This is a genomic window from Rugamonas sp. FW305-51, from assembly GCF_058786935.1.
In genome coordinates this window covers 47444-102858 of record NZ_JBYSZG010000018.1, presented here as the reverse complement: position 1 = coordinate 102858, position 55415 = coordinate 47444, and the positions used below count along the sequence as shown (strand labels likewise).

The 55415-nt window shown below is 65.6% G+C and carries 49 protein-coding genes and 3 tRNA genes (1 of these 52 cut by a window edge); 19 read left to right on the top strand and 33 right to left on the bottom strand.

Features of this window, described 5'->3' with window-relative positions; genetic code table 11:
- Positions 1–192: the 5' end (the start) of a thioesterase family protein gene (locus AC3WOS_RS14635; RefSeq protein ID WP_492716746.1), read on the bottom strand. The gene continues 249 nt to the left of window position 1, outside the view; only the first 192 of its 441 coding nucleotides appear in the window; its start codon is at positions 190–192; its stop codon lies off the left edge, out of view.
- A 195-nt stretch (positions 193–387) separates the two neighbouring features.
- On the opposite strand from AC3WOS_RS14635, the gene AC3WOS_RS14630 reads away from it, so the two are divergent.
- Positions 388–999, top strand: a complete 612-nt coding sequence (locus AC3WOS_RS14630) for a hypothetical protein (RefSeq protein ID WP_492716745.1) — start codon at positions 388–390, stop codon at positions 997–999.
- Positions 1000–1050: 51 nt separating this feature from the next.
- Here AC3WOS_RS14630 and AC3WOS_RS14625 read toward each other — a convergent pair whose 3' ends face one another.
- Entirely contained in the window at positions 1051–1668 is a 618-nt protein-coding gene (locus AC3WOS_RS14625) for an SLATT domain-containing protein (RefSeq protein ID WP_492716744.1), read from the bottom strand.
- Between the two features lie 361 nt (positions 1669–2029).
- Here AC3WOS_RS14625 and AC3WOS_RS14620 point away from each other — a divergent pair, with 361 nt between their 5' ends.
- The gene (locus AC3WOS_RS14620; RefSeq protein WP_492716743.1) at positions 2030–2623 is read left to right on the top strand and encodes a TetR/AcrR family transcriptional regulator; all 594 of its coding nucleotides are present in this window, start codon (positions 2030–2032) and stop codon (positions 2621–2623) included.
- Positions 2624–2662: 39 nt separating this feature from the next.
- Positions 2663–2953: a YciI family protein gene (locus tag AC3WOS_RS14615; RefSeq protein WP_492716742.1), complete on the top strand. Its 291-nt coding sequence runs from the start codon at positions 2663–2665 to the stop codon at positions 2951–2953.
- 124 nt (positions 2954–3077) lie between these two features.
- Here the strand turns inward: AC3WOS_RS14615 and blaOXA are convergent, their stop codons facing one another.
- The 12 genes from blaOXA to ybiB form a co-directional block, all read right to left on the bottom strand.
- Positions 3078–3893, bottom strand: a complete 816-nt coding sequence (blaOXA, locus tag AC3WOS_RS14610; RefSeq protein WP_492716741.1) for a class D beta-lactamase — start codon at positions 3891–3893, stop codon at positions 3078–3080.
- An 873-nt stretch (positions 3894–4766) separates the two neighbouring features.
- Positions 4767–5813: a type II asparaginase gene (locus tag AC3WOS_RS14605; protein WP_492716763.1), complete on the bottom strand. Its 1047-nt coding sequence runs from the start codon at positions 5811–5813 to the stop codon at positions 4767–4769.
- 257 nt (positions 5814–6070) lie between these two features.
- A complete protein-coding gene (locus AC3WOS_RS14600; protein ID WP_492716740.1) occupies positions 6071–6406 on the bottom strand; it encodes a helix-turn-helix domain-containing protein in 336 nt (111 codons plus the stop codon).
- Between the two features lie 23 nt (positions 6407–6429).
- Positions 6430–7449 (bottom strand): nucleotidyl transferase AbiEii/AbiGii toxin family protein, encoded by a 1020-nt coding sequence (locus tag AC3WOS_RS14595; RefSeq protein ID WP_492716739.1) that lies wholly within the window; start codon positions 7447–7449, stop codon positions 6430–6432.
- A 3-nt stretch (positions 7450–7452) separates the two neighbouring features.
- Complete coding sequence (locus AC3WOS_RS14590; RefSeq protein WP_492716738.1) at positions 7453–8148, bottom strand: DUF6088 family protein; 696 nt, start codon at positions 8146–8148, stop codon at positions 7453–7455.
- Positions 8149–8369: 221 nt separating this feature from the next.
- Positions 8370–8448, bottom strand: a tRNA-Ile gene (locus AC3WOS_RS14585).
- A 104-nt stretch (positions 8449–8552) separates the two neighbouring features.
- Positions 8553–10796 (bottom strand): RNA polymerase sigma factor RpoD, encoded by a 2244-nt coding sequence (gene rpoD, locus AC3WOS_RS14580; RefSeq protein WP_492716737.1) that lies wholly within the window; start codon positions 10794–10796, stop codon positions 8553–8555.
- 493 nt (positions 10797–11289) lie between these two features.
- Positions 11290–13086 carry a DNA primase gene (gene dnaG / locus AC3WOS_RS14575; RefSeq protein WP_492716736.1) on the bottom strand — a complete coding sequence of 599 codons (1797 nt, stop codon included), beginning with the start codon at positions 13084–13086 and terminating at the stop codon, positions 11290–11292.
- Positions 13087–13179: 93 nt separating this feature from the next.
- Positions 13180–13629: a GatB/YqeY domain-containing protein gene (locus AC3WOS_RS14570; protein WP_492716735.1), complete on the bottom strand. Its 450-nt coding sequence runs from the start codon at positions 13627–13629 to the stop codon at positions 13180–13182.
- A 164-nt stretch (positions 13630–13793) separates the two neighbouring features.
- Positions 13794–14006 (bottom strand): 30S ribosomal protein S21, encoded by a 213-nt coding sequence (gene rpsU / locus AC3WOS_RS14565; protein WP_008451879.1) that lies wholly within the window; start codon positions 14004–14006, stop codon positions 13794–13796.
- A gap of 187 nt (positions 14007–14193) precedes the next feature.
- A complete protein-coding gene (locus tag AC3WOS_RS14560; protein ID WP_492716734.1) occupies positions 14194–15405 on the bottom strand; it encodes a BaiN/RdsA family NAD(P)/FAD-dependent oxidoreductase in 1212 nt (403 codons plus the stop codon).
- Positions 15406–15607: 202 nt separating this feature from the next.
- Positions 15608–16594: a DNA-binding protein YbiB gene (ybiB, locus tag AC3WOS_RS14555; protein ID WP_492716733.1), complete on the bottom strand. Its 987-nt coding sequence runs from the start codon at positions 16592–16594 to the stop codon at positions 15608–15610.
- 104 nt (positions 16595–16698) lie between these two features.
- Between ybiB and AC3WOS_RS14550 the strand changes: the two genes are divergently transcribed.
- Together AC3WOS_RS14550 and tsaD are read left to right on the top strand one after the other, a co-directional pair.
- On the top strand, positions 16699–17757 hold the full coding sequence (locus AC3WOS_RS14550; protein WP_492716732.1) for a 3-deoxy-7-phosphoheptulonate synthase: 1059 nt from the start codon (positions 16699–16701) through the stop codon (positions 17755–17757).
- A gap of 129 nt (positions 17758–17886) precedes the next feature.
- A complete protein-coding gene (gene tsaD / locus AC3WOS_RS14545; RefSeq protein WP_492716731.1) occupies positions 17887–18924 on the top strand; it encodes a tRNA (adenosine(37)-N6)-threonylcarbamoyltransferase complex transferase subunit TsaD in 1038 nt (345 codons plus the stop codon).
- A 16-nt stretch (positions 18925–18940) separates the two neighbouring features.
- On the opposite strand, the gene AC3WOS_RS14540 is transcribed toward tsaD, so the two are convergent.
- From AC3WOS_RS14540 to AC3WOS_RS14525, 4 genes are all read right to left on the bottom strand, one after another.
- On the bottom strand, positions 18941–19738 hold the full coding sequence (locus AC3WOS_RS14540; protein WP_492716730.1) for an ABC transporter ATP-binding protein: 798 nt from the start codon (positions 19736–19738) through the stop codon (positions 18941–18943).
- Between the two features lies 1 nt (position 19739).
- Positions 19740–20669 carry a nitrate ABC transporter permease gene (gene ntrB / locus AC3WOS_RS14535; RefSeq protein ID WP_492716762.1) on the bottom strand — a complete coding sequence of 310 codons (930 nt, stop codon included), beginning with the start codon at positions 20667–20669 and terminating at the stop codon, positions 19740–19742.
- 114 nt (positions 20670–20783) lie between these two features.
- Positions 20784–22025 carry a CmpA/NrtA family ABC transporter substrate-binding protein gene (locus AC3WOS_RS14530; RefSeq protein WP_492716729.1) on the bottom strand — a complete coding sequence of 414 codons (1242 nt, stop codon included), beginning with the start codon at positions 22023–22025 and terminating at the stop codon, positions 20784–20786.
- 211 nt (positions 22026–22236) lie between these two features.
- On the bottom strand, positions 22237–23169 hold the full coding sequence (locus AC3WOS_RS14525) for a LysR family transcriptional regulator (RefSeq protein WP_492716728.1): 933 nt from the start codon (positions 23167–23169) through the stop codon (positions 22237–22239).
- A gap of 151 nt (positions 23170–23320) precedes the next feature.
- Between AC3WOS_RS14525 and AC3WOS_RS14520 the strand changes: the two genes are divergently transcribed.
- Positions 23321–24196: an oxidoreductase gene (locus AC3WOS_RS14520; protein WP_492716727.1), complete on the top strand. Its 876-nt coding sequence runs from the start codon at positions 23321–23323 to the stop codon at positions 24194–24196.
- Between the two features lie 4 nt (positions 24197–24200).
- On the opposite strand, the gene AC3WOS_RS14515 is transcribed toward AC3WOS_RS14520, so the two are convergent.
- The 5 genes from AC3WOS_RS14515 to ybaK form a co-directional block, all read right to left on the bottom strand.
- The gene (locus AC3WOS_RS14515) at positions 24201–25496 is read right to left on the bottom strand and encodes a metal-dependent hydrolase (RefSeq protein ID WP_492716726.1); all 1296 of its coding nucleotides are present in this window, start codon (positions 25494–25496) and stop codon (positions 24201–24203) included.
- A 71-nt stretch (positions 25497–25567) separates the two neighbouring features.
- Positions 25568–26611: a sensor domain-containing diguanylate cyclase gene (locus AC3WOS_RS14510; protein ID WP_492716725.1), complete on the bottom strand. Its 1044-nt coding sequence runs from the start codon at positions 26609–26611 to the stop codon at positions 25568–25570.
- Between the two features lie 137 nt (positions 26612–26748).
- Positions 26749–27396, bottom strand: a complete 648-nt coding sequence (locus tag AC3WOS_RS14505; RefSeq protein ID WP_492716724.1) for a DsbA family oxidoreductase — start codon at positions 27394–27396, stop codon at positions 26749–26751.
- A gap of 182 nt (positions 27397–27578) precedes the next feature.
- Positions 27579–28208 carry a glycerol-3-phosphate 1-O-acyltransferase PlsY gene (gene plsY, locus AC3WOS_RS14500; protein ID WP_492716723.1) on the bottom strand — a complete coding sequence of 210 codons (630 nt, stop codon included), beginning with the start codon at positions 28206–28208 and terminating at the stop codon, positions 27579–27581.
- A 122-nt stretch (positions 28209–28330) separates the two neighbouring features.
- Positions 28331–28822, bottom strand: a complete 492-nt coding sequence (gene ybaK, locus AC3WOS_RS14495) for a Cys-tRNA(Pro) deacylase (protein WP_492716722.1) — start codon at positions 28820–28822, stop codon at positions 28331–28333.
- 39 nt (positions 28823–28861) lie between these two features.
- Here ybaK and AC3WOS_RS14490 point away from each other — a divergent pair, with 39 nt between their 5' ends.
- Positions 28862–29860: an endonuclease/exonuclease/phosphatase family protein gene (locus AC3WOS_RS14490; RefSeq protein WP_492716721.1), complete on the top strand. Its 999-nt coding sequence runs from the start codon at positions 28862–28864 to the stop codon at positions 29858–29860.
- A 7-nt stretch (positions 29861–29867) separates the two neighbouring features.
- Here the strand turns inward: AC3WOS_RS14490 and AC3WOS_RS14485 are convergent, their stop codons facing one another.
- The gene (locus tag AC3WOS_RS14485) at positions 29868–32363 is read right to left on the bottom strand and encodes a sensor domain-containing protein (RefSeq protein ID WP_492716720.1); all 2496 of its coding nucleotides are present in this window, start codon (positions 32361–32363) and stop codon (positions 29868–29870) included.
- A 383-nt stretch (positions 32364–32746) separates the two neighbouring features.
- On the opposite strand from AC3WOS_RS14485, the gene AC3WOS_RS14480 reads away from it, so the two are divergent.
- Together AC3WOS_RS14480 and AC3WOS_RS14475 are read left to right on the top strand one after the other, a co-directional pair.
- On the top strand, positions 32747–33946 hold the full coding sequence (locus tag AC3WOS_RS14480) for an efflux RND transporter periplasmic adaptor subunit (protein WP_492716719.1): 1200 nt from the start codon (positions 32747–32749) through the stop codon (positions 33944–33946).
- 3 nt (positions 33947–33949) lie between these two features.
- Positions 33950–37078: an efflux RND transporter permease subunit gene (locus tag AC3WOS_RS14475; protein WP_492716718.1), complete on the top strand. Its 3129-nt coding sequence runs from the start codon at positions 33950–33952 to the stop codon at positions 37076–37078.
- Between the two features lie 109 nt (positions 37079–37187).
- On the opposite strand, the gene AC3WOS_RS14470 is transcribed toward AC3WOS_RS14475, so the two are convergent.
- From AC3WOS_RS14470 to AC3WOS_RS14445, 6 genes are all read right to left on the bottom strand, one after another.
- Positions 37188–37379, bottom strand: a complete 192-nt coding sequence (locus tag AC3WOS_RS14470; RefSeq protein WP_492716717.1) for a hypothetical protein — start codon at positions 37377–37379, stop codon at positions 37188–37190.
- Between the two features lie 73 nt (positions 37380–37452).
- Entirely contained in the window at positions 37453–38355 is a 903-nt protein-coding gene (xerD, locus tag AC3WOS_RS14465; RefSeq protein ID WP_492716716.1) for a site-specific tyrosine recombinase XerD, read from the bottom strand.
- The gene (locus AC3WOS_RS14460) at positions 38331–38855 is read right to left on the bottom strand and encodes a methylated-DNA--[protein]-cysteine S-methyltransferase (RefSeq protein ID WP_492716715.1); all 525 of its coding nucleotides are present in this window, start codon (positions 38853–38855) and stop codon (positions 38331–38333) included. The genes xerD and AC3WOS_RS14460 overlap by 25 nt, the downstream gene beginning before the upstream one ends.
- A 368-nt stretch (positions 38856–39223) precedes the next feature.
- Complete coding sequence (locus tag AC3WOS_RS14455) at positions 39224–40504, bottom strand: TRAP transporter large permease (RefSeq protein WP_492716714.1); 1281 nt, start codon at positions 40502–40504, stop codon at positions 39224–39226.
- Positions 40501–41067 (bottom strand): TRAP transporter small permease, encoded by a 567-nt coding sequence (locus tag AC3WOS_RS14450; RefSeq protein WP_492716713.1) that lies wholly within the window; start codon positions 41065–41067, stop codon positions 40501–40503. The genes AC3WOS_RS14455 and AC3WOS_RS14450 overlap by 4 nt, the downstream gene beginning before the upstream one ends.
- A gap of 2 nt (positions 41068–41069) precedes the next feature.
- A complete protein-coding gene (locus AC3WOS_RS14445) occupies positions 41070–42056 on the bottom strand; it encodes a TRAP transporter substrate-binding protein (protein WP_492716712.1) in 987 nt (328 codons plus the stop codon).
- A 135-nt stretch (positions 42057–42191) separates the two neighbouring features.
- On the opposite strand from AC3WOS_RS14445, the gene AC3WOS_RS14440 reads away from it, so the two are divergent.
- Complete coding sequence (locus AC3WOS_RS14440; RefSeq protein WP_492716711.1) at positions 42192–44204, top strand: sensor histidine kinase; 2013 nt, start codon at positions 42192–42194, stop codon at positions 44202–44204.
- A 3-nt stretch (positions 44205–44207) separates the two neighbouring features.
- Entirely contained in the window at positions 44208–44795 is a 588-nt protein-coding gene (locus AC3WOS_RS14435; RefSeq protein WP_492716710.1) for a response regulator transcription factor, read from the top strand.
- A gap of 127 nt (positions 44796–44922) precedes the next feature.
- Here the strand turns inward: AC3WOS_RS14435 and queG are convergent, their stop codons facing one another.
- Positions 44923–46023, bottom strand: coding sequence for a tRNA epoxyqueuosine(34) reductase QueG (gene queG, locus AC3WOS_RS14430; protein ID WP_492716709.1), 1101 nt, complete (start codon positions 46021–46023; stop codon positions 44923–44925).
- 66 nt (positions 46024–46089) lie between these two features.
- Here queG and tsaE point away from each other — a divergent pair, with 66 nt between their 5' ends.
- The 3 genes from tsaE to AC3WOS_RS14415 are packed head-to-tail and all read left to right on the top strand — an operon-like array spanning position 46090 to position 48961.
- Positions 46090–46575 (top strand): tRNA (adenosine(37)-N6)-threonylcarbamoyltransferase complex ATPase subunit type 1 TsaE, encoded by a 486-nt coding sequence (gene tsaE / locus AC3WOS_RS14425; protein WP_492716708.1) that lies wholly within the window; start codon positions 46090–46092, stop codon positions 46573–46575.
- A gap of 20 nt (positions 46576–46595) precedes the next feature.
- Entirely contained in the window at positions 46596–48089 is a 1494-nt protein-coding gene (locus AC3WOS_RS14420) for an N-acetylmuramoyl-L-alanine amidase (RefSeq protein ID WP_492716707.1), read from the top strand.
- 29 nt (positions 48090–48118) lie between these two features.
- Positions 48119–48961, top strand: a complete 843-nt coding sequence (locus AC3WOS_RS14415; RefSeq protein ID WP_492716706.1) for a D-hexose-6-phosphate mutarotase — start codon at positions 48119–48121, stop codon at positions 48959–48961.
- A 75-nt stretch (positions 48962–49036) separates the two neighbouring features.
- On the opposite strand, the gene AC3WOS_RS14410 is transcribed toward AC3WOS_RS14415, so the two are convergent.
- Both AC3WOS_RS14410 and AC3WOS_RS14405 read right to left on the bottom strand, forming a co-directional pair.
- Positions 49037–50104 carry a carbonic anhydrase gene (locus AC3WOS_RS14410; protein WP_492716705.1) on the bottom strand — a complete coding sequence of 356 codons (1068 nt, stop codon included), beginning with the start codon at positions 50102–50104 and terminating at the stop codon, positions 49037–49039.
- A 139-nt stretch (positions 50105–50243) separates the two neighbouring features.
- Positions 50244–50888 carry a VTT domain-containing protein gene (locus tag AC3WOS_RS14405; RefSeq protein WP_492716704.1) on the bottom strand — a complete coding sequence of 215 codons (645 nt, stop codon included), beginning with the start codon at positions 50886–50888 and terminating at the stop codon, positions 50244–50246.
- 164 nt (positions 50889–51052) lie between these two features.
- Between AC3WOS_RS14405 and AC3WOS_RS14400 the strand changes: the two genes are divergently transcribed.
- The 5 genes from AC3WOS_RS14400 (at position 51053) to AC3WOS_RS14380 (ending at position 55409) form a co-directional block, all read left to right on the top strand.
- On the top strand, positions 51053–51997 hold the full coding sequence (locus AC3WOS_RS14400; protein WP_492716703.1) for a peptidylprolyl isomerase: 945 nt from the start codon (positions 51053–51055) through the stop codon (positions 51995–51997).
- A 169-nt stretch (positions 51998–52166) separates the two neighbouring features.
- Entirely contained in the window at positions 52167–54107 is a 1941-nt protein-coding gene (mutL, locus tag AC3WOS_RS14395; RefSeq protein WP_492716702.1) for a DNA mismatch repair endonuclease MutL, read from the top strand.
- A gap of 24 nt (positions 54108–54131) precedes the next feature.
- Entirely contained in the window at positions 54132–55088 is a 957-nt protein-coding gene (gene miaA, locus AC3WOS_RS14390) for a tRNA (adenosine(37)-N6)-dimethylallyltransferase MiaA (protein ID WP_492716701.1), read from the top strand.
- A gap of 115 nt (positions 55089–55203) precedes the next feature.
- Positions 55204–55280: transfer RNA gene (locus AC3WOS_RS14385), tRNA-Met, on the top strand.
- Between the two features lie 52 nt (positions 55281–55332).
- Positions 55333–55409 (top strand) — tRNA-Met (locus AC3WOS_RS14380).
- Positions 55410–55415 lie beyond the last annotated feature (6 nt).

Sequence of the window (55415 nt, the reverse complement as noted above, 5' to 3'; positions counted from 1 at the left end):
GCGGAAGTACTCAACTTCATCCTTCATTACCACCGGCCCCAGTTTACGGCGCATGAATTCCGACATGGGAAAACCGCAATCGGCGAAATACATCATCCGCACATCGGCTGATTTATCGAGATAAGCCGTATTGCGCATATGCGCATTAAAGTCCATATCGCCCCATCCAGCGACCAAGGTTTTTTCGTACATGGTATTCCCCGAAAATAAAATGAATTGAAATGCCGGCAACAAACACACGGGCCGGCTGCCCGGTCAGTCTATCCCGTCACCGTTGTGGCGGTGGGCGGCGCAACTAGTGGATATCCTCCAGAATGGGAGGACTGCCCATGATCGGCATTGGCTATAATTAACTTTCCTATATCTGCGACCGATCGGAAAATACTCATGAAACATGTCCTCGCCTGCGTGGCAGCAGCGTCTGTTTTATCCGCCTGCGGTGGCGGCGGCAGCGGCTCCAGCGGCCCCGTCACGCCGCCGGCCACGGCGCCCTTTTCCAAATATGTGGGCGATTGGAAGGATACATGCCAGTTCCACCACCGCGAAACGGTGACGGTGGCCATCACCACGGCCGGCGCGACGACAGCCACGCTGTCGGACAAGATTGAGTATTTTGACAATGCGGACTGCAGCGGCGCCCTGGTCGCCACCGGCGTCTATTCCGCGCCCATCGCCACGCTGCAATATGTGGCGACAGAAAACAACGCCATCGTCCACCTGCAATCGGGGTTGAGCCTGACGGGCTCGGTGGATCGGGGCACGGCCGTTGCGTCGGACGCCACCGTCAGTTTCAGCGGCAGCGGCGTGAGCTCGTCCGTAGTCAACGGCAAGACGGTGTGGCACATCGCCTACAGCGGCGGCGGCACGGACATCCAGATCAACAACGTGCTGGGCGCCACCCCGGGCGGCCTGTTCCTCAACGGCGGCCAGCTCTACATCGTCACGCCCTCGGCCGGCTCCAACAACAGTTTCGACGCCAGCGCCGCACTGACGCACTGAAACACGGCGCCGTCCACGGGCCGGAGGGCAAAGCGCCCCCTGGCATTGCGATCAGAACAGATTGGCGCGGATGCCGAGGTAGCAAGCCGTCAAGGCCAGCACGGGGCCCAGGTAGAACAGCACCAGCCACAGCGCGCGCCAGGCCCGCAGCAGGAACACATGCGCATATTCCGGCACCGTCAGCCCGGTGCCGGCCCGGTCGTTCCTGGCCCGGTAGCGCGCCAGCAGGGCGTCGCCGGCCGTGTGGTTTTCCACGTCATTGAGCAATTGCTTGTAACTGGCGAACAGCTCGTTGTAATCGTCGAGCATGGCCTGCGGCGTGCGCTGCAAGGAAACTTGCATGATCCTGCTTTCAATATCCATCAACTTCAGGTAAGCACTCTTAAATTGCAGCGCCCGGTCACGGAAGTTGCGGGTACTCAGGTTCAGCGACAGGGCCAGCAGCATGACGGCCAGGACGACGGAAAAGATGTTCTGGAAGTCGTCCGACACCACCTTGTACTTCAGCAAGGAGATGGCGAAGCACAGGCTGTAGATGGAATAGACCACCATCAGCCGTTGCGCATGACCTTGGTTGGACAGCAAGCGCGCTTCCGCATGGGTCCACGCTTCCCGGGAAAAACCCATCCTGTCGCCCAAGCTCTTGGCGCTCTCTACGATATTGCTCACTTTTTGCCTCTACTGAATTGGATGGAAAGGCGGCATGAGAGTTGGGGGCCGGTTCGATAGCAAGCGCAGGCGCCAGCCGGCCGGATATCCGCAAATCCACCAGAACTAATTGCCACACGGCAATTTACTACCTTTTGACGGCCGATACAATCTGCTGGTGGAAAGTCCGTCGCGAATGACCGGTACTGGCATGGCAAGTGTGGGATTCGCGCCAATGTCGCGTCGCAGCACACATCAAGAAGCAGCCTGGGCACACGTCCCCCTCGCCATTTCCCGCCAGCGAGGATGGAACGCTTGACAGGGGTTGATGATGAAATTAACATAACACCAACTATTAGGACAATTGACCTAGGAAGAACGCATGACCACCCTATCGACTCGCGACCAGATCATCGCCGCCGCAGACCGGCTGTTCTACGAGCACGGATTCGAGTCAACGTCCTTCGCCGACATCGCGCAAGCCGTCCACATATCGCGCGGTAACTTTTACTACCACTTCAAGACCAAGGACGACATCCTGGCAGAGGTCATTGCAGCCAGAGGGGACAAGACGCTAGGCATGCTGGCTGGCTGGTCGGCGGCCGGTGCCACGCCGCGGGAACGCATACGCGACTTCATCCACATCTTGCTGCGCAACAAGGCCGCCATCCAGAACTACGGCTGTCCGGTCGGCACGCTGTGCGCCGAACTGGCGAAGCTGGAGCACGCCTCCAGGGACGAGGCCGCAGCCCTATTCACCCTGTTCCGTGACTGGCTGCGTGAACAGTTCGAACAGCTCGGTTGCGGCGGGAAGTCCGATGTGCTGGCCATGCACCTGCTCGGCCGCAGCCAGGGCGTCGCGACGCTGGCCAATGCATTCCACGATGAAACGTACATCCAATACGAAGTGCAGCAACTGTGCGACTGGCTGGACGACCAGGCTGCGCAGGCAAGCCGCCGCCCGCCGCCGGCATGACCCATTAACGGCTACACCTGACCTTGAAAGGAGAAAAATATGTTTGTCATCCTGTTGAAACTCACTGAACGCAAGACCCTGGCGCCGCAATTCATGCCGGCGCATAAGGAATGGATCAAGCAAGGCTGCGACGACGGCGCATTCGTGCTGGTGGGCAGCCTGGCGGCGGGGACGGGCGGCGCCCTGCTGGCGGTGGCCGCAACGATGGAGGAGATCCAGGCCCGCGTCGCCGCCGATCCTTTCGTCGCCGAAGGCATAGTGACGCCGGAAATCTACGAAATCGCCCCGGGCCGGATGGACGAACGGCTCTTGCCAGTTTTCGGGAACTGAGCACGGTCACGGTCGCCGCGATCATTGAAGGCCAGGCTGCGGCGCGGGCCATGGCGATTATTCAATGCCATGCAGGTGCCATCGACGGCCGGTCGCCGCGTCGCCAATTTCCGCAACGCGAAGGCTACAGCGATTCCAGCCTGGCCGGCAACTCGCGCAAAAATGCATCCCTGACGCGTGGGCCGGCCAGGCCGGCCTCCTTGTGCTGGTTCTGCAGCAGGCGGGCGAAGACGATGGTGCGCTGCCCCTTGCTGGCCCAGCCGACAAACCAGCCGTACTGGTGCTCATCGTCATCTTCGCCGTTGGGCAAGACGGGCGAGCCGCTGCCCGTCTTGCCGTAGATTTCCCATCCGCTAGGCAGGGTCTGCAGCTTGAGGATGCGGGCCGTCATGGCGTAGGCGTTGGCCGCGACGGGCAGCTTGCGGTTCACCACCTTGCCCAGGAAGGCCACCTGCTCGTCCGGCGAAATCTTCAGCGACGAGCTGATCCAGGCGTAACTGAGGCCATTGTTTTTGCCGGGGTCGCCGGAGAGGTCGCGGTTGCCGAAATCGAAGCTGTCCACATAACGCTGGAAACGGGCGGCGCCCAGCCGGGCCGTGATCTGCTGGGAATACCAGACGACGGACAGCTGCATCCAGCGCGCCGGATCGGCCGCCTCGCGCCAGCCCGGCAACCAGTCCACATAGCCGGGCTGGAACGGCAGCGAGGGCGTGTGTTCGTCGCGCAGGATGCCGCTGTCGTAACCCATCAAGCTGATGGCGATCTTGAAGGTAGAACCGGACGTGACGCGCTCGTCGCAACGGCCGTCGTGGATGAGCGGCTGGCCGCCGGCCGCGTCGGCCAGGATGGTGCAGTCGATGTACGCGTCGGCTGGTGCCGCGACCGCCCCGGTGGTGATGCCTGCCAATACCAAGGCGGCAATTCGTGCTGTTAAGTTCATGCTGTTCGGTCCCAGTTGAGACGTTAATCTCTTGTCTTTATTGCGATTATGGCCAGCATGTAATTATACGGGAGCCATAATTTAGTTAATTCCGTGAGCCAATGTGCAGCGCTTCACTGCCTACATACGGTCCAGCCAGCAGCGCAAGGGCAACGACGTGTTACGCGTCAAAGCCGAAAAAGCGCGATGTCGGTCGTGGTCCTGCGGTTTCTTCAGCAAGCGGCAGCAAAAGAAGGGGCGTCACAGATTACCGGGAGCGCCTTTGGGGGCATGTCAGGTTTCGGCACTCCCGCCCTATGGTCTAATTCGGTCCAGTGCAATCCGCTTGCAGCTAATTCGGCCTGAAATTTCCAAGCGCCAGTCCAGAACCGTCCATGAAATATGGGCCCCGAGTCTAGTCGGGTCGCGTATTTTGATGAAAAAGTCTAAAGCGAACCAACTTCCGATGCCGCTGTCCAATTTTTAGACTCATCTAATTGGAGCGAATCATGACCTTGACGCCTTCGCTGTTTGCCAATCGCCATGCCCAAGGGGATCCGTGCCGCCAATTGCAGGGCGCGGTCTGAGGAAAGACTAAGCAGGCTATAAGTTGCCTATGCCTCTCCACATAGGTCTAAGCCGAAGGGCAGAAAAGTCTAAACCACTCCCAGTGTTGCTTTGCGGAGGCGATTACGGTCTACAGAATTTTGCGCCCCGGAAATTCTGGACGCCATTAGCGGGGATTTGCATGGTTTCGACCGAATTAGACCGCGGGACGGAAACGAAGACCGGAACCTCTAGCCCCGTGCAGTCTCCCGCTAATCCGAGAAGAACAAAAAAAATGGTGGATCAGGCATCAGCCGATCCACCATTCTTCACATCAAATCGTCAGTATCAATAAGAGTAGAACATCTGCTGGATGTCCTTGGTATTGTTGGTTTTGGTCAGCGCCAGCATCAGTAAAATGCGCGCTTTCTGTGCATTCAGCGTGTCCGACACAACGAAGTCCAGTTCATCGTCATTGGCTTCACCGTTGCGTGCCACAATGCCCTGGCCAACACGGCTGGCGCGGACGATGATCACGCCTTTCTTGCGCGCCGCCACCAATGGCGCTTTCATTTGCGCGGCAACGCTGCCATCGCCAACGCCGGCCTGGATAATACCCTTGGCGCCAGCGGCGACGTCGGCATCCAGTGCGACGCTATTCATATCGGCGTAACCGTAGATGATGTCGACCTTGGGCAGCACATCGAGCTTGCTGATATCGAACTCGGTGTCGGCCGTATTCTTGCGCGTCGACTGACGATAGAAGTACGGCTTGTTGCCCTGGATGTAGCCCAGCATGCCGAGTTCGGGCGACCTGAAGGTGTCGGTGGTGGAAGTGTTGCTCTTGGTGACTTCGCGCGCAGCATTGATCTGGTCGTTCAATGCCACCAATACGCCTTTGCCGATCGCTTCCTTGCTGCCGGCCAGCAGTACGGCGTTGTAGAGGTTGATCGGGCCGTCGGCCGAGATCGCGGTCGAAGGACGCATGGCGCCGACCACCACCACCGGCTTGCGGCTCTTGACGGTCAGGTCGAGGAAGTAGGCAGTTTCTTCTATCGTGTCGGTCCCGTGCGTGATGACGATGCCATCCACATCTGGTTGTGCCAGCAGCGTGTTGACGCGCTTGGCCAGCTTCAGCCAGTGGTCGTTGGTCATGCTTTCGCTGGCGATCTGGAATACTTGCTCGCCTTTGACATTGGCGACTTTTTTCAGCTCCGGTACCGCAGCGATCAGTTTTTCTACCCCGACGGTGGCGGCGGTATAGCCGATCGTCGTCGTGCTGGTGGCGCCGCTACCGGCAATGGTGCCGCCGGTCGCCAGTATCATCACATTAGGCAATTTTTGCTGCGCATCCTGCGCTTGCGCCAGCGGGCTTGCCAACGAACTGGCCAACATTAGCGCGCCGAACATCAGCTGCAGATAAGGATGAAAACGAGAGTGACACTTATGCATAACCTTACTTCTCCTGATTGATAGTGATTGTTATGAGTCGGCTAATCTTGCGAAAAGTAGCTTCTGCCGGCTATGCCAGCAGCCAGACGCTACCACGCCCCCGCACTTTAGGGAGAGTGGCCGCGGAAAGCCAATGCAATGTATGCATAATGTCATGCATTAGCGGTATCAGCTAGCAATCGCTGACGGCCCGTGCGCGATCAAGCTACGGTCTTTCGCGGCTTAACTTCTTGAAGCGAGCGCTTAAACGCCTTCAACTCGCTGGTCGCGTACAGCTGATTCCGTCCCAGCTCACCAGACGCTTTCAAACGTCCACTGCTGACATAGCGACGGAAAGTTGACAACGAAACGTCCAGGTACTCCGCAGCCTCGCCAGCGGTGAATGCGTCACCGGCAAGATGCCCGAATACTTGCTCATGCGAGAAATTTTCGCTGCGCACACACGGTTCTGCCAGCAGTGCAAAGAACTTGGCGCGCTCGCTGGACGCTAGTTGCATGAATTCACCAAAGACGGTTTCTGCAGTTATTTTGCCCATTGCCGGCCTCATGATTTCAGATACTAATAGCGCGCCGTATGTACAAATTGGCGAATGTCATTTAGCACAACGTCAAAATCTGGCGGTGTCTCGCTGAACATTTCAGCTTGCATCGCGATGTAATCCTGTCGCCATCCCTGCTCCTGCTCGGGTAACGGTAACAAACGTAACGCATCTGGCTTTATGTCCTCATATTTGACCCAGCTTTGCGCGAAAAATACTTTTCGATGTGCGAGTACCTGTTTGAACAATTCCACATCCGCCCTGGCCCTATCCGCGATACCGGCCAAGATTAATCGATACAGGTCGTAGTAATGCCTTGCCATCCTCGGCCGTCGCGTCTTATCCGCTGGCCTGTAGCTTTCCTCATGCAACAGCATTGCCTTCTCCCAGAAGGTCCGCTCCGGCGCCAGGGCGTGAACGATAGTATTAGGGTGCTGGAACACCTGCGGAAATACCTCGGCTATCACCGGGCGCACCGGGCGTTCAGACGCCGGCCAGGGGTCGGAGCGGGCGCCAAATTCCATCTTGACGATGGGCCGGGCGTAACGCGCTTCGTCCACGCCGAAGTGCGTCGGATAAGAGAACAACAATGTCTGGCCGTCGGGGTCATTTTCGTCCCAGGCTAGCTGCCAGCCATCATGGCCAAGTTGAGCATCAATATGCGCACCCAGCCCCGGCAACACTACGCTGCGGACAAATACACCGCATGAATCGCGTAACGCCTTCAGGCGCTTGGCTTGCTGCTTTGCGCTCTGCGCGCACTCCGGACTGTTCTCGCCACCAAAACCCAAAGCATCACGCCCTATGGTTAAATCGATGTCCTCGGAAAACCTGTCGATTAATCCCCAGGCCTTCGACAGCGATGTGCCACCCTTGAAGGTCAAATGCCCTACCAGTTCGGGGAGTGCAAACAACTGTTCCAAGGACCAGCACACCCAGAAGTCCTTCTCGACGCTGGATGCAACCCAGCCCTTGCGCGCCGCAGTTTGCTCAATCGCCAGTTTCTGGTCTTCCTTGGATAACTTTAAGAACTCCCGCATCGTTCAGTCCTTGTCTTGCGCAATTTGTCGCATGACGTCGCCGATCCACAGCGGGGCCAACGGGGCATCGGCCAGCAGCACAGCCTTGTCTTCGGCAGTCAACCTCGACCTGAGCGTCGCTATCGCCAGATCATCGACGTGCTCTTGCTTGAGATGCCGTAATGCCTGGATCACCAGGCCGCTGATGCGCCCGGCTGTCGCCATGTTGCGCGGCGTGGTGTGCTTTAAAAGTATGCTTTGATTGCCGATATGTACCGTGCGCGACGCACCATCAGTCAGGAATGCCAGTTTCATCGGCACCTGCTCTGTCAGCCCCAGCAAGTTGGCCGCATAGGCCCCGGATGGTTGCAGCCGTAGGCTTCCCTTGCCGGCAATTGCCCTGGCGATATCGTCGACAGAAGGCAATAGCGGCCCTAGAACCGCGTGCGTGCGCGGGACATCATAGAGACCTCTGGCCACCCGCCTAATCTCCCCGGTTGCCGTCAAACGCGACAGCACCTTATCAACCGCCGCACGGCTACCCAAGTGGAGAAAATCAATCGGACTGAAGACTTTGCCCGCTGTGCTCGCGCCCAACGCGGCGCGAATAGCCGCGTCCACGCTGCTGGGGGCAGCCGGGGTTTGCTTGGCGATTCGGCTTTGGCCGGTGGATGGGGAAATAGTGCGCATGTCAGAAAATATAGCACGTTTTTCTGACAAGGACTCCTAATGTTAGGACTTTTCATTACCAAGAAAGTCCGCGCGGCGACCGCACTCTTGAATTCGCCGCACTTGGGGTGGCACGAATGTCACACCATGCGGTGAATGTGGGCAGAATACTCGAAGCCACAATATCCGCCACGATTCCGTTACAAACAGCAGAGGTAGCTAAAAAAAAGGGCTGGCACCCGGCCAACCCTTTGATTTTGAAACTGAATAATTGGTGGGCCTCCCGTGAGTCGAACACGGCACCAACGGATTATGAGTCCGCTGCTCTAACCAAGCATGAGCTAGAGGCCCAGGGTATTACTGTTGCGCTGGGGCCCGGTACTCCTGCCCTCCGACGCGCACGTTGTCAAAACGAACCCGAGAGGATAAGGGGCATCCGGGACACTAGTCAAGTCTTAGTTACCTTCGAGGAAGCTTTTCAGCTTGTCCGAACGGGATGGGTGGCGCAGCTTGCGCAGCGCTTTCGCTTCGATCTGGCGGATGCGCTCGCGCGTGACGTCGAACTGCTTGCCCACCTCTTCCAGCGTGTGGTCGGTCGACATCTCGATACCGAAACGCATGCGCAGCACCTTCGCTTCGCGCGGGGTCAGCGAATCGAGCACGTCCTTCACCACGCCCCGCATCGAGGCGTGCAGCGCCGCGTCCGACGGCGCCAGCGTGTTGTTGTCCTCGATGAAGTCGCCCAGGTGGGAATCGTCGTCGTCGCCGATCGGCGTCTCCATCGAAATCGGTTCCTTGGCGATCTTCATGATCTTGCGGATCTTGTCCTCGGGCATCTCCATCTTGATGGCCAGCGTAGCCGGGTCCGGCTCGGCGCCCGTCTCCTGCAGGATCTGGCGCGAGATGCGGTTCATCTTGTTGATGGTCTCGATCATGTGCACCGGGATGCGGATGGTGCGCGCCTGGTCGGCGATCGAGCGCGTTATGGCCTGGCGTATCCACCACGTGGCGTAGGTCGAGAACTTGTAGCCGCGGCGGTATTCGAACTTGTCCACCGCCTTCATCAGGCCGATGTTGCCTTCCTGGATCAGGTCGAGGAACTGCAGGCCGCGGTTGGTGTATTTCTTGGCGATAGAAATAACGAGGCGCAAGTTCGCTTCCGTCATTTCGCGCTTGGCCTTGCGCGCCTTCATTTCGCCGGCCGCCATCTGGCGGTTGATGTTGCGCAGGTCCGGCAGCGGCAGCACCACGCGCGCCTGCAGGTCGATCAGCCGTTGCTGCAGTTCCTTGATGGTGGGAATGTTGCGGCCCAGGATGGCGCTGTAGGCGTGGTTGGCGGCCACTTCGCCGTCCACCCAGTCCAGATTCGTTTCGTTGCCGGGGAAGACCTTGATGAAGTGGGCGCGCGGCATGCCGCACTTGTTGACGGCCACGTCGAGGATCTGCTTTTCGATGTGGCGCACTTCGTCCACCTGGCCGCGCAGGGTGTCGCACAGCTTTTCCACCACCTTGGCCGTGAAGCGGATGCCCAGCAGTTCGAGCGAAATGGCTTCCTGTGCCTTGACGTAGGCCTTGGAATTGTAGCCATCCTTCTCGAAGGCCTTGCGCATCTTGTCAAATTGCAGGGAGATGATGTCGAACTTTTCCAGCGCGGTGGACTTCAGCGCTTCCAGCTGTTCGGCCGAGAAGCCGGCGGCGCCCGAGGTGCTGGGCTCTTCCTCCTCTTCTTCCTCTTCCTCTTCCTCTTCTTCCTCTTCCTCGTCTTCCTCGCTGGCGGCGGCCGGCGCGGGCGCGGCGGGCGCGTCCTCGTTCTCGTCCACCAGGCCGTCGACGATCTCGTCGATCTTGATTTCGTCGGCGCGGATGCGCTCGGAGGCGGCGATGATCTCGGCGATCGTCACGGGGCAGGCGGAAATGGCCTGGATCATGTCCTTCAGGCCGTCCTCGATGCGCTTGGCGATTTCAATTTCGCCTTCGCGGGTCAGCAGTTCCACGGAGCCCATTTCGCGCATGTACATGCGCACGGGGTCGGTGGTGCGGCCAAAGTCGGAGTCGACCGTGGACAGGGCCGCCTCGGCCGCCGCTTCCGCTTCGTCGTCGCTGGTGACGGTGGCCACGTTGTCCGACAGCAGCAGCGTCTCGGCATCGGGCGCGTGCTCGTAGACGGCGATGCCCATGTCGTTGAAGGTGCCGATGATGCCTTCGATCGCTTCCGGATCGACGATGTTTTCGGGCAGGTGGTCGTTGATTTCGGCGTAGGTGAGGAAACCGCGTTCCTTGCCGAACTTGATCAGGGTCTTGAGTTTCTGGCGCCGGCGTTCCAGTTCTTCCTCGGTCGCTTCCGTGTCCGACGAGAACGCATCCTTGAGCAAAGCCTTTTCCTTGGCCTTGCGGTCCTTGGCCTTGGCCTTGTCCACCGCCTTCAGTTCGGCGCGCTCGACCGCGTTCAGGGCCGCCACTTCGTCGTTCTCAGGCTGGAATTCTTTCGGCTTGCGACCGCGCCGGCCCGGCACTTTTACCGACGGCAACACGTAGCCGGACGTGTCGATGGCGGCCAAGGTGGCCGCATCCGTCGTCTGGCTGACCGCCGGCGGGTTGCTGGCAACGCGCGTTTCCGGCTTGTCCGTCGCTTTGGCAGACTTGGCGGTCACTTTGCTGGGCTTTGCAGCCGCTTGGGATTCAGGTTTCTTGGTTGGCACAGGCGCTTTCGATTACACAACGACTTGCTTATTTAGGATAAAGTTTCTTGCGGCCCTTGTGGGGCCTCTGTCTTCGAACTTGCCGACCACACAAGTCCGACAATACTACGACTTACTTACACCTTGTTGGGCACGATCCGCGTCCACAACAGATTCCCTACCGACGGCTAAGCTAGCCGTTTTCGGCAGAAATTCTACTGCATTTGACATGCGTGTGGGGGCTGGAGCCATGACTGGTTCACGGGCGAACAGAACGTTCGCCATCGGCCGCACGTTCATGCGCCGTATCAACCAAAGCCGGCCCTGGCCGCCGACGCCGCCTTACTGCGCCGATCAAGAGCCTAACTTACTAAAAAACAAACACACTCTGAACTGAAAAACGATGCCAAAATAGACAACACTTAGCGTTTTATTATAGCACGCACATTTGCAATTTCCAGAGGGCAGGCGCCTGCCCGCCCGCCGGCAAATCATGCCCTGCCCTCCTGCGGCCCTAGCGGTTGGCCAGTTCCGCTTCTGCCTCGCGCAACAACTGGTCTTGCTTCGAGGTAATCTCGCGGTAGCGCACGCCAATTTCGTCGGACGACAGGCCGGCTGCGAACAGCTGGCTTAGCTCCTGCTTGAGGGCGTCGTTCTTGACCTGGCGGATGGCGCCCCGCAGGAACAGGCGCACGGCGTCGAAATCGGACTCCGGCTCCTTGACGATCTCGGCGATGATGGCGTCGTACTCTTCCCCCTGTGACTTCAGGTGTTGCGCAAAAGCAGCAAAACCGCCGTTCGGTCCCATGGCCTGGGCCTGGGCCACCAGCTGGGCCAACCGTTCGGCCGGTTCGGCGCCGAAAAACTGGAACGCGGCCAGCGCTTCGGCGTCGATGTCGAGCGCCAACGGCGGGTGCGCCACCAGCAGCCGCACGATCTGCAATTCCAGTCCCACCGGCACGGGCCGGCCGCTGCGCGGCGGCGCCTGGCGCGCCACGGCCACCGGCTTGGCCAGCTCGAACAGCGACTCGATCTCGGACGGCGTGCTCTGCGTCAGCTGCGCCAGGGCCCGCACGATCTGCAGCCGCAACGCCGTGGGCGTCATGGCTTGCAGCAGCGGCTTGGCGTCGAACTGGGCGCGGGCCCGGCCTTCCGGTCCATTCAAATCATGCTCGCCCACCACTTCCTTGATGAGGAACTGGGACAGCGGCATCGCTTCGTGGATTTCCTGCTCGAAGGCCTCGGCGCCGTGGGCCCGCACATAGCTGTCCGGGTCGTGCTCCGTGGGCAGGAACAGGAACTTGATGGTCTTGTTGTCCGACACGTGGGGCAAGCACGCTTCCAGCGCCCGGCGGGCGGCGCGGCGGCCGGCCTTGTCGCCGTCGAAGCTGAAGATCACGTTGTCGGTTTGGCGCAACAGTTTCTGCACGTGGTGGGTGGTGCAAGCCGTGCCCAGGGTGGCCACGGCTTGCGGGAAGCCCATCTGGGCCAGCGCCACCACGTCCATATAGCCTTCCGTCACCAGCACATAGCCGGCGTCGCGAATGGCCTGGCGCGCCTCGAACAAGCCATACAGTTCGAATCCCTTCGAAAATAATGGCGTTTCCGGGGAATTCAAGTATTTCGGTTCGCCATGGTCGAGCACCCGGCCGCCAAAGGCGATCACCTGGCCCTTGGTGTTCTTGATGGGGAACATGATGCGTTCGCGGAAGCGGTCATAGCGCTTGCGGTTGCCGCCATCCTCGTCCACCTTGTCGATCACGAGGCCGGACTCGGCCAGCACCGCCGCTTCGTAGTCGGGGAAGACGGAACGCAGGTTGTCCCAGCCGGCCGGCGCGTAGCCCAGGCCGAAGCGGGCCGCGATCTCGCCCGTCAGCCCCCGGTTCTTCAGGTAGGCGATGGCGTCCGTGGCGCCGCGCAGCTGGGTCCGGTAAAAGTCGCAGGCGCGCGTCATGGCGTCCGTCAGGGCCATGCTGTGGGCCGCCATCTGGGCCCGCTGGGCGGGCGGAATCTTGTCGTCCTGCTCGGGCACGACCATGCCCACGTTCTGCGCCAGGTCCTTGACGGCGTCGACGAAGCCCATGCCCGAGTATTCGATCAGGAAACCGATCGAGGTGCCGTGGGCGCCGCAGCCGAAGCAGTGGTAGAACTGCTTGGTGGGGCTGACCGTGAAGCTGGGCGACTTTTCGCTGTGGAACGGGCACAGGCCCATGAAGTTGGCCCCACCCTTTTTCAGTTGCACATAGCGTCCGACGACGTCGACGATGTCGACCCGGTTCAGCAGATCGGAAATGAAAGATTGTGGTATCACTTGCTGGCGCGGCCTTGTTTAAGATCAGACTATACTGCCGCGCCTTGATGGGCCTTGCGGTGCCTCAAGGCGCGGCGGCGAACTGGCCGGCGATTATGCCGGGCTCAGCGCCTTTTTCACCAGGGCCGACACCACCGTCATGTCGGCGCGGCCAGCCAGCTTGGGCTTGACGATGGCCATCACCTTGCCCATGTCCTGGGGACCGGCGGCGCCCGAGGCGGCCACGGCGGCCGTCACTTCGGCGGCGATCTCCTCATCCGACAGGCCGGCCGGCATGTAGGCCGACAACACGGCCAGTTCCGCTTTTTCGATGTCGGCCAGGTCGGCACGGCCGCCCGCTTCGAACTGGGTGATGGAATCCTTGCGCTGCTTGATCATCTTTTCCACGATGGCGATGGTCTGGGCGTCGTCCAGTTCGATACGCTCGTCCACTTCCTTGCGCTTGATCTCGGCGATCAGCAGGCGGATGGTGTTGAGCTTGCCGGTTTCCTTGGCGCGCATGGCGGCCTTCATGTCTTCGGTGACTTGTGCTTTCAAGCTCATGGCGATCTTTCTATCAAAATAAACAGTTTATAAATGCGAAAACCCGCTGCGGCGAACCGGAGCGGGTGGGCGACTCATCTGGATTAACGGCATCCAAACGCTGCACAACATGGCCCGTGGCGACAATCCGCCGCACTACCCGGGCCCGTTCTGCAAGAGCAGTCTTAGAATAATTTCTTAGGCAGTTGCTGGCTGCGGATGCGCTTGTAGTGGCGCTTCACGGCAGCTGCCAGCTTGCGCTTGCGCTCAGCCGTTGGCTTTTCGTAGAACTCGCGTGCGCGCAGTTCGGTCAGCAGACCGGTTTTTTCGATGGTGCGTTTGAAGCGACGCATTGCGACTTCGAACGGCTCGTTTTCTTTAAGGCGAATAGTGGTCATGTAAAAATTCAAACCGTTGAGGTTATAGGAAGAAAGAGATAATAGCAGCTTTTATCCAAAAATGGAAGATGCCTGGCCGCCGGAACGGCCAACTATGCGGCTTTCAGTAAAATTACAACGCAGGCCGGAGAGCAATCTTTCCTGCACCTCAAGGCCAACTGCCGCTACATCAAGGTCGGTCAGTATATCAGACTGCCTGCCCGGCCGCCACCCCGGAGGCCCACGCCCACTGGAAGTTGTAGCCGCCCAGCCACCCCGTCACGTCCACCGTCTCGCCGATGAAGTACAGGCCCGGCACCTTGGTGGCCATCATGGTCTGCTGCGACAGCTCGCGCGTGTCGACCCCGCCCCGCGTCACTTCGGCCTTGCGGTAACCTTCCGAGCCGTCGGGCACCAGCGTCCACTGGTTGACGGCCTGGCCCAGGCGGCGCAGCTGGGCGTCCGGCAGGTCGGCCAGGCGGGCGTCGGGCGCAAAGCCGTGGGCCAGCAGCAAGCCCTCGGCCAGGCGGGCCGGCAGCCACTGGGACAGCACGTTGCCCAGCTGTTTCTTGATGCTGCCCTTGCCTTCGATCAGGGTCTGGGCCAGGTCCATTTCCGGCAGCAGGTTGATGACGATGGGCGTGCCCGGCTGCCAGTAGCTGGAAATCTGCAGGATGGCGGGACCGGACAGGCCCCGGTGGGTGAACAGCAAGTCTTCCCGGAAGCGCCCGCCCGTGGGGTTGCGGCCCTTGAAGCTGCCCGTCTCCACATCCACCTCCAGCGCGATGCCGGCCAGCGGTACGAACGGCTTCCAGGCCGCCTCGTCGAACGTCAGCGGCACCAGGGCCGGTCGCGGTTCCACCAGCTTCAAGTCGAACTGGCGGGCGATGCGGTGGCCGAAGTCGGTCGCGCCTATCTTGGGAATGGACAGGCCGCCCGTGGCCACCACCACGCTGTCGGCCTCGATGTCGCCGCTGTCGGTCTGCAGCAGGAAGCCGCCGGCCGCATGGCGCTCCACGCCGACCACCTTGCACGGCATGCGCCATTCGACGCCGCCGGCCGCGCATTCATCTTTGAGCATCTGGATGATCTGCTCGGCCGAATCGTCGCAGAACAGCTGGCCCTTGTGCTTTTCGTGGTGGGCGATGCGGTGCTTCTTCACCAGCGCCAGGAAGTCCTGGGCCGTGTAGCGCGACAGGGCGCTCTTGCAGAAGTGGGGATTATCGGACAGGAAGTGCTGCGGGCCCGCGTGGATGTTGGTGAAATTGCAGCGGCCGCCGCCGGAGATGCGGATCTTTTCCGCCAGCCGGGCCGCATGGTCGAGCAGCACCACGCGCTTGCCGCGCTGCGCCGCCACGGCCGCGCACATCATGCCGGCCGCGCCCGCGCCGATTACTGCCACATCAAACTGTTTCGCCATGTCGAATTCCGGTCCCGCACTGTTACAAAGGCGTGATTGTACGTGAGTGCCGTCCGGGGGCCGGCAAATGGGGATGCCTCGCCGGCGCTGCCGAGCCAGGGGCCAGGCATGGCTTCCCGCCTGCGCGTGCCGCCATCGCGCGCCGCGGGCGATGCCGCGGCGGCGATGCCGGCCCTGCCCTCCCCCTGCGATGTCGCCCCTGTTATGCCAGCGGTTCGCTGGCCTGCTGGCGCGAGCGCAGCGTGCGCGCCACCAGCATGATCTGCGCCACCTGCTCGGCGATGGAGGGCGGCACCGGCACCTCGCCGCGCAGTACGGCCGCGATCCAGTTGGCCGTGGTGACGGCATCCTTCTGCTCCGGCAGCGCGGGCAGCTCCTGCACCAGCGTCTGCTTGGGCACGAGCATGGTGCGCAGGCCGCCATGGAACCAGTCGATCTGCTGCGCCTTGTTGGCGTTGGCCACCGTCTCGCCTTCCGTGCCGCGCATCAGGAAGGCGTCGCCCCGCTCGTGCAGGGCCGCCGTGGTGAAGTACTCGCCCAGCATTTCCAGGTATTCCGGGTGGGTGTAGGACACCAGCCGCAGCGCCGGCCCGGCGAACGGCTGCATGATCTTGACCAGCGTGTGGGTGGAATTGCGCACGCCCAGCACGCGCCGCAGCGCCAGCATGCGCGCCAGCTTGGGCGCCAGCGCGTCGATGGTGATGAAGGCGGCCCGGCCCTGGGCCATCGCTTCCTCGGCCTCGGCATGGTCTTGCGCGGCGGGCAGGCCCAGCGCCTCGAACACTTCGGCCGTGGCCACCCGGCCCGCGTCGTGCGCCACGCCGTGCACCAGCACCGGCACGCCTTCGCGCGCCAGCAGCATGGCCAGCAGCGCCGTCAGGTTGGCCATCTTGCGGGCGCCATTGTAGCTGGGGATGAGCACGGGCGCGTACTGGCCCGGCGGCGCCGTCAGCGGTTCAAACGAGGCTTCGGCCGCGTCCAGGAAGCCGGCGATTTCTTCCACCGATTCGCCCTTGATGCGCATGGCCAGCAGGATGCCGCCCAGTTCAAGGTCGGAAACGCGGCCAGCTAGCATGGCCTGGTACAGGTCGTGGGCGTCGTCGCGCGTCATGCTGCGGGCGCCGTTTTTGCCGCGGCCTATCTCCTTGATGAAGCGGGCGGCCAGGAAGGGTTCGTTCGATGTCGTCATAGCCAATAGCTTACACGGAAATGACGCCCCGCTGCGGCCACGGGCCCATTCGCGCCATTTCAGCTACACTATGGCTCCCCCGGAAAAAACTACAGCAGAGAACCATGATCTCCCCAGACATCGAAAATATCAACGTCACCTCGTTCGGCGCCATGCCGTCGCCGGAAACCCTGCACGCCAGGCTGCCGATGACGGACCTCGCGTCGGACACGGTGATGAAGGGCCGCGAGGCGCTGCGCAACATCATCGACCGCAAGGACAAGCGCCTGTTCGTGGTGGTCGGCCCCTGCTCGATCCACGACCCGGTGGCCGGCCTCGATTACGCCCGCCGCCTCAAGGCGCTGCAGGCCGAAGTGGCCGACACCATGCTGCTGGTGATGCGCGTGTATTTCGAAAAGCCGCGCACCACCACCGGCTGGAAGGGCTACATCAACGATCCCGACATGGACGATTCGTTCCGCGTCGACGTCGGCATGGAGAAGGCACGCCAGTTCCTGCTCGACGTGTGCGAACTGGGCCTGCCCACCGCCACCGAGGCACTGGACCCGATCTCGCCCCAGTACCTGGGCGACCTGATCGCCTGGACCGCCATCGGCGCGCGCACCACCGAGTCGCAGACGCACCGCGAGATGTCGTCCGGCCTGTCGACCCCGGTCGGCTTCAAGAACGGCACCGACGGCGACATCAGCATCGCCATCAACGCCATCCTGTCGTCGGCCCATCCGCACTCCTTCCTGGGAATCAATATGCAGGGCAACGTGTCCATCGTGCGCACCCGCGGCAACGCCTACGGCCACGTGGTGCTGCGCGGCGGCGACGGCCGCCCGAACTACGACTCGGTATCGATCGCGATTGCCGAACAGGCGCTGGCCAAGGCCAAGCTGCCGGCCAACCTGGTGGTGGACTGCTCGCATGCCAACAGCTACAAGAAGCCGGAACTGCAGCCGCTGGTGATGGCCGACGTGGTCAACCAGATCGTGCACGGCAACCGTTCGCTGGTGGGCGTGATGATCGAATCGAACATCGTGGCCGGCAACCAGAAGATCCCGACCGACCTGAGCGAGCTGAAATACGGCTGCTCCGTGACCGACGCCTGCATCGACTGGGACACCACCGAGCAGATGCTGCGCGACGCGGCCGCCCTGCTGCGCAACCGTCCGTAAGCCGTCCCGCACCACGGCAGGAGACCCGGGCCGCAAGGCCCCGGGCGCCTGCCGGCGGCGCCGCGCCGCAGCCCCCGGCGGGCGCTTTCCTTTACAATGGCGGATTACTCCTTCAAATCCGCACTCTTCATGATCGTTCTCGGCGTCGAATCCTCCTGTGACGAAACCGGCCTTGCGTTGTACGATACGCAACGCGGCCTGCTGTCCCATGCCCTCTATTCCCAAGTGGCCATGCACGAGGAGTACGGCGGCGTGGTGCCGGAACTGGCCTCGCGCGACCATATCCGGCGCGCCATTCCGTTGCTGCAGCAGACACTGAACGGCGCCGCCATCGCCATGTCCGAGATCGATGCCATCGCCTACACCCAGGGTCCCGGCCTGGCCGGCGCGCTGCTGGTCGGTTCCTCCATCGCCTGCAGCCTGGGCCTGGCGCTGGACAAGCCGGTGCTGGGCGTGCACCACCTGGAAGGCCATTTGCTGTCGCCATTGCTGGCGTCCGAGCCGCCCCAGTTCCCGTTCGTGGCGCTGCTGGTGTCGGGCGGCCACACCCAGCTGATGCGGGTGGACGGCGTGGGCCAGTACACGCTGCTGGGCGAAACGCTGGACGACGCGGCCGGCGAAGCGTTCGACAAGTCGGCCAAGCTGCTGGGCCTCGGCTATCCGGGCGGCCCCGCCATTTCGCGCCTGGCCGAATTCGGCGATCCGGAAGCGTACAAGCTGCCCCGTCCCATGCTGCACACCAAGGACTTCAACTTCAGCTTCTCGGGCCTGAAGACGGCCGTGCTGACGGTGGTGAAGAAGCAGGAAACGAACATCGCCAACATCTGCGAGCAGGACAAGGCCAACATTGCGCGCGGCTTCGTGGACGCCATCGTCGACGTGCTGACGGCCAAGTGCATGTCGGCCCTCAAGCACACGGGCCTGAAGCGGCTGGTGATCGCAGGCGGCGTGGGCGCCAACGCCCAGCTGCGCGCCTCGCTCAACGCGGCCGCCGCAAAGAAGCGCTTCAAGGTCTACTACCCCGAGCTGGAATTTTGCACCGACAACGGCGCCATGATCGCCTTCGCCGGCGCCATGCGCCTGCAGATCAACCCGCAGGCGGCCCAGCGCGACTACTCGTTCAACGTGCGCCCGCGCTGGCCGCTGGACGAACTCAAGGTCATCTGAGCCCGCCCTTCCCGATTCAGGCCGCGCGCCGCGCCTGGCGGTGGTACAGGAACTCCAGCACGCTGGCCCGGTAGTCCATGTACAACGGGTCCTGTGCCAGCGCCAGCCGCTCGCGCGGGCGCGCCAGGCGCACCTGCAGGATCTGGCCGATGGTGGCGGCCGGGCCATTGCTCATCATGACGATGCGGTCCGACAGCAGCACCGCCTCGTCCACGTCGTGCGTCACCATCACCACCGTCGATTGCGTCTCCGCCACGATGCGCAGCAGCTCGTCCTGCAGGTGGGCCCGGGTGAGCGCGTCGAGCGCGCCGAACGGTTCGTCCAGCAGCAGCACCTTGGGCTCCATCGACAGTGCCCGCGCGATGCCGACCCGCTGCTTCATGCCGCCCGAAATCTCGTGCGGCCGCTTGGCCGAAGCGGCGCTCAGGCCCACCATGGCCAGCGCGGCCTGCGTGCGCTCGCGCAGCCTGGCCTTGCCCTCCTGGCCGCCGAACACGCGCTCCACGGCCAGGTACACGTTCTCGTAGCAAGTCAGCCACGGCAGCAGCGAGTGGTTCTGGAACACCACGCCGCGCTCCGGCGACGGCCCGGCGATCTCGCGCCCGCCGTACAGCAGCACGCCGCCCGTGGCATGGGTCAGGCCCGCGATCAGGTTGAGCAGGGTGGACTTGCCGCAGCCGGAGTGGCCGATCAGCGTGATGAACTCGCCCTTCTCCACCGTCAGGCTGACGTCGGCCAGGGCGTGGAAGCTGCCCTTCTTCGTGTCGAACACCATCTCGGCGTGGCTGATGTCGATGATTTTTGCGGTGCCCATGTCAGCTCTCCACTTCTTCGTAGGTAAACGATTTGGCCAGCGTCACCAACAGCCATTCCAGCGCCAGGCCCACCACGCCGATCACGCCGATGGCGATCAGGATGTGCGGCACGTTCAGGTTGTTCCACTCGTCCCACACCCAGAAGCCGATGCCCACGCCGCCCGTCAGCATCTCGGCCGCCACGATCACCAGCCACGCCGTGCCGATGGCCAGCCGCACGCCCGTCAGCATGTGCGGCAGCACGGCCGGCAGCAGGATGCGGGTGAGGATCTTCCATTCGGACAGGTTGAGCACGCGCGCCACGTTCAGGTAGTCCTGCGGCACGCGCTGCACGCCGGCCGCCGTGTTGATGATCATGGGCCAGATCGAGCAGATGAAGATGGACCAGATGGCGGCCGGGTCGGCGGCCTTGAACACCAGCAGGCCAATCGGCAGCCAGGCCAGCGGCGAGACGGGTTTGAGCAGGCTGACGATGGGATTGCACATCCCGGCCAGGAACTTGAAGCGTCCCACCAGGAAGCCGAGCGGGATGCCGACGGCCGCCGCCAGCCCGAAGCCGATGCCCACCCGCTTGAGCGAAGCCAGGATGTTCCAGCCTATGCCCTGGTCGTTCGGGCCCTTGCGGTAGAAGGGATCGGCGAACAGGCGCAGCGCTTCGTCCCAGGTGGCCAGCGGCGTGGGGAAGCTGCTGTTACGGCTGGCCAGGATCTGCCACGCCAGCACCAGCAGGGCCAGTCCGATCAGCGGCGGCAGCACGGTCATCACGAACGGCGCCAGGCGCGACCTGCCTCCGCGCAGCCTGACGCCCTGCGCCGCGATGCGTTCGCTGCGGCGGCGCCGCTCCGCTTCCGGCACCGGCGACGCGGCCGCCGTGGGAGCCGATGACGGGGGCGCAGACAACGATGCCGCTTCCGCTACCGGCGCTGGAATGGATGGCGCGGCAGCCGCAGCCGGCGCCGGAACTGGCGTCGGAACTGGCGTCGCCGCCGGTCCCGGCAGCGCGCCCCGATTCAATTGATTCAACACTGCGCTCATACTGCCTCCTTATGCCTTGATCTTGAACGAGTCCGCGTACGCCTTGGGGTTCTTGCCATCCCACACCGTGCCGTCCAACAGCTTGGCGCTGCGTAGCGGCGACTTGGGCAGGCTGACCTTGGCCATGGCGGCGGCATCCTTGTAGACGTCGATGCGGCTGACCTGGTTGGCCACGGCCAGGTAATCGGGTTCGCCCTTGAGCAGGCCCCAGCGCTTCTGCTGCGTGAGGAACCACATGCCGTCCGACAGGTAGGGGAAGTTCACGCTGCCGTCGTTGAAGAACTTCATGTAATTCGGATCGTCCCAGGTCTTGCCCAGGCCATTCTGATAGCGGCCCAGGATGCGCTGGTTGATCACGTCAACCGAGGTGTTGACGTAGGATTTGTCGGCGATGGTTTCGGCCATCTTCTGCTTGTTCGACAGCGACGCGTCGATCCAGCGTCCGGCGTCGAGCACGGCCGCCGTCAGCGCGCGCGCCGTGTTGGGGTGCTTGGCCACCCATTCGGCGCTGGTGCCCAGCACCTTTTCCGGATGGTCGCGCCAGATGTCCTGGGTGGTGATGGCCGTGATGCCCACGCCGTCGGCAATGGCGCGGTGGTTCCACGGCTCGCCCACGCAAAAGCCGTCCATGTTCCCGATCCGCATATTGGCCACCATCTGCGGCGGCGGCACGGTGATCACCTTGGCGTCCTTCATCGGATTGATGCCGTGCGCGGCCAGCCAGTAGTACAGCCACATGGCGTGGGTGCCGGTGGGGAAGGTCTGGGCGAACGAATATTCGCGCGGATCGCTGCGCATCAGCTTGGCCAGCGAGGGGCCGTCCACACCGCCCTTGTCGGCCACCTTCTTCGACAGCGTGATGGCCTGGCCGTTGTGGTTCAGGTTCATCAGCACCGCCATGTCCTTCTTCGGGCCGCCCGCGCCCAGCTGCACGCCGTAGATCAGGCCATACAGCACATGGGCCGCGTCCAGTTCGCCGTTCACCAGCTTGTCGCGCACGCCGGGCCAGGACGACTCCTTGCTCAGCACAATCTTGATGCCGTACTTCTTGTCGAAGCCCAGCACGGACGCCATCACCACCGAAGCGCAGTCGGTGAGCGGAATGAAACCGACCTTCACTTCTTCCTTTTCCGGCTTGTCGGAACCGGCGGCCCACACGCCGCGGGTGGACAGGCCGCTCAGGGCCGTGGCCGCAACGCCAGCCTTGAGCAGATTACGTCGGGTCAGCTTGATGCGGGTATCGCTAGTCATCGTATCCTCATGCCTGGTCCATGGGCCGGCCGGCTGGCCGCCCTGCATGGGATATCAGCAAGTGCTGTGCCAGCGAAAAGCGCACAAACCGGAGACAAACGCGGGCCGCGGCGGTGCGCGCCCGCGCCACGATGGACGGCGCGGCACTGATATTGTGCGGCGCACCAAAAAGGAACGCGCGACAGCAACCGGCGCCGGGCGCAGGCCGCCGTCAGCGGCGGCGACGGCCGGGCTTGGGCTGCGGCGGCGCGAAGAATGGCGGCGCGGCGCTGGACAGGAAGTCGATGAAGTGGCGCACCCGCAGCGGCATCTGGGTGCGCTGCTGGTAGTACATGAACACGCCGGCGTTGGACGTATCCAGTTGCGGCAGCACATGCACCAGCGCGCCGCTGGCCAGCTCGTGCTGCGCCAGGTAGGCCGGCATCTGGCCGATGCCCACGCCGGCCCGCACGGCCGCCAGTTCGCTCTCCACCGTGTTGAAGCTGGCCACGGCCGGCACGTCCAGGTAGACCGTGCCGCCGTCGCCGTGCAGCTCCCACGGCATCATGCGGCCCGTGTTGGCCTGGCGGTAGCCGGTGCAGCGGTGCTGGCGCAAGTCGTCGGCATGGCGGGGCGCGCCATGCTGCTCAAGGTAGCGCGGCGCGGCGCACATCAGCAGATGGACCGCCCCCAGCCGGCGCGCCACCAGGTTACGTTCCGGCGGGCTGCCGGCGCGGATGCCGACGTCGATCCTGGCCTGCACCAGGTCCGTGAACTGGTCTTCCAGCAGCAGGTCGAAATGCACGCGCGGGTAGCGCTGCTGGAACTGGGCCAGCAACGGCGCCAGCACCATGCTGCCGATCGAGGTGGGCGCGGCCACGCGGATCAGGCCATCGACATCCTGCCGGCTGTTGCGGACCTGGTCCAGCGCCTCGTCCAGCAGGCGCAGGCCGGGGCTGGCCAGCTCGTACAGGCGTGCGCCCTCCTCCGTCAGGCTCAGGCTGCGCGTGGTGCGGTGGAACAGGCGCACGCCCAGGTGCTGCTCGAGCTGGCGCACGGCCTTGCTGACGGCCTGCGGCGTGAGGCCGGCGTCCTGCGCCGCGTGGCTGAAGCTCCTGGCCCGCACCACGGCGATGAAGAGGGAGATGACACGGGAAGTATCCATGGGCGCATTCACAACCAACAGTTGAAAATCAAACGTCTTTCCTATGGCTAGTGTAGCAGCATGGCGCGTCCTACACTGCCTCCTACCAACCCGCCGCCCGCGCCGCCCACTTCCGGACGCGCCGCCGGGCGCGGACTTTCACTCAAAGGAAATGATCATGTCGAACGCAAATAAAGTCTGGTTCATCACGGGCGCCTCGCGCGGTTTCGGGCTGCTGATCGCGCGCCAGGCGCTGGCCCGGGGCGATGCCGTGGTGGCCACCGCACGCGATCCGCACACTGTCGTCGCCGCGCTGGGCCAGCACCCGCGGTTGCTGGCGCTGCAGCTGGACGTGCGCGACGCAGCCCAGGCGGCGGCAGCGGCGGAACAGGCGCTGCAACGCTTCGGGCGCATCGATGTCCTCGTCAACAACGCCGGCTACGGCTTGCTGGGCGCGGTGGAGGAAGCCAGCCCGGACGAAGTGCGCGCCCTGTTCGAGACCAACGTGTTCGGCCTGCACAGCGTCACCCGCGCCGTGCTGCCGGCCATGCGCGAGCGGCGCAGCGGCCATGTCATCAACATCTCGTCCGTGGGCGGCTATTCGGCCTATGCCGGCTGGGGCATCTACAGCGCCACCAAGTTCGCGGTGGAAGCGTTGAGCGAGGCGTTGCAGCTGGAACTGGCGCCGCTGGGCGTGCAAGTGACGGTGGTGGAGCCGGGCTTCTTCCGCACCGACTTCCTCGACCCCTCGTCGCTGGCCACCACGGCCACCCGCATCGAGGCGTATGCGGACACGGTGGGCGCCATGCGCACCTTCGCGGCCGGCGTCAACCACCTGCAGCCGGGCGATCCGGCCAAGCTGGCCACGGCCATGCTGACGCTGGCCGACAGTGCCCGGCCACCGGTGCGCCTGCTGCTGGGGTCGGACACAGTGCAGCGCGTGCGCGCCAAGAACGCGTTCGTGGAAACGGAACTGGCGGCCTGGCTGGCACTGGCCACCTCCACCGATCACGACGACGTGGCCCGCCGGCAGGAACGGGCCGCCTGATGCGCTAGTGAGGTGCCGGCACCGGCGCCGCGCCGCGCAGGCGGGACGCCAGCGTGGCCTGGGGCGGGCCGGCCAGCAGGTCGGCGCGCGGTTCTCCCCAGCCCGGCACGCCCTGGGGACAGGCGCTCTCGCGCAGGGCGCCGAAATGCAGCGTGCTGAAATTGCCGCGCGGGGTGGTGGCAAAGCGGTAGTCCGACGCCTCGGCCCTGGCCATGGCCAGGGCCGGCGCGCGGGCAAAGCGCAGCCACGCGTTCACATGGCAATCCTCACGCTGGAGCCGGCGCAGCGCCCGCAGGCTGGCCGTCGTCTCGCCCGTCTCGACGATGGCCGGGTCCAGGCTGACCATGGCGGCACCGTCGACCAGCCGGCGCGGACAGGCCAGCGGCGCCAGCCAGTGCGGCGCCAGGCTGGCCACGCCGCGCCGCATGCGGTAGCTGCCGGCCGCCTCGTCGCTCTCCACCGACACGTAATTCCAGCACAGGGGCTGGGACGGGAATGCCGTCATCGCCACATCCACCACGCGCGCGGCCGGATCGATGCGCTGCAGCGCGGCGCGGATGCGCTGCCCGCCCACGTGGGAGGCGGCGCCCTGCCCCGCCACATACACAACACACAGGCCGGCCGCCAGCAGCAGCGGCGCGCGCCCGTGCGCCCCGGCGCGGCGCTGCAAGGCGCCCAGCAGCGCACCGCCGCCCAGCAAGGCCACGCAGGACGCCGCGCCCAGGTAGCCGTTGGCCGTGAAATACAGCAGCGCGCAGGCCGGCACGACCAGCGCCGCCAGGCGCGCCAGCCGGGTGCCCAGCATCATGGCCAGCGGCGCGCCGAACGCGATCCAGTACAACGGTTCGACAATGAACACCATGTCGCCGTAGAACCAGCGGCCATCGAAGGGATAGAACGGATGCAGGCCGTAGGAATTGGTGTAGTCCAGCAGCAGGTGCAGCCCCAGGCCGGTGATGATGCTGGCCGCCAGCCCAAGGCGGGCCGGCCGGCTGGCCCGCAGCAGGGCGCGCGCCGCCGGCCAGCACAGCCACAGCAAGGCCGCCAGCGCCAGCGCCTGCGGCAGCGCGTACAGCAGCGTGTGCGTATGGCCGCGGTGGTTGAGCAGGTAGCCCAGCGGATCGGGCAGCAAGCCAGTCAGGAACAGGTCGAGGTCGGGGAAGTTGCTGGCCAGCGCGCACGAGACCAGCAACAGGCGGCGCCGCGTGCGGGCCCGCACGCTATCGGCTTCCGGCGGCAGGCTGCGTTCCAGCAACTCGCCCACGCCCAGGCCGACGACGGTGTGAGTGATGTTGTCCATGCCCGGCATCTTACCGGGATTCGGCGCCGGCGCGCGGGCCGCCGGCCCGCCGCCGTGCGGCAGGCATTAATTCAGTATGCCACCTGGTTGCGGCCGGACTGCTTGGCCCGCAACAGCGCTGCGCCGGCCTGGCGCAGCAGGCTGTCGCCGTCGGCGATCTCCATGTGATCGAAGGCGGCCACGCCCAGGCTGGCCGTGACGTTCAGCGGGCGGGCGCCGGCCAGGTGCTGCTGCGCCTCGACCTTGATGCGCAGGTTCTCGGCCAGCTTGCAGGCCCCGTCCAGCGGGGTGTTGGGCAGCACGATGCACAATTCCTCGCCGCCGTACCGGGCCGGGATGTCGATCACGCGCACGCTCTCGCGCAGCATGCGGCCCACGCCGGCCAGCACCTGGTCGCCCACGGCGTGGCCGTAGCCGTCGTTAATCTGGCGGAAGTGGTCGAGGTCCAGCATCAGGGCCGACAGCGGGGCGCGGAAACGCTTGGCGCGCGCCGTCTCGAACTTGAGGCGTTGCAGCAGCGAGCGCCGGTTGTGCAGGCCCGTCAGCTCGTCGGTGATGGTCAGCTGTTCCAGCTCGCGCATCGATTCGCCCAGCGCCTTTTCCTTGGCCCGCAGCTCGATCAGGGCCATGGCCTGGCGCGCCAGCCGGGCCAGCACGTTGCGCTGCTCTTCGTTCAGGCGGCCCGGCACGGTGTCCATCACGCACAGGGTGCCGATGGCAAAGCCGTCCGACGAAGTCAGCGCCACGCTGCTGTACATGCGCATGAACGGCGCGTTGACGGTGAGCGGCATGTGAGCGGTGCGGTAGTCGGCCCGCAGGTCGTTGATTTCCGTGGCGCTGTCGCCCAGGATGGCGAGCGAACAGTAGCAGTCGGTACGCGGCAGCACGGACAGTTCCATGCCCGTGTGGGCCTTGATCCAGACCCGTTCCGCGTCGACCAGTGAAATGAAGGCATACGGTACGTTGCACAGCCTGGCAGCGAGCTCGGTGAGGAAATTGAATTCCTCGCTGGAGGGGGTGTCGAGGATGTTGTAACGGTGCAAGGCTGCCAGCCGGAACTGGTCGGTCTGCGGTCTTGCCATGGGCAAGATGTGGATTTTTTCTGCGGCCAGCATAAGACCCCCCAAGTAGCGCTATCAACGCCGGCAACGGGATAGCCGGAATGGCTGGCCCGATCCCTTTGCTACTTTGACAGTTTATCCCAAAACAGGGGGCTGCGGGCGCCCTTGTCACCCGCAGTCGCCGGCATTTTTCAACTCTCCGTCATGATCTGGCGCAAGGCGCGCTCGAACACTTCCACCGGCTGGCCGCCGGAGATCAGGTGACGCTGGTTGATGATGATGGCCGGCACGGAATTGATGCCGTGGCGGGCGAAGAATTGCTCGCGCTCACGCACTTCGTCCGCGTATTGGTTGCTTTCAAGCACCTCCGCCGCCGTGGCCGCATCGAGCCCCGCCTCGCCGGTCAGGCGCACCAGCACATCGTGCGCGCTGGGGTTCATGCCGCGGCTGAAATACGCTTCCAGCAATGCCAGCTTGAGTTCCCTGGCGCGTCCTTCCAGCTCGGCCCAGTGCAGCAGGCGGTGGGCGTCGAAGGTGTTGTAGATGCGGCTGCGCTGGTCGAGCGCGAAGTCGAAGCCCACTTCGGCGCCGCGGGCGCGGATCGCGCCCCGGGTCTGGGCTTGCTGCTCGGCCGTGGCGCCGTACTTTTCCATCAGGTGTTCGGTGATGTCCTGGCCTTCCGGGCCCATGTTGGGATTCAGTTCGAACGGCTGGAAGTGCAGCGTGATGTCGGCCTCGTCGCCGATGCGGGCGATGGCCGCCTCCAGCGCCTTGAGCCCGATGGCGCACCAGGGGCAGGAGACGTCGGAGACGAAATCGATGGTGAGGGGGGTGGTCATGTGAGCCTTTGCGAGTGTTACGCGCCGCGCGTGATGCCGGCGCCCGCGCCCCAGATGGCGGCGGCGCGGCGAATTTCAAGCGGGCGGCGCGACCCTTGGGCGGGCGCGCGGCTGTGCACGCTTCTTGTGCACGTTTCTTGTGCCCGTGCTTGCGCCCGTGCTTGCGCCCGTTCTGGTGCCCGTTACTTGTGCTTGGCCTTGGCGGCGGCGGCGCTCTTGCTGCCGATACGGCTTTCCTTGCCGGCCAGCAGGTTCGAAATGTTCTGGCTGTGGCGGTAAGCCAACAGTACGCTCATGGCCACCACGGCGAACAGCTGCGGCTCCACGCCGAACAGCAGGCCATAGTAGAACGGCGCGAACAGGGCCGCGATCAGGGCCGCCAGCGACGAGTAGCGGAAGGCAAACGCCACCACCAGCCACGTCACCAGCGTGGCCAGGCCCAGCCAAGGGTTCAGGCCCAGCAGCACGCCCAGCGCCGTGGCCACGCCCTTGCCGCCCACGAAGCGGAAGAACACGGGCCACAGGTGGCCCAGAAACACGGCGATGGCCACCAGGGCGATCGTCATGTCGCCCACCTGCAGCTGGTCGGCGTAGCGGATCGCCAGCCACACGGCCAGCCAGCCCTTGGCGCCGTCGCCGATCAGGGTCATGATGGCGGCGCCCTTGTTGCCACTTCGCAACACGTTGGTGGCGCCGGGATTCTTGGAGCCGTAGGTGCGCGGGTCGGCGATGCCGAACAGCTTGCTCATTACGACGGCAAACGAGATCGAGCCGGCCAGATAGGCGGCCACGGTCATCCATACTGTATTCATTGTTTCCCTCTGCAGATAATTCCCGGCGCGCTGGGCCGGGGGCTGCTGAATATACACCAAGCCCGCCCCGCATCGGGAAAATTGTGCGCTTTTGCCAACCTCGCGCAGCCGGGGCGCAGCCGCTAGTCGGCCAGCGCGCACTGCACCGGGCGCGCGCCCAGCACGTCCAGCAGTACCTGGGGCGCGATGCCCACCAGGTAGCCGCGCCGCCCGCCATTGATATAAATCGTTTCCAGTGCCAGGATCGATTGCTCGACGTAGACCGGCAGCGCCTTGCGGGTGCCGAACGGCGAAGTGCCGCCCACCTGGTAGCCGCTGTGGCGCTGGGCCACTTCCGGCTTGCACGGCTCGACCGACTTGCAGCCGATGGCGCGCGCCAGGTTCTTGGTCGAGACCTTGCAGTCGCCGTGCATCAGCACGATCAGCGGCTTGGCCACCTCGTCCTGCATCACCAGCGTCTTGACCACGTGGTGCTCGTCCACGCCCAGTTCGCGCGCCGACACGGTGGTGCCGCCATGCTCCTCGTACTGGTAGGGATGTTCGCTGAAGACCACCTGGTGCTTGCGCAGCATCTGGGTCGCCTGGGTTTCTGAAATGTGCTCTTTTTTCGCCATGCCGTGATACGCTAAACGTTCGCTAAGGAGTGTCGCATTATGCAGCAAGAAATCCACTTTGCCACTTTCAATGTTTGCAACCTGGCCCCACCGGGCGCGAAATTGTATGACAACCTGGCCCCCCTGACGGCGGCGGAATACCAAGCGAAAATCGAATGGACGGCGCACCAGCTCGACCAGCTGGACGCGGACGTGGTGGGACTGCAGGAAGTGTTCTGCCTGGACGCCCTGCGCGACGTGCTGGCGCACAGCCGGCGCTACGCCGGCGCCAGCGTGGCCGGGGTCGCGGCCGATCCGGGCGCCGAGCGCCTCACGCCGCAGGTGGCGCTGATCTCGCGCCTGCCGCTGGCCGCCCCTGCCGCCAGCTACCCCGCCTTCCCCGCCGGCGTGGCCATGCCGGCCGGCAGCCGCGACGCCGACCGCTTCGCGCGCGCGCCCGTGCACGCCCGGGTGGTGCTGCCCGGCGGCGCCCTGGTCGACGTGTTGGTGGTGCACCTGAAATCGAAACGGCCCGACTACCGCAACGGCGACGCCACCGCCGGCAGCGGCGACCCCATGCTGTACGCCCAGGCCAGCCTGCGCTCGCTGATCCGGCGCGGCACGGAGGCGGTGGCGCTGCGCGCGCTGGCCAGCGAACTGGCGCTGGGCCCGCGCCGGCCCTGCATCGTGCTGGGCGACTTCAACGACACGGCCGATGCCGTGACCACCAGCATCGTGCTGGGCGCGGGCGCCCAATGCCTGGCGGGCGAGGAGCTGCACGGGCGCCTGTTCGACTGCAACCAGATCCAGCTGCGCCAGGACCACTTGCGCCACGTGGGCTACACCAACATCCACGAAGGCCACTACATGACCATCGACCACGTGCTGGTGTCGGAGGAATTCAACCCGGCCTCGCGCTACGCCATCGGCGAAGTGCTGGACGTGACCTACCTGAACGACCACCTGTTGCAGCAGCGCCCGGAAACGTCCGACCACGGCCAGGTGCTGGTGCGGCTGCGCCTGTACGGCGCGCGCGACCCGGCCGGCGCGCCAGGCTGAGGCGCCCTCAGGGCGCGCGCGGGGCCGCCAGGCCGTCGGCGGCGCCCGGCGGCGGCGGACGCAGGGCGTCCGCCACATAACTGCCCTGGTACTGGTCGCAGCCCTGCTCCAGCAGGTAGCGCATCTGCTGCGCCGTCTCCACGCCCTCGGCCAGCACCTTCATGCGCAGGCTGTGGGCCAGCGCGATGATGGCGCTGACGACGGCCGCCTCGGCCGGTTCGGAGTCGAAATCGTTGATGAAGGAACGGTCGATCTTGAGCTTGTCGACCGGGTAGTCCTTCAGGTGGCCCAGCCGTGAATAGCCGGTGCCGAAGTCGTCGATCACCAGGCTCACGCCCAGCGCCCGCAATTCCTGCAGCACGGCCAGGGCGCCGCTGCCGTGCTTCATCAGGATCGCTTCCGTGATTTCCAGCGCCAGCAGCGACGGCGGCAGGCCCGACGCCTGCAGCGCCGCCCGCACCGTCTCGACCAGGCTTTTCTGCATGAACTGGGCCAGCGACAGGTTGACGGCCACCACCAGCGGCCGGCCTTCGTCCAGCCACAGGCGCGCGCGGCGGCATGCCTCCTGCAGCACCCAGCCGCCGATGGTGACCATCAGCCCGCAGTCCTCGGCCACGCCGATGAAGCGGGCCGGCGCCAGCAACCCCAGTTCCGGGTGGCGCCACCGTATCAGCGCCTCCATGCCCAGCACGGCGCCCGTGGCCAGGTCCAGCTCGGGCTGGAATTCGAGCTCGAACTGGCGTTCGGCGATGGCGCGCCGCAAGTCGTTCTCGAAGCGCACCCGCTCCGTGATCTGGGCGTTCATGTCCGGGTTGAAGAACTGGAAGCGGTTGCGACCATGCTCCTTGGCGTGGTACATGGCCAGGTCGGCGTGGCGGATCAGGGTGTCGATGTCGGCCCCGTCGTTGGGGTAGATGCTGATTCCGATCGAAGTGGTCACGTCGAGCCGGTGCTGCTCCAGCACGTACTGCTGGGTAATCGCCTGCAGCACGGTGGCCGCCACATGGGCCGCCTGGTCCACCCCGCCGATGTCGGCCAGGATAATGACGAATTCGTCGCCGCCCTGGCGGCTCACCGTGTCCACCCCGCGCACGCAGCGCACCAGGCGCGCGGCCACTTCGCGCAGCAGCAGGTCGCCCACGTGGTGGCCCAGGGCGTCGTTGATGTGCTTGAAACGGTCCAGGTCCAGGAACAGGATGGCCAGCATGCTGTGGTGGCGGCGCGCCGCCGTCAGGGCCAGGCTGAGGCGGTCCAGCAGCAGCACCCGGTTCGGCAAGTCCGTCAGGAAGTCGTGCTCGGCCAGGTGGCGGGTGTGGGCTTCGGCCTGCTTGCGCTCCGTGATGTCCGACAGCATGCCCATGTAGTTGCTCACTTGCTGGCCCCGGTCGCGGATGGCCGTCAGCGACAGCCAGGCCGGATAGCGCTCGCCGTTGGCGCGCAAGGCCCACACTTCCCCCTGCCAGTGGCCGTGCTCCTCCACGGCCGCCAGGATGCGGTGGTACTGGGCCTCGTCCTCGATGCCGCAGCGGTGCGCCGCCAGCGGCTGGCCCATCATCTGCGCGCTGCTGTAGCCCGTCACGTCGCTGTAGGCGCGGTTGACGGCCACGATGATGTGGGCGCGGTCGGTCAGCACGATGGCGTCGCGGCTGTTTTCGAACACCTGGGCCGCCAGGTAGAGCGAACGCTCGGCCTCCTTGCGGGCGGAGATGTCGCGGATCACCGTGTAGAACATGTGCTCGTGGTCGAGCGTGACGGAGGTCATCAGCACCTCGGCCCAGAACGGCTGGCCGGCGCCGTCCAGGTAGCGCCAGTCGAAGCGCAGGTTGCCTTCCGCGTGGGCTTGCCGGGCGCGGGCGCGGGCGGCGGCGGCCGACGGTTCGCCGTCGGCCTGCTGGGGCGGCGAAAACTCGGCCAGCGTGCGTTGCAGCATGCCATCCTTGTGGGCGCAGCCGAACAGGGCCAGCGCGGCCGGGTTGGCGTCGGCGATGCGCTCGTGGCGCACCAGCACGATGGCGTCGGCCGAGCGCTCATACATCTGGCGGAAATTGGCGCCCACCGACAGCAGTGCGTTTTCCTCCTCCTTGCGGGCCGTGATGTCCACGTCCATGCAGAAGATCTGCTGCGGCACGCCGCCCCGGTAGACGGGGAACATGGTGGAATAGATCCACAGCGTGCGCCCGTCGGCCAGCCGCATCTGCCAGTCGCGCGCGACGCTGGGCTGGCCCGTCTGCCACACGCGCTCGATGGCGGCCGCGTATTCGTCGGCCCGCTCGGCCGGACGCATCAGCGCGTCCAGCGGCCGGCCCAGGGCGTCGGCCGTGGCGATGCCGTACAACACGGTGCAGGTGCGGTTCCAGAACCGCACGGTGCCGGCCCGGTCCACGCTGCGCACGGCCACCATGGGCGTCGCTTCGATGGCCGCGACGATGCGGGCGATGACGTCGAGCGCCTGGTGGCCGGGGCCGTCGAACTCCTCGCCGCCTTCGGCGCTGGATGCTTGCATACCCACGATGGCCTCACGAAAGTTAAGCCCTTGCAGGCGTTTAACCCATTCTTCCCTTGCCCGCGCCCGCGCTCTTGACTTCGATCAATGAAGCCACTCCCGCCCCCCTATTTGGCAATAGATTTTGCCATAAACCAACAAACAGGACGGCCGGGACGGCCGCCGCGCCGGCGCCGGGGTGCGTTTTTTTGCAGCTCAACCCCGTTTTCATGCGCTTTGTCGCATTCCGATGGCGGCCGCCGCCCCGTCTTCTTAAAGTGACAACATGCGTACCCGTGCAGACGAAGGCAAGGGGGACAGGACTGTCCCCCTTCCAACTATGCGCGGCCGCGCTGCGATCGGTCCCCGGCGCCCGCGCCCCCATTCCAGAAGAAGACGACGATATGAAAATCGAGACCCTGCCCCCCCAGCCCGCCGTGCGCAGCCGACGCTGGCGCCTCCCCGTGATCGCCGTGGCCGCGCTGGCCCTGGCGGGGGGCGGCTGGACCCTGCTGCGGCCCCAGCCCACGGCGGCCCACGCCAGCGAGAAGAAAGCGGATGTGCCGCCCGTGCTGGAACTGGCCGGCACCGACGTGACGGCCATCGCGGCCCGTGCGCTGGCCCTGAGCTTGCCCCTGTCGGGCTCGCTGACGCCGCTCAGCCAGGCCACCGTCAAGTCCAAGGTGTCGGGCCAGGTGGAACTGACCACGGTGCAGGAAGGCATGAACGTGACGGCCGGCCAGGTGCTGGCCCGCATCGACCTGGCCGACTTGCGGGCCCGGCTGGCGCAGCAGCAGGCGGCGCTGGACGAGGCCCAGGCCCGGCTGTCGCTGGCCACCAAGAACGAGGCCAGCAGCCTGGCCCTGCTCAAGCAGAAATACATCGCCCAGACCGCCTACGACAGCACCCAGAACAGCGTGGAGCTGGCGCGCGCCAGCGTCAAGGCGGCCGCCGCGGCCGTCGAGCTGGCCCGCATCGCCATGCACGACGGCGTGATCCGCGCCCCCATCGCCGGCATCGTCAGCAAGCGCCACGTGCAGGCCGGCGAGAAGCTGGCGCCCGACATGCCCGTCTACACCATCGTCAACCTGGCCGAGCTGACGCTGGAAGCCCAGGTGCCGGCCTCGGAAATCCCCCGCATCAAGGTGGGACAGGAGGTGCGCTTCAAGGTCGACGGCTTCCAGCAGCGCGAATTTGGCGGCAAGGTGGCCCGCATCAACCCCACCACGGAGGCCGGTTCGCGCCACATGCTGGTGTACGTGGCCGTGCCCAACGCCGACGGCGCCCTGCGCGGCGGCATGTTCGCCAAGGGCAGCATCGTGACGACCCGTTCGGCCGAGCTGCCGCTGGTGCCGCTGGCGGCGTTGCGCACGGAACAGGGCCGGCAGGTGGTGTACACCATCGTGCAGGGCAAGGTGGTGCCGCAGCCGGTGGAGCTGGGCCTGCGCAACGAGGACGAGGGTTACGCGGCCGTGACGGCCGGCCTGGCGCCCGGCGCCAGCGTGATCGTGGCCAGGATCGACGGCCTCAAGCCGGGCAGCGCCGTCAAGCTGCCGGCCCGCGCCGCCGGCGCCCAGGCGCCGCAGCTGGCGCGGAAGGACTGAGCCATGTGGATCACCAAAGTCAGCATCCAGAACCCCGTGTTCGCCACCATGGTGATGGTGGCGCTGGTCGTGCTGGGCCTGTTCTCCTACCGGGGACTGGGCCTGGAATCGATGCCCAACGTGCAGATCCCCGTCGCCATCGTCGAGGTGCAGTATCCGGGCGCCTCGCCCGAGGCGGTGGAGAACGACATCACGCGCCCGCTGGAAGAGATCATCAACACCGTCAGCGGCATCAAGACCCTGCGCGCCAATTCGTGGGAAGGCCGGGCCGGGCTCTACATCGACTTCGACCTGTCGACCAACATGGACAAGGCCATGCAGGACATCCGCGACAAGGTGGCCCTGGTACGCCCCCGCTTCCCCAAGGAGGCCAAGGACCCGTTCATCGCCCGCGTGGAAGGCGAGAACGAACGCCCCATCGTCCAGCTGAGCCCGACGGCCAAGTCCCACACGGTGCGCGAGCTGTCCACCCTGGCCGACCAGGTCATCACCAAGCGCTTCCAGGCCGTGCCTGGCGTGGGCCAGGTGCGGCTGACGGGCACCAAGGCGCGCCAGGTGCTGGTGAGCCTGCGCCCGGCCGACATGACGGCCCAGGCCGTGGGCGTGGATGAGGTGATCGCCGCCATCCAGGCCACCAACACCAACCTGCCGGCCGGCAGCATCAGCTACGGCGCCAGCGAGCAGCTGGTGCGGGTGGAGGGCAAGCTCAAGCAAGCGCGCGACTTCAACCGCATCATCGTGGCGCGCCGCGCCAACGGCCCCGTGCTGCTGGAACAGGTGGCCAATGTGGTCGACGGCGAGCAGGAGGAACTGTCGATCTCGCGCCTGAACGGCCAGCGCGCCATCTCGATCGAAATCACCAAGGTGCAGGACGCCAACGTGGTGGCGGTGGGCACCGGCATCCAGCGCGTGGCGGCCCAGCTACAAAAGACGCTGCCGGCCGATATCGAACTGAAGGTGCTGAATGACGATTCGGTGCAGGTGCAAAGCCAGCTCACCAACGTCAAGGAAACCATCATCGAGGGCGCCGTGCTGACCATGGTGATCGTGTTCCTGTTCCTGCACTCGTGGCGCAGCACCATCATCACCGGGCTGACCCTGCCCATCTCCGTCATGGCCAGCTTCATCGCCATGAAGGCGTTCGGCTTCACACTCAACTTCCTGACCCTGATGGCGCTGTCGCTGTGCATCGGCCTGCTGATCGACGACGCCATCGTGGTGCGCGAGAACATCGTGCGCCACCTGGGCATGGGCAAGGACCACCGCCGCGCCGCCGGCGACGGCACCAACGAGATCGGGCTGGCCGTGATGGCCACCACCTTCGCCATCGTGGCCGTGTTCGTGCCGGTGGCCTTCATGAACGGCATCATCGGCCGCTTCTTCCTGCAGTTCGGGGTCACGGTGGCGGTGGCGGTGCTGGTGTCGCTGTTCGTCAGCTTCACGCTCGACCCCATGCTGTCGTCCGTGTGGCGCGATCCGGTGCAGGACCGCTTCAAGTATGTGCCGTGGCTGGGGCGGCTGATGGCGTGGCTGGAACACGGCGTGGAGCGCTTGCACGGGGCCTACGGCAAGGTGCTGGCGCTGGCCCTGCGCTGGCGCAAGACGACGCTGGCGCTGGCGCTGGCCGTGTTCGTGGCCAGCCTGGCGCTGGTGCCCATGATAGGCGGCGAGATGTTCCCCGACACGGACGACGGCCACATCTTCATGCGCTTCAAGACCCCGGTCGGCTCCAGCCTGGAATACACGGACAGCAAGGTGAGCCAGGTGGAAGCGGCCCTCAAGGCCTTCCCCGAGATCACCGACGTGCTGTCGCTGGTGGGCACCCAGGATGGCCGCAACACGGCCGACGTCAACATGAAGCTGAGCGACCTCAAGCTGCACAAGCGGCGCTCGCAGAAGGAACTGGAAAAGCTGATACGGGCCCGCCTGTCGTCCATCGCCGGCATCACGCTGTCGGTGGGCCAGAAGCCCATCTTCATCGCCATCCTGGGCACGGACGAGGGCAAGCTGGACGCCGTGGCCCACCGCCTGATGGACAAGATGAAGCAGATCAAGGGCGTGGCCGACCTGGAATACAGCCAGGAAGGGGCCAACCCGTCCACCGTCGTCAAGATCGACAATGCGCTGGCCAGCGACCTGGGGCTGTCGGTGCAGCAGATCGGCAGCGCCCTGCGCCCGTTCGTGGCCGGCGACACGGTGAGCCACTGGCTGGCCGACGATGGCCAGAACTACGACGTCAACGTGCAGCTGCCCAAGTCGGGCCGGCAGAAGATCGCCGACCTGGCCGACCTGTCACTGGCTTCGAGCCGGCTGGGTCCGGACGGCAAGCCCGTCATGATCCCGCTGCGCCAGGTGGTGACGTTCGTGCCCTCGTCCAGCCCGCAGGTACTCAAGCGCCAGGCGCTGCAGCGGCGGGTGGCCATCTACGCGGCCGTGGAAGGCCGGCCCGGCGGCGACGTCGACAGCGACATCAAGAAGGCCATGCAGCAAATCGAGCTGCCGGCCGGGGTGCGCTTCGACGTGGGCGGCAGCGCCCAGGACATGGAGGAAACCATGTCCGGCGCCGCCATGGCGCTGGGCATCGCCGTGATCTTCATCTATCTGGTGCTGGCATCCCAGTTCGGCAGCTTCCTGCAGCCGGTGGCCATCATGATGTCGCTGCCGCTGTCGCTGATCGGGGTGCTGGTGGCCCTGCTGGCGACGGGCAGCACGCTCAACATCTTCTCCGTGATCGGTTTCATCATGCTGATGGGGCTGGTGACCAAGAATGCCATCCTGCTGGTGGACTTCACCAACCACGGCCAGCGCGCTGGCCTGGGCCAGTTCGAGGCCATCATGCAGGCCGGCCAGGTGCGGCTGCGGCCTATCCTGATGACGTCGCTGGCCATGGTGTTCGGCATGCTGCCGATGGCGATCGGCATGGGCGACGGCGGCGAGCTGCAGGCGCCCATGGGCCGGGCCGTGATCGGCGGCGTGCTCACCTCCACCCTGCTCACGCTGGTGGTGGTGCCGGTGGCGTACACCTATCTGGATAATCTGGGCAAGCGGGCGGCCCGCTATTTCAAGGGAGAGCCGGAGCACGGTGTGACGGCCGTGCCCGCGGTGGCGCAGCAGGAAGCGGAAGTGGCCTGAGGCCGGCCGCTGCGCTGCGCATGGCGGGGGCGGCGCACGCCGCGTTCCGCTGATGGGACGGCCATTGCGCCGCCCCGGCTGATGGGGTGGCCGTTGCGCCGCCCCTGGCTTATTCGGCGGCGCCGCCGTCCACCGGCGCGCTGTCGTCGGCGCTGTCGTCGGCGTCCTCTTCCGCGCCGTCGTCCTGGGCCGCGCCCGGATTGTTCTTGGCCTCAGCCTTGCGCCTGGCTTTTTCCTCGGCTTTCTTTTTCTTTTCTAACTCGCGTTGCCGCTTTTCGTATTGGAAATTTGTCTTTGCCATTTGCATCCTCTGGTTTCACGATATTGAACTAACTCAGGCACATTATGACGCAGATACGGGCGGCGCAAGTTTTTCAGCCCCGCGGATGATGTTCCGCATGTAAACGCTTGAGCCGCTCGCGCGCCACGTGGGTGTAGATCTGGGTGGTGGAAATGTCGGCATGGCCCAGCAAAAGTTGCACTACACGCAAGTCGGCGCCATGGTTGAGCAAATGGGTGGCGAACGCGTGGCGCAGCGTGTGCGGCGACAGCGGCGTCGTGATGCCGGCCCGCCGGGCGTGCTTCTTGATCAGCACCCAGAACATCTGGCGCGTCATGGGGCCGCCGCGGGCCGTCACGAACAGGGCGTCGTCCACCTGGCCGTCCAGGATCACGCCGCGCGCCTCCTGCAGGTAGCGCTCTATCCACAGCCGGGCCTGGGCCCCGAACGGCACCAGCCGCGTCTTGGCGCCCTTGCCCGTGATGCGCAGCACGCCGTCGTTCAGGCTCAGTTCCAGCAGCTTGAGGGCCACCAGTTCCGATACCCGCAAGCCGCTGGCATACATCAGCTCGAGCATGGTGCGCTCGCGCAGGCCCAGCGGGGTGGCCACGTCCGGCGCCCCCAGCAGCGCCTCCACCTGGGCTTCGCTCAGGGTGTGGACAAAACGGGTGGGCTGCCTGGCCGAGGCCAGCTGGGCGCACGGGTCGGCGCTGACCTGGCCGTTGCGCAGGGCATGCTGGTAAAAACGCTTGAGCACGGACAGGCGCCGGTTCGACGAGCTGGGCTTGGTGTCGTCATGGCGGGCCGCGAAATAGGCGGCGATGTCGTGCCCCTGCACCGCGTGCAGGCCGGCCAGCGCCGGGCGCTGCACGGTCAGCCAGCGGACGAACAGGCGCAGGTCGCGGCGGTAGGCTTCCAGCGTGTTCTTGGACAGGCCGTCCTCCAGCCACAGGCTGTCGCAGAAGGCGTCGATCAGAGCAGGGTTGTCTGGCGCCATGCGTATTCGCTCGCTCCCTCGTGTGCCAGCAGCCAGCGCTTGATGTCCAGGTGGTAGCCGTGCTGGTCGTCGGAGTTGGAAAAGCCGCCCAGGCCGTTGGCGGCCGTCACCCGGTGGCAGGGGATCACCAGCGGGAACCAGTTGGCGCCGCAAGCCTGGCCCACGGCGCGCGGCGCCGAGCCGATGTGGCGCGCCACTTCGCCATAGGTGCGCACGCTGCCGCGCGGAATCTGGGCAATGGTGTCCCACACCTTGTGCTGGAAGGCGCTGCCCACCCGCGCCAGCGGCAGGTCGAACACGAAGTCCGGGTCCTGGCAATAGCGCAGCACCTGGCCGGCCGCCAGTTCGGCCACCTTGTCCTGGGGCGCCTTCTGGTCGAAATGGGGCGCCAGGTAGAACAGTTCCGTCACCAGCGCACCGGCCGTGCGGATGCCGAACTTGCCAAATGGCAAGTCGAGGATGGCGGAGAAGAGCTCGCTGCCCTGTTGTTTTTTCGTCACTTGCCTTGTCCTTGTGTGCTTTGATTGTCGCGCCGGCACGACTCCGGTATCCGCCATTGTAAAACCCCGGACCAAAAAAAAGCGCACCCGAAGGTGCGCTCGAATCCTGCTTCACGTTCCCGGCCGTTTGGTTCCCGCCGTAGCGCGCTTGTGGCCGCTTGCAGCAGTGATACCAACAGCATTCTGTAAAACGTGTGTCTCCTCAATATATGGCCGGCTCTGGTTCGCCGTTGTTATACCCACTCCCCACAACTAATCCTGCGTATTCGGTGCCATCCGGAGCAGTTATATGTCCGACAGCGACGCCATCATAACGTATCTGAATGGCTTTTTCCCATTTTTTTTGTCGCAAGAAAAAGACATTTAGTTTATGAATAAATTAAGTTCGGGAGCCACAGGGTGATCTGCGGCACGTAGGTAATCAGCACCAGGAAAGCGAGCATGGTGAGCAGCCACGGCAGCACCGCCACCGTCAGTTCCGAGATGCCCATCTTGGTGATGCCGGAGGCCACGTACAGGTTCAGGCCCACGGGCGGATGGCACATGCCCACTTCCATGTTGACCACGATCAGGATGCCGAAGTGCACGGGATCTATGCCCAGCTTCATCGCCACGGGGAACAAAATGGGCGCCATGATCAGCACGATGGACGACGGTTCCATGATGTTGCCGGCCAATAGCAGCAGCACATTGACCACCAGCAGGAAGCTGACCATGCCCAGGCCCTGGTCCGTGATCCAGCCGGCCATCGCCTGCGGGATGTTTTCGCTTGTCATGAGGAACGAGAACAGCACGGCGTTGGTGATGATGTAGAGCAGCATGGCCGACATCGAGGCCGAATCGAGCAGCACCTTGCCCACCTGCTTGAGCTTGAGGTCCTTGTACACGAACACGGCGATGACGAAGGCATACACGGCCGCCACGGCGGCCGCTTCCGTGGGCGTGAACTTGCCGCTGTAGATGCCGCCCATCACGATCACGATCAGCAGCAAGCCCCAGGCGCTCTTGCGGAAGGCCGCCAGGCGCGCGGCCCACGTGGCGCGCGGCAGGCGCGGGTAGTTGTGCTTGCGGGCCAGGAACCAGGTGGTCAGGCCCAGCAGCGTGGCCAGCAGCAGGCCCGGCACCACGCCGGCCGTAAACAGCTTGCCGACGGAGGTGTTGGTGGTGACGGAATACATCACCATCACGATCGACGGCGGGATCAGGATGCCCAGCGCGCCCGAGGTGGTGATGACGCCGGCGCCGAACTTCTTCGGATAACCCTGCTTGACCATGGCCGGCAGGATGATGGAGCCGATCGCCACCACCGTGGCCGGGCTGGAGCCGGAGACGGCCGCGAACAGCGCGCACGCCATCACCCCGGCCAGCGCCAGGCCGCCGTGGAAGTGGCCCACCATGGAGCTGGCGAAGTTGATCATGCGCCGCGCCACCCCGCCGTGGGTGAGGAAGTTACCGGCCAGGATGAAGAACGGAATCGACATCACCTCGAAGTTGTCGATGCCCGAGAACAGCTTCTGGGCCACGATCTCGGCCGGCACCGTGGTCATGGTGAACAGGAAGGTCAGTACCGTCAGGCCCAGCGAGATCGAGATCGGCATCCCGGTCAGCATCAGCACGATCAGCAGGACGAAGATGATGGCGGCGTTCATGGCTGGTCTCCGGCGGCCGGGGCCAGCTCGTCCAGGCCTTCCACGTGGGCCACGTCATGCTTGGGCAGCTGGCCGGTGCGCACGAAGTGCAGCGCCACCTGCAGGAAGCGGAAGCACATCAGGCCCGACGCCAGCGGCACGCCCAGGTAGACGATCCACATCGGCACTTCCATGTCGGGCGAAGTCTGGGTGGTGAGCGACATCTTGTAGACGTAGTTGGCGCCCAGGGCGCAGATCACGCCCGTAAACAGGGCGCCGGCCAGCAGGCCGATCACCACGAAGCGGCGGTACCAGGCCGGGTTCATGCGGTTGATGGCCACGTCCACGCCCACGTGGATGCCGGTGCGCACGCCGTAGGCGGCGCCGAACTTGGCCATCCACACGAACATATAGATGCACAGTTCCTGGGCCCAGCTGGTGTTAATCTGGATCAGGGTGTCCTGCAGCCACGGGATGGGCAGGCCGGACAGGTAGCGGTGGATCACCGCCAGGAAGATGATGACGGTCGCGGCGGCCATCAGCGACGCGATCAGCCACTCTTCGAGCTTGTCGAGATATTTCATCCTTATTTGGCCGCTTCCTTGTTGATGGCCGAGATCAGGTCCTTGCCGATGCGCCCTTCCATCTCCTTCTGCACCGGCAGCAGCACGCGGCGCCACTCGGCCTGCTCCTTCACGCTCAGGGTGTAGATGGTGGTCTTGCCGGTCTTCTTGATGGCGTCCAGCGCCATGTCGTTGTCGCGCTGGGCGATCGCCTTCTCGAACGTGGTGGCGTCCTTCATGGCCTTGTCGAGCGCGGCGCGGATGTCGGCCGGCAGGCCGTCCCAGAACTTCTTGTTGACGATCACGGCGTAGCCCAGGTAGCCGTGGTTGGACACGGTCACGTACTTCTGCACCTCATGCATCTTCTGGGTGTACATATTGGACGGCGGATTCTCGGTGCCGTCCACCACGCCCGTCTGCAAGGCCTGGTACACCTCGGAGAAGGCCAGCACCTGCGGGTTGGCGCCCAGCGACCGCATCTGCGCGTCGAGCACCTTGGACGACTGGATGCGCATCTTGAGGCCCTTGAAGTCGGCCGGCATGTGCAGCGGCTTGTTGGCCGACATGACCTTGAAGCCGTTGTCCCAGTACGCCAGGCCGGTGATGCCCTTGGTCTCGAGCTTTTTGAGCAGGCCCTTGCCGATCTCGCCCTCGGTCACGTTGTACAGCGCGGTCTTGCTGGGGAAGATGTAAGGCAGGTCGAACGCCTCGAATTCCTTCACCCCCAGCGGACCGAACTTGGCCAGCGACGGCGCCAGCATCTGCACGGCGCCCAGCTGCAGCGCCTCCAGTTCTTCCTTGTCCTTGTACAGCTGGCTGTTCGGATAGACCTCGACCTTGACGCGGCCGTTGGTGGCCTTCTCGGCCAGCTGCTTGAAGCGCTCGGCGGCCTGGCCCTTGGGCGTGTCGGTCGCCACCACGTGGCTGAATTTGATGACGATGGGGGCTTCTGCGTAGGCGTTCATGCACAGGGCAGCGCACAGGGCGGCCAGGGGGGCTTTCAATTTCATGCGATCTCCGGGATGTAGGTGTACCAAAATACACTATTATGATGTTTGAATCCGATTCTCGACAGTCGTATTCGGCCATGCAACTGTGGATAACCACAATGGCAGCGCCAGCCCAACTGGATAACCTTGCCGGCAATGAGCCCTACTTCCACCTCCGCGCGCCGTCCGCAGTTCAGCAATACGCTGCGCTGGCTGCTGCCGGTGGTGCTGGTGCTGCTGTTCCTGACCATCCTGATCTGGCTGCCGTGGCAGGCGCGCGAGATGGAAAACAACGAGCGCCAGGAACAGCTGATCGCCGACACGCTGTGGGTGGAGCAGACCATCCGCTTCCAGCTCGGGCGCGACGAGGAGAGCCTGCGCGGCCTGGGCGCCGACATCGACGCCGGCCACCTGACGGGCGACCAGCTGCGCGAACGCATGGCGCGCCTGCTCAAGAACGGCCACGAACTGCTGCGGGTGCAGTGGCTCGATCCCCAAGGCCGGCTGCTGGCCGGCAGCGACGACGGCGCGCCCCTGTCGGCCACCTCGCGCACGGCGGCCGACATCGCCCGCCGCACCCACAACGCCCTGTACGCCCAGCCCGAGGCCCGGAACCCGGACCCGCGCGCGCCGCCGTCGGCCGTGCTGATGGACTACCACGTGCCGCTGTACCGGGGCGGCGCCTACCTGGGCAGCCTGGTGGCGACCTACCAGGCCAGCGCCCTGCTGGAGGAAATGGTGCCGTGGTGGTTTGCCCAGGAAAACCAGATCACCCTCACCGACGGCGACGACCGGGTGCTGGCGCGGCGCGCCGCCGCCGGCCCCGGCCACGGCGTCTACACCCACAAGCGGGCGCTGGACCTGCCGGGCGTGAACATCACGCTGGTGACCGACAGCGTCAAGAGCGCACCGCGCCTGCTGCCCAACCTGCTGGTGGGCTCGGTCATCGTGCTGTCGCTGGGATTGTTATGGAGTCTGCTGGCCCTGTGGGGCCACATCTCGCGCCGGCTGGCGGCCGAGGGCGCGCTGCGCCAGCAGATGTCGTTCCGCACGGCGATGGAGAACTCGCTCGTGACCGGCCTGCGCGCGCGCGACCTGGAAGGACGGGTCACCTACGTCAACCCGGCGTTCTGCCAGATGGTGGGCTATCCGCCCGAGGAACTGATCGGCAAGGCGCCACCCATGCCGTACTGGGCGCCGGAAGCGATGGCCGAATACCAGCACCGCTTCGCCGCCGTACTGGCCGGCACCATCACGCCCCAGTTCGAGACCATCTTCCAGCGCGCCGACGGCACCCGGGTGCCGGTGCTGATCTTCGAGGCGCCGCTGGTGGACAAGGACGGGCGCCAGACGGGCTGGATGGGCTCCATCCTCGACATCTCCGACCGCAAGCGCATCGAGGAGCTGAACCGGCAGCAGCAGGAAAAGCTGCAGACCAGCGCCCGCCTGGCCACCATGGGCGAAATCGCCTCCATGCTGGCCCATGAGCTGAACCAGCCGCTGGCGGCCATCTCCAGCTACACCACGGGCGCGCTCAACGTGCTGGCGCGGGCCGAGGCGAGCGGCGCGCCGGTCGACTGCGGCACCCTCAAGCCGGCGCTGGAACAGGCCTCGTCGCAGGCGCAGCGGGCCGGCCAGATCATCCGCAGCGTGCACGCCTTCGTCAAGAAGCGCGAGCCGCAGCGCGAGCAAGTGGCCCTGCCCGCGCTGCTCGACGGCATCCGCGCCCTGATCGAACTGCAGGCGCGCCGCTTCTACGTCGCCATCCACACCGACATCCCGGCCGGCTTGCCGCCGCTGCGCATCGACCGCATGATGATCGAGCAGGTGCTGCTGAACCTGACCCGCAACGCCATCGAAGCGATGGCCCACATCCCGCCGCAGCGGCGCGTGCTGACCATCCGCGCCGCCTACGACGCACCCAGCGGCCAGGTGGGGGTGGCCGTGATCGACCAGGGCCACGGCATCCCGCAGGACGTGGCCGAACGCCTGTTCTCGCCCTTCTTTTCCACCAAGGCCGAGGGCATGGGCATGGGCCTGAACATCTGCCGCACGGCCATCGAGTTTCACGGCGGCGCGCTGACCCACCGCGCCAACCCGGAAGGCGGTACCATCTTCACATTCACCTTGCCGGCCGCGCCGGTGGCCACCCACACAGGAGACACCTGAACCATGCTGCACATAGTCGACGATGAAGTGGTGGTGCGCGACGCGCTGTCCTGGCTGGCCAGTTCGCGCGCGATCGCGGCGCGCGCCTACGACAGCGCGCACGCCTTCCTGGCCGAGCTCGAGCGGGGCCAGTTCGATCCGGACGGCGACTGCGTGCTGCTCGACGTGCGCATGCCGGACCTGAACGGGGTGGCCGTGTTCGACCAGCTGGCCGCCAGGGGGCTGACGCAGCGCCTGCCCGTGATCTTCCTGACCGGCCACGGCGACGTGCCGATGGCGGTCGACACGCTCAAGCGCGGCGCCTTCGATTTCTTCGAGAAGCCGTTCAACGACAACGCGCTGATGGACCGGGTGCAGCAAGGGCTGGCCGGGTCGCGCCAGGCCGGCGCGCGGGCGGCCGTGCAGGCGCGCCTGGCCACGCTGTCGGCGCGCGAGCGCGAAGTGCTGGACCTGATCCTGGCCGGCAAGATGAACAAGGTGGTGGCCGACCAGCTGGGCATCAGCATGCGCACGGTGGAAGTGCACCGCGCCCACATCTTCGACAAGATGCAGGTCAAGACGGCGGTCGAGCTGGCGGGGCTGCTGAAGTAAGGGAACCGGGACCTGCGGGAAAACCGGCGAGAACCGGAGTCAGTTCCGGCAAACGGACACAAGCTCGTCTGTATAGCTGGAATAGCTCGGCTCGTGTCGGATTGCCGGAACTGCCCCTGCTGTTACGCTAGCTGTCCCCGTCCCCGTGGCGCGCCAGCGCCCACGCCACGTGTTCGCGCACCAGTTCCGACGGATGGTCGCGCCGCGCCTGCAACGCGGCCACGATGAGCGCGTCGCCGCGCGCGCCGGCCGCCGCCGCGTTGCCCAGGCCGACGGCGATATTGCGCAGCCAGCGCTCGTGGCCGAGGCGGCGGATCGGGCTGCCCTCCATGCGCCGGTTGAATTCCTCCTCGCTCCATGCGAACAGTTCCACCATCTGCGCCGCGCCCAGTCCATTGCGCTCGTCGAAGTCGGGCAGCGTGGCGCGCTGGGCGAACTTGTTCCAGGGGCAGACGGTCTGGCAGTCGTCGCAGCCGTAGATGCGGTTGCCGATCAGGGGCCGCATTTCCTCGGGAATGGCGCTTTTCAGTTCGATGGTCAGGTAGGCGATGCAGCGCCGCGCATCGAGCTTGCCGGGACCGACGATGGCCTGGGTGGGACAGACGTCGATGCACGCGCTGCACTGGCCGCAGTGGGCGCCGGTGGGCGCATCCATCGGCAGCGGCAGGTCGACCAGGATCTCGCCCATGAAGAAGGTGGAACCGGCCGTGCGGCTGATGAGCAGCGTGTGCTTGCCGCGCCAGCCCAGCCCCGCCTTCTCGGCCAGCGGCAACTCCATCACGGGCGCCGAATCGGTGAACACGCGGTAGCCGAATTCGCCCGTCTCGGCGCGGATGCGGTCGGCCAGCTGCTGCAGGCGGGCCCGCAGCACCTTGTGATAATCGCGTCCGCGCGCATAGAGCGAGACGACGGCCGCGCCGGGATCGGCCAGGCGCGCCGTTTCCCGTTCGCGCCAGCCGTCGGGCATATCCGGCGGCAGGTAGTCCATGCGGGCCGTGACCACCCGCACCGTGCCCGGCACCAGCTCGGCGGGACGGGCCCGTTTCATGCCGTGGCTGGCCATGTAGTCCATGTCGCCATGCATGCCGGCGTCCAGCCAGGCCTGCAGGCCCGCCTCGGACGCGGACAGGTCGATATCGGTAATGCGCACGTCGGCGAAGCCGAGTTCACGGCCCCATTGCTTGATGCGCAAGGCAAGTTCGGCTAAATTGGTTTCGGACAGGGACATCGGCTCAGGCGGGCGGTTACAATGATGGCAAGCGGGCCAGGCGGCCCGAAACGGATATTCTAATTGATGCAGCATTTTAAAGCCCACCTCCACGACGAAGCCGGCACCTGCGCCTTGGGTGCCTCGCTGGCGCGCGCCCTCGCGCCCGGCCTGGCGATCTACCTGCACGGCGACCTGGGCGCCGGCAAGACGGCCCTCACGCGCGCCCTGCTGCACGCGGCCGGCTACGAAGGCACCGTCAAAAGCCCCACCTACACGCTGTCCGAACCGTACCGCGTGCAGCTGGACGGGCGCGCCGTCAACGTGATCCATTTCGACCTGTACCGCATGGGCAGCCCGGAGGAATTCCTGGACGCGGGCTTCCGCGAAGATTTCAACGGCGACAATATCTGCATCGTCGAATGGCCGGAAAAGGCCGACCGCGTGTTGCCGCCGCCCGACCTGAACCTGTTCCTGTCCGTCGCCGGCGACGGCCGTGATGTAGAATTACAGGCAAACACCGCCTTGGGTAACTCATGCCTCGAACGCCTCCATTTCGCGCCCAACCTGTGAGCGGTACTGCTCCCCGGGTCATGCGGCGCACCGTCCTGAAAGCCGGCGGCACGCTGCTGCTGTCGGTGCTGGCGCCCCTGCCCGCGTACGCCGCGCAGATCCTGGCGGTGCGGGTATGGCCGGCCGACGACTACACGCGCGTGACGCTGGAGAACGACGCCAGCCTGAAGGCCACCCATTTCATCGTCAAGGACCCGGAACGGCTGGTGGTCGACATCGAAGGCCTGGAACTCAATCCCACCCTGAAAAGCCTGGTGGCCAAGATCCAGTCCAACGATCCCTACATCAAGCAGGTGCGGGTGGGCCAGAACCGGCCCAACGTGGTGCGGCTGGTGTTCGACCTGAAAGAGGAAGTGACGCCGCAGGTGTTCACGCTGGCCCCGGTGGGCAATTACAAGCACCGTCTGATCTTCGACCTGTATCCCGTCAAGGCGGTCGATCCGATCGCCGCCATGATCGAAAAGGGCAACTGGTCGGACGACGCGGCCAAGGCGCCCGAGACGGCCGCCAGGACCGACGCGGCGCGCGACGCCAACGCCGCTCCCGGTACGCCGGGTGCGCCGGGTGCGCCTGGCACGCCGACCCTGCCGGGCGCGAACGGGACGGCCACCGGACCGGACCTGGCGCAGCTTTCCAGGGCCGACGCCAGGACGGACAGCAAGGCAGACGCCAAGGCGGACAGCAAGGCGGAGAACAAGACCGACACCAGGCAGGATGGCCGCGCCGACACCAGGGCCGCCATCAAGCCCGAAGACCGCTTCGAGGCCCGCAGCGAGGCCAAGGCCGGCCCGGCACAGAAGATGGTGCGCATGCTGACCATCGCGCTCGACCCCGGCCACGGCGGTGAAGACCCCGGCGCCTCGGGCAGCAACGGCAGCCACGAAAAGGACATCGTGCTGGCCATCGCCAAGCGCCTCAAGTCGCGCATCGAAGAGCATCCCAACATGCGCGTCATGCTGACCCGCGACGGCGACTACTTCGTGCCGCTGGGCACGCGGGTGGAAAAGGCGCGCAAGGTGCAGGCCGACCTGTTCGTCTCCATCCACGCCGACGCCTTCGTCGAGCCGACCGCGCGCGGCTCGTCCGTGTTCGTGCTGTCGGAAAAAGGCGCCAGCTCGAGTGCCGCGCGCTGGCTGGCCAACAAGGAAAACCTGGCCGACACCATCGGCGGCGTCAACGTCAAGAGCCACGACAAGCAGCTGGCCAGCGTGCTGTTCGACCTGTCGACCACGGCCCAGATCAACGACAGCCTCAAGCTGGGCAAGGCCGTGCTGGGCGAGATCGGCGGCATCAACCGCCTGCACCGGGGCGCCGTCGAGCAGGCCGGCTTTGCCGTGCTCAAGGCGCCGGACATCCCGTCCATCCTGGTCGAGACGGCCTTCATCTCCAATCCGGAGGAAGAGGCCAAGCTGCTCGACAACGCCTACCAGGACCAGCTGGCCGACGCCATCGTCAAGGGCATACGGCGCTACTTCGCCAAGAATCCGCCGCTGGCCAAGAACCGCCTGACCTGATCCCCCGCTCACACCGAAGGAACGATGCAATGACAGTGGTAACGATGGTGGCGTACGGCCAATTGCCGGCCGTGCGCGTGACGGCGCCGGACGGCGCGCAGGCAACGGTGGCGCTGTTCGGCGCCCACCTGCTATCCTGGCGCACGGCCGACGGCAAGGAACACCTGTTCTGCAGCGCCAGGTCGGCGCTCGACGGCAGCAAGGCCATACGGGGCGGCGTGCCTGTCATCTTCCCCCAGTTTAACGCGCGCGGCGACGGCCCGCGCCACGGCTTTGCCCGCACCAGCACCTGGCGCCTGGCCGGCAGCGGCAGCGAAGACGGCCGCGCCTGGGCCGAACTCGTGCTGGCGCCGTCCGACCTGGCCGCGCCGGTGGCGCAAGCCTGGCCCCATGCGTTCGAGCTGCGCCTGCGCTTCACGCTGGGCGGGCCCGCGCTCGACATGGACTGCACGGTGCGCAACCCGGGCGCGCACGCCTTCCCGTTCGGCGTGGCCCTGCACACCTATTTCGACGTGGGCCGGCTGGACGCTGCCGGCATCGAAGGCTTGCAGCACTGCCGCTACACCGACCATCAGCTGGCCACGCTGGAACAGCCAGAGCCGGTGTTGCGCTTCACGGAAAAGACGGACCGCCTGTACCAGGCCCCGCCCGCCCTCACGCTGCGCACGGCCGATGGCGCGCTGCGCCTGGAGCAGCAGGGATACAGCGAATGGGTGGTGTGGAATCCCGGCGCGGCCGACGCGGCGGCGCTGGCCGACATGGCCGACGATGAATACCTGCGCTTTGTCTGCATCGAGCCGGCCCGGGTCGACCAGCAGCAGCTGGCGCCGGGTGCCCAGTGGCTGGGCCGGCACCGCATCAGCTGCGCCTGACCGGCCTCGCCGCTGCGCCTGCGCGGTCACGCCGGCCGCCGGCGCGCAAAGTGCTCGCCCCGGCGGGCGGCGACGCTAGTTCGATTCCTTGACGATGCGGCCCGACGAAGGCTGCACGGGACGCGCGTTGAGCGGATAGAGGCGGCTGAACAACGCCATCTGCGCCGGCGAGGCCTGCACCGGCTCCTTCATCACCAGCCACAGCACGCCTTCGCTGCACGGCGGCGTGGTCAGGGAACCCATGAAGGTGTAATAGTCGCGCCGGGCCGGGATCAGGTCCATCGGATCGAGCACGATGGACGGCGCCATCGTTTCAAGTTTCTCCAGCGGCAGGTTGTTCCACACGGTCTGGATGGTCGGCTGCGGCTTGCCCCGTTCCAGCAGCAGCGCCAGCACGGCCAGGTGGCCCTCCGCATCCTTGTGCACCAGGTGCACCACCATCTCGTAGCCCTTGCCGTTGATGCGCTCCTCCGACGGCCGGTGGAAATGGAACTGGATCAGCTCATACATGCGGTTGGCCACCGTGATGAAATTGCCGCCGCTGACCATCACCTGCACCGTGTGGCCGTTGTCGGTCACGTTGAACGAGGATGGCTTGTAGTCGAACGTGATCTGCTCCAGGTCCACCTTCATGCCGTCGCGGATATCGATCGGCGACTGGCGGTTGCCGGTGCCGCACTTGGCCCATTCCGGATTGATGCGGCCCCAGTTGGCCGGGCCGTTCTCACCCTCGTACGACCAGTGGTTGCTGTAGACCTTGGGCGTGGCCGCCACCACCGCCGCTGCCGCCGCGGCGGCCTTCTTGGCCTTGGCCTGCTGGGCTACGCGGGCGGCCTGGTTGGCGCGCATGATGGCCAGCCGGGCCGCGATCTTGGCCGACAGGTCGGCCTCGGCCTGCTCTTCGCGCGCGCGCTCGGACATGGCGCTGGCGCGCACGGGCGCGCCCGACGTTACCGCCGCCGATGCCGGCGCACTGGCCGAAGCCGTCCCCGCCCCGGCGCTGGCGGCGCCCGGCGCATGGGGACGGATCGATTCTATGGGTTTGGGGACGGCATTCTTGGCCGACGGCGTGATGCCCGGATCGGCGGCGCTGGCTGTCGCGACGACGATACTGCAAGCTATCAGGGCGATCAGTGTACGCATGGGTGTCCAGGAAAGAGAGAATTACATTCCTGTTTACGGATGCACTACGGCAAAACTTGAGACGTGCCGGCCATGCACGAGAGAATTATTTGCGATGCAACACGCCGCGGCGGGGCCGCGGCGCGTCCGGCGTATCACACTAGCGCCCCAGCATGCGGCGCGACAGCTTCCACATGCCACCCAGCGCCATCGGCACCACGGCCACGCCCACGCCGAACAGCACGATCTCGGTCAGGTGCTCGCGCACGATGGTGATGTTGCCGAAGAAGTAGCCGGCCGTCGTCAGCAGCAGCACCCACAGCGTGGCGCCGGTGATGTTGTAGAGCTGGAAGCGGGCGTGCGTCATGTCCGACACGCCGGCCACGAACGGCGCGAAAGTGCGCACCACGGGCACGAAGCGGGCCAGCACGATGGTCTTGCCGCCGTGTTTTTCGAAGAACTCGTGGGTACGGTGCAGGGCCTGCTTGTTGAGCCAGCGGTAGTCATGGGTGAACACGCGCTGGCCGATGGCCTCGCCGATCCAGTAATTGAGCGTGTTGCCCGTCACGGCCGCCGTCACCAGCAGCAGCATCAGCAACCCCAGGTTCATCTCGCCCACCGCGCACAGGGCGCCGGCGATGAACAGCAAGGTGTCGCCCGGGAAGAAGAACAGCACCACCAACCCTGTTTCACAAAAGATGATCGCAAACAGCACGGCGTACACCAGGGTGCCGTATTGCTGTATCAGCAGTTCCAGCGTCTTGTCGACATGCAGCAGCATGCCGAAAAATTGCATCAAATCCATATTCATCCCATAAAGGTTGCGCCGGAATCATACACCACCGGCCGCCGTCCTGCCGCTATCGGCAGCGGAAATTTGCGTTTCCAAAATGTCCATCTTTCCGTTTACAATCGGCGCAGCGCGCGCTACCCGCGGCGCCCATTACGCCACTACCGAGGAGAGCCTGGATGCACACCCTATCCCCCCTGACGGTCCGCCGCGCCACCGCGCTGGCGCTGGCCCTGGCCGCCGTGCCCGCGCTGGCGGCCAACGCCGCGGCCGGCCTGGCCGTCAAGCCCACCGTCGCCGACATCGTCAAGGCTTCCAGCCCGGCCGACTGGCGCCCGCTGGACCCGGACAACACGCTGTACATGGAGCTGCCTGGCGGGCGCGTGGTGATCGAACTGGCGCCCGACTTCGCGCCGCTGAACGTGGCCAACATCAAGCTGCTGGCGCGCGAACATTATTACGACGGCCTGGCCGTGGTGCGCTCGCAGGACAACTACGTGGCCCAGTGGGGCGACCCGGACGAGGCCCACCCCAAGCCGCTCAAGACGGCCAGGGAAAAGGTGCCCGGTGAATTCACCGTACCGCTCAAGAACGACCGCCACTTCACCGCCCTGCCCGACCGCGACGGCTACGCGCCGCAGGTGGGCCACTCGAACGGCTTCCCGGCCGGGCGCGATCCCAAGGCCGGCAGCACCTGGCTGGCGCACTGCTACGGCATGGTGGGCGTGGGGCGCGACGTCGACAACGACAGCGGCAACGGCACCTCGCTGTACGCCGTGACGGGGCACGCGCCGCGCCACCTGGACCGCAACATCACCGTCGTCGGGCGCGTGGTGTCGGGCATGGCGCTGCTGTCGGCGCTGCCGCGCGGGCACGAGGCCATGGGCTTCTACGGCGCCGGCGAAGCCCATCCGCCCATCAGCACCGTGCGGCTGGCGGCCGACGTGCCGCAGGCCGAGCGCAGCCATCTGGAAGTGATGCGCACCGACAGCGCCGCCTTCCAGGCCGCCGTCGAAGCCCAGCGCAACCGGGGCGGCCCGTGGAACAAGTACGCGGCCGGCTACGTCGAACTGTGCAACGCCCCCATCCCCGTGCGCGAACAGCCGAAAAAACAAGGTTACTAAGCAACGCGAAAAAGGGGACGAAAATGGGGTACGTCCCCATTTTCCAGGCGCCCAAAAAATGGGGACGTACCCCTTTTTTCGAAAATGGGGTACGTCCCCATTTCTCTCCCCATTTCTCCCGGCGGCCGGCCCATGTCCGGGGCTGCCCGGCAGCCGGTATAATCGCGCCATGAACGCGCCCGATCCTACCCAACGCCCCCACCGCCCCATCCTGGCCCTGCCGGACAAGCTGATTTCCCAGATCGCCGCCGGCGAGGTGGTGGAACGGCCGTCCGCCGTCGTCAAGGAATTGCTGGAGAACGCGCTCGACTCGGGCGCCACCCAGATCACGGTGCGGCTGGAGGAAGGCGGTGTGAAACGCATCGCCATCACCGACAACGGCCGCGGCATCCCGCCCGAGCAGTTGCCGCTGGCCCTGGCGCGCCACGCCACCTCCAAGATCGCTACGCTCGACGACCTGGAAAACGTGGGTACGCTGGGCTTTCGCGGCGAGGCGCTCGCTTCGATCGCTTCGGTGGCGGCCATCACCGTCACCACCCGCACCGCCGACGCGCCCCATGCGTGGGAAATCGCGGGCTCCCACCTGGGCGCCGTGTCGCCCTCGTCCGGCGCCCACGGCACCACGGTCGACGTCAAGGACCTGTACTACAACACGCCGGCGCGGCGCAAGTTCCTCAAGTCCGAGCAGACCGAATTCGGCCACTGCGCCGAGGTGGTGCGCCGCATCGCGCTGGCGCGGCCGGACGTGTCGTTCTCGCTCAGCCACAACGGCCGCACCATCGACCACTGGAACGTGACGGAGATGGCCAAGCGCAGCGCCCACATCCTGGGCGACGGCTTCGCCGAGGCGCGCCTGCCGATCGACGAGGCGGCCGGCCCGCTGCGCCTGCACGGCTACGCCGGCCTGCCCACGGCCTCCAAGGCGCGCGCCGACGGCCAGTTCTTCTACGTGAACGGGCGCTTCGTGCGCGACAAGCTGCTGGTGCACGCCGTCAAGGCGGCCTATGCCGACGTGCTGCACGGCGACCGCTTCCCGTCCTACGTGCTGGCCCTGGAGATCGATCCGGCGCTGGTGGACGTGAACGTGCACCCGTCCAAGATCGAAGTGCGCTTCCGCGACAGCCGCGCCGTGCACCAGTTCGTGTTCCATGCCGTGCAGCGGGCGCTGGCCCAGACCTCGGCCACGGCCCACGGCAGCGTGCCCTCGCCGCTGCCGGCCGCCGAATCGCTGAACGCCGGCAGCAGCTGGCGCAGCGAGGCGCAGCAAGCCTCGTTCGGCCCCCTGCTGGCGCCCGATTACACGCCCACCTTCTCGCCGTCGCCGTTCGGGCCGTCGCGCCAGGCCGGCGCTGGCGTGGCCCAGAGCACGGAGCGCTACGGCGCCCTGTTCGGCGGCGCACGGGCGGCGCTGGATCAAGGCGCCTCGACCTCCATGGCCGCGATGGGCGCGTCGGGCGCCATGGCCGCCGCGGCCGCGCCTTACGTGGCCACGCCGGCCGCCATGGCGCAGGAAGAATTCCCGCTCGGCTTCGCGCTGGCCCAGCTGCACGGCATCTACATCCTGGCCCAGAACAGCAAGGGCCTGGTGCTGGTGGACATGCACGCGGCGCACGAACGCATCCTGTACGAGCAGCTCAAGAACGCGCTCGACGACCAGGTGGCGGGCCAGCAGATGCAGGTGCAGCCGCTGCTGATCCCCGTCACCTTCTACGCCGAGGAGGTGGAAGTGGGCACGGCCCAGGAACACCAGGAAACGCTGCAGGCGCTGGGCTTCGACATCGCCGCCCTGTCACCCACCACGCTGGCCGTGCGCTCGGTGCCGGTGCTGCTCAAGAACGCGGACGCCCAGACGCTGGCGCGCGACGTGCTGCGCGACGTGCGCGAATTCGGCGGCTCGCGGGTGCTGATCGAGCGCCGCAACGAGCTGCTGGGCACCCTGGCCTGCCACACAGCCGTGCGCGCCAACCGTATCCTGTCGCCCCAGGAAATGAACGCCCTGCTGCGCCAGATGGAGAGCACGGAACGGGCCGACCAGTGCAACCACGGCCGCCCCACCTGGGTGCAGGTGGAAATCGGCGCGCTCGACAAGCTGTTCCTGCGCGGCCAGTAAGCAGACCATCAAATTCAAGCCATCATGACTCATCAAGCACAACGCCCGCTGGCGGTCGCCATCATGGGACCGACGGCGTCCGGCAAGACGGCCGCCGCGCTGGCCATCGGCGCGCGCATCGACGCCGAAATCATCTCCGTCGATTCGGCCCTGGTCTACCGCGGCATGGACATCGGCACCGCCAAGCCCACCCGCGAAGAACTGGCCGCCGTGCCGCACCACCTGATCGACATCATCGACCCGCTGGACGCCTATTCCGTGGCCCAGTTCCGGACCGACACGCTGCGCCTGGTGGACGACATCGCCGCGCGCGGCAAGCTGCCGCTGCTGGTGGGCGGCACCATGCTGTACTTCAAGGGCCTGGCCGACGGCCTGGACGACCTGCCCGGCGCCGACCCGGCCCTGCGCGCCGAGCTGGAACACGAGGCGGCCCGCCACGGCTGGCCCGCCATGCACGCGCGCCTGCAGGCGCTGGACCCGCTAACGGCCGCCCGGCTGGCGCCCAACGACGCCCAGCGCATCCAGCGCGCGCTGGAAATCTGCACCCTGGCCGGCCGCCCCATGTCCGAACTGCTGGCCCAGCGCGAGAAGACGGAGCTGCCGTTCGAGCTGCTGTCGTTCGCGCTGGAACCGTCCGAGCGCGCCGTACTGCATCAGCGCATCGCGCGCCGTTTCGACCTGATGCTGGCCGAGGGCGAGCACGGCAACCTGCTCACGGAAGTGGCGCTGCTGCGCCGCCGCGGCGACCTGCACCCCGGCCTGCCCTCCATGCGCTGCGTGGGCTACCGCCAGGCGTGGGAATACCTGGACGGCTATATCGACTTCGCCACGTTGCGCGAGACGGGCATCATCGCCACCCGCCAGCTGGCCAAGCGCCAGCTGACCTGGCTGCGCGCCATGCCGCAGCGGGTGGTGCTCGACTGCCTGGGCCCGGACCCGGCCGCCGCCATGCTGGCCCAGATCGAAGCCCGCTGCCGCTGAGCGCAGCGCATAGCAATGTGATAACTCGCGCGCCCCGCGCGGAACAAAAACACGGAAAATGTTCGGGCCAGTCTTGACAGCCCGGCGTCCAACCTAGATAATGCTGGGCGTTGTCGGTGATATAGCTCAGTTGGTTAGAGCACAGCATTCATAATGCTGGGGTCGGTGGTTCAAGTCCACCTATCACCACCAAGATTTCTTAAAGAATGGTCTGATCCACATCCGATCAGGCCATTTTTGTTTCGGTGATATAGCTCAGTTGGTTAGAGCACAGCATTCATAATGCTGGGGTCGGTGGTTCAAGTCCACCTATCACCACCAGGATTC

What these genes read in the sequence shown, in the direction of transcription:
- AC3WOS_RS14630 (WP_492716745.1), top strand. Translation starts at nt 388, where the DNA reads ATGAAACATGTCCTCGCCTGCGTGGCAGCAGCGTCTGTTTTATCCGCC.
- AC3WOS_RS14620 (WP_492716743.1), top strand. Translation starts at nt 2,030, where the DNA reads ATGACCACCCTATCGACTCGCGACCAGATCATCGCCGCCGCAGACCGG.
- AC3WOS_RS14615 (WP_492716742.1), top strand. Translation starts at nt 2,663, where the DNA reads ATGTTTGTCATCCTGTTGAAACTCACTGAACGCAAGACCCTGGCGCCG.
- blaOXA (WP_492716741.1), bottom strand. Translation starts at nt 3,893, where the DNA reads ATGAACTTAACAGCACGAATTGCCGCCTTGGTATTGGCAGGCATCACC.
- AC3WOS_RS14605 (WP_492716763.1), bottom strand. Translation starts at nt 5,813, where the DNA reads ATGTTGGCCAGTTCGTTGGCAAGCCCGCTGGCGCAAGCGCAGGATGCG.
- AC3WOS_RS14600 (WP_492716740.1), bottom strand. Translation starts at nt 6,406, where the DNA reads ATGGGCAAAATAACTGCAGAAACCGTCTTTGGTGAATTCATGCAACTA.
- AC3WOS_RS14595 (WP_492716739.1), bottom strand. Translation starts at nt 7,449, where the DNA reads ATGCGGGAGTTCTTAAAGTTATCCAAGGAAGACCAGAAACTGGCGATT.
- AC3WOS_RS14570 (WP_492716735.1), bottom strand. Translation starts at nt 13,629, where the DNA reads ATGAGCTTGAAAGCACAAGTCACCGAAGACATGAAGGCCGCCATGCGC.
- rpsU (WP_008451879.1), bottom strand. Translation starts at nt 14,006, where the DNA reads ATGACCACTATTCGCCTTAAAGAAAACGAGCCGTTCGAAGTCGCAATG.
- AC3WOS_RS14560 (WP_492716734.1), bottom strand. Translation starts at nt 15,405, where the DNA reads ATGGCGAAACAGTTTGATGTGGCAGTAATCGGCGCGGGCGCGGCCGGC.
- ybiB (WP_492716733.1), bottom strand. Translation starts at nt 16,594, where the DNA reads ATGACGACATCGAACGAACCCTTCCTGGCCGCCCGCTTCATCAAGGAG.
- AC3WOS_RS14550 (WP_492716732.1), top strand. Translation starts at nt 16,699, where the DNA reads ATGATCTCCCCAGACATCGAAAATATCAACGTCACCTCGTTCGGCGCC.
- tsaD (WP_492716731.1), top strand. Translation starts at nt 17,887, where the DNA reads ATGATCGTTCTCGGCGTCGAATCCTCCTGTGACGAAACCGGCCTTGCG.
- AC3WOS_RS14540 (WP_492716730.1), bottom strand. Translation starts at nt 19,738, where the DNA reads ATGGGCACCGCAAAAATCATCGACATCAGCCACGCCGAGATGGTGTTC.
- AC3WOS_RS14530 (WP_492716729.1), bottom strand. Translation starts at nt 22,025, where the DNA reads ATGACTAGCGATACCCGCATCAAGCTGACCCGACGTAATCTGCTCAAG.
- AC3WOS_RS14525 (WP_492716728.1), bottom strand. Translation starts at nt 23,169, where the DNA reads ATGGATACTTCCCGTGTCATCTCCCTCTTCATCGCCGTGGTGCGGGCC.
- AC3WOS_RS14520 (WP_492716727.1), top strand. Translation starts at nt 23,321, where the DNA reads ATGATCATGTCGAACGCAAATAAAGTCTGGTTCATCACGGGCGCCTCG.
- AC3WOS_RS14515 (WP_492716726.1), bottom strand. Translation starts at nt 25,496, where the DNA reads ATGGACAACATCACTCACACCGTCGTCGGCCTGGGCGTGGGCGAGTTG.
- AC3WOS_RS14510 (WP_492716725.1), bottom strand. Translation starts at nt 26,611, where the DNA reads ATGCTGGCCGCAGAAAAAATCCACATCTTGCCCATGGCAAGACCGCAG.
- AC3WOS_RS14505 (WP_492716724.1), bottom strand. Translation starts at nt 27,396, where the DNA reads ATGACCACCCCCCTCACCATCGATTTCGTCTCCGACGTCTCCTGCCCC.
- plsY (WP_492716723.1), bottom strand. Translation starts at nt 28,208, where the DNA reads ATGAATACAGTATGGATGACCGTGGCCGCCTATCTGGCCGGCTCGATC.
- ybaK (WP_492716722.1), bottom strand. Translation starts at nt 28,822, where the DNA reads ATGGCGAAAAAAGAGCACATTTCAGAAACCCAGGCGACCCAGATGCTG.
- AC3WOS_RS14490 (WP_492716721.1), top strand. Translation starts at nt 28,862, where the DNA reads ATGCAGCAAGAAATCCACTTTGCCACTTTCAATGTTTGCAACCTGGCC.
- AC3WOS_RS14485 (WP_492716720.1), bottom strand. Translation starts at nt 32,363, where the DNA reads ATGCAAGCATCCAGCGCCGAAGGCGGCGAGGAGTTCGACGGCCCCGGC.
- AC3WOS_RS14480 (WP_492716719.1), top strand. Translation starts at nt 32,747, where the DNA reads ATGAAAATCGAGACCCTGCCCCCCCAGCCCGCCGTGCGCAGCCGACGC.
- AC3WOS_RS14475 (WP_492716718.1), top strand. Translation starts at nt 33,950, where the DNA reads ATGTGGATCACCAAAGTCAGCATCCAGAACCCCGTGTTCGCCACCATG.
- AC3WOS_RS14470 (WP_492716717.1), bottom strand. Translation starts at nt 37,379, where the DNA reads ATGGCAAAGACAAATTTCCAATACGAAAAGCGGCAACGCGAGTTAGAA.
- xerD (WP_492716716.1), bottom strand. Translation starts at nt 38,355, where the DNA reads ATGGCGCCAGACAACCCTGCTCTGATCGACGCCTTCTGCGACAGCCTG.
- AC3WOS_RS14455 (WP_492716714.1), bottom strand. Translation starts at nt 40,504, where the DNA reads ATGAACGCCGCCATCATCTTCGTCCTGCTGATCGTGCTGATGCTGACC.
- AC3WOS_RS14450 (WP_492716713.1), bottom strand. Translation starts at nt 41,067, where the DNA reads ATGAAATATCTCGACAAGCTCGAAGAGTGGCTGATCGCGTCGCTGATG.
- AC3WOS_RS14445 (WP_492716712.1), bottom strand. Translation starts at nt 42,056, where the DNA reads ATGAAATTGAAAGCCCCCCTGGCCGCCCTGTGCGCTGCCCTGTGCATG.
- AC3WOS_RS14440 (WP_492716711.1), top strand. Translation starts at nt 42,192, where the DNA reads ATGAGCCCTACTTCCACCTCCGCGCGCCGTCCGCAGTTCAGCAATACG.
- AC3WOS_RS14435 (WP_492716710.1), top strand. Translation starts at nt 44,208, where the DNA reads ATGCTGCACATAGTCGACGATGAAGTGGTGGTGCGCGACGCGCTGTCC.
- queG (WP_492716709.1), bottom strand. Translation starts at nt 46,023, where the DNA reads ATGTCCCTGTCCGAAACCAATTTAGCCGAACTTGCCTTGCGCATCAAG.
- tsaE (WP_492716708.1), top strand. Translation starts at nt 46,090, where the DNA reads ATGCAGCATTTTAAAGCCCACCTCCACGACGAAGCCGGCACCTGCGCC.
- AC3WOS_RS14420 (WP_492716707.1), top strand. Translation starts at nt 46,596, where the DNA reads ATGCGGCGCACCGTCCTGAAAGCCGGCGGCACGCTGCTGCTGTCGGTG.
- AC3WOS_RS14415 (WP_492716706.1), top strand. Translation starts at nt 48,119, where the DNA reads ATGACAGTGGTAACGATGGTGGCGTACGGCCAATTGCCGGCCGTGCGC.
- AC3WOS_RS14410 (WP_492716705.1), bottom strand. Translation starts at nt 50,104, where the DNA reads ATGCGTACACTGATCGCCCTGATAGCTTGCAGTATCGTCGTCGCGACA.
- AC3WOS_RS14405 (WP_492716704.1), bottom strand. Translation starts at nt 50,888, where the DNA reads ATGGATTTGATGCAATTTTTCGGCATGCTGCTGCATGTCGACAAGACG.
- AC3WOS_RS14400 (WP_492716703.1), top strand. Translation starts at nt 51,053, where the DNA reads ATGCACACCCTATCCCCCCTGACGGTCCGCCGCGCCACCGCGCTGGCG.
- mutL (WP_492716702.1), top strand. Translation starts at nt 52,167, where the DNA reads ATGAACGCGCCCGATCCTACCCAACGCCCCCACCGCCCCATCCTGGCC.
- miaA (WP_492716701.1), top strand. Translation starts at nt 54,132, where the DNA reads ATGACTCATCAAGCACAACGCCCGCTGGCGGTCGCCATCATGGGACCG.